Origin of the sequence: Streptomyces sp. NPDC088923 (assembly GCF_044749745.1) — a bacterium.
Lineage (GTDB): Bacteria > Actinomycetota > Actinomycetes > Streptomycetales > Streptomycetaceae > Streptomyces.
In genome coordinates, this window is the sequence record NZ_JBIVIO010000012.1 from 1 (window position 1) to 56,824 (window position 56,824).

Annotated in this window: 47 protein-coding genes and 1 riboswitch; of the genes, 10 read left to right on the forward strand and 37 right to left on the reverse strand. The window is 72.6% G+C overall.

What is annotated here, in order from left to right; translation table 11 throughout:
* Positions 1-172 precede the first annotated feature (172 nt).
* The 8 genes from ACIP4O_RS29285 to dut all read right to left on the reverse strand — a co-directional run bounded on the left by ACIP4O_RS29285 (position 173) and on the right by dut (position 7,825).
* Positions 173-913 carry a DUF3159 domain-containing protein gene (locus ACIP4O_RS29285; protein ID WP_401579077.1) on the reverse strand — a complete coding sequence of 247 codons (741 nt, stop codon included), beginning with the start codon at positions 911-913 and terminating at the stop codon, positions 173-175.
* 3 nt (positions 914-916) lie between these two features.
* Positions 917-1,336 carry an OB-fold nucleic acid binding domain-containing protein gene (locus ACIP4O_RS29290; RefSeq protein ID WP_199781340.1) on the reverse strand — a complete coding sequence of 140 codons (420 nt, stop codon included), beginning with the start codon at positions 1,334-1,336 and terminating at the stop codon, positions 917-919.
* Positions 1,337-1,419: 83 nt separating this feature from the next.
* Positions 1,420-2,100: a response regulator gene (locus ACIP4O_RS29295; RefSeq protein ID WP_029397251.1), complete on the reverse strand. Its 681-nt coding sequence runs from the start codon at positions 2,098-2,100 to the stop codon at positions 1,420-1,422.
* Complete coding sequence (locus tag ACIP4O_RS29300) at positions 2,097-4,748, reverse strand: ATP-binding protein (protein ID WP_401579079.1); 2,652 nt, start codon at positions 4,746-4,748, stop codon at positions 2,097-2,099. Before ACIP4O_RS29300 ends, ACIP4O_RS29295 begins: the two co-directional genes overlap by 4 nt.
* 194 nt (positions 4,749-4,942) lie before the next feature.
* Complete coding sequence (locus ACIP4O_RS29305) at positions 4,943-5,707, reverse strand: SDR family NAD(P)-dependent oxidoreductase (protein WP_401579081.1); 765 nt, start codon at positions 5,705-5,707, stop codon at positions 4,943-4,945.
* Positions 5,704-6,387 carry a TetR/AcrR family transcriptional regulator gene (locus ACIP4O_RS29310; RefSeq protein WP_401579219.1) on the reverse strand — a complete coding sequence of 228 codons (684 nt, stop codon included), beginning with the start codon at positions 6,385-6,387 and terminating at the stop codon, positions 5,704-5,706. Before ACIP4O_RS29310 ends, ACIP4O_RS29305 begins: the two co-directional genes overlap by 4 nt.
* Before the next feature lie 156 nt (positions 6,388-6,543).
* Positions 6,544-7,308, reverse strand: a complete 765-nt coding sequence (locus tag ACIP4O_RS29315; RefSeq protein ID WP_361330491.1) for a DUF3710 domain-containing protein — start codon at positions 7,306-7,308, stop codon at positions 6,544-6,546.
* A 1-nt stretch (position 7,309) separates the two neighbouring features.
* A complete protein-coding gene (dut, locus tag ACIP4O_RS29320) occupies positions 7,310-7,825 on the reverse strand; it encodes a dUTP diphosphatase (protein WP_361330494.1) in 516 nt (171 codons plus the stop codon).
* 146 nt (positions 7,826-7,971) lie between these two features.
* Between dut and ACIP4O_RS29325 the strand changes: the two genes are divergently transcribed.
* Positions 7,972-8,430, forward strand: coding sequence for a DUF3093 domain-containing protein (locus ACIP4O_RS29325; protein WP_401579084.1), 459 nt, complete (start codon positions 7,972-7,974; stop codon positions 8,428-8,430).
* 91 nt (positions 8,431-8,521) lie between these two features.
* Here ACIP4O_RS29325 and ACIP4O_RS29330 read toward each other — a convergent pair whose 3' ends face one another.
* The 4 genes from ACIP4O_RS29330 to ACIP4O_RS29345 all read right to left on the reverse strand — a co-directional run bounded on the left by ACIP4O_RS29330 (position 8,522) and on the right by ACIP4O_RS29345 (position 12,259).
* Complete coding sequence (locus ACIP4O_RS29330; protein WP_401579085.1) at positions 8,522-9,499, reverse strand: hypothetical protein; 978 nt, start codon at positions 9,497-9,499, stop codon at positions 8,522-8,524.
* A gap of 13 nt (positions 9,500-9,512) precedes the next feature.
* Positions 9,513-9,809, reverse strand: a complete 297-nt coding sequence (locus tag ACIP4O_RS29335) for a DUF4193 domain-containing protein (protein WP_007821276.1) — start codon at positions 9,807-9,809, stop codon at positions 9,513-9,515.
* Positions 9,810-10,260: 451 nt separating this feature from the next.
* Positions 10,261-11,598, reverse strand: coding sequence for a sensor histidine kinase (locus ACIP4O_RS29340; protein ID WP_401579087.1), 1,338 nt, complete (start codon positions 11,596-11,598; stop codon positions 10,261-10,263).
* A gap of 7 nt (positions 11,599-11,605) precedes the next feature.
* Positions 11,606-12,259 carry a response regulator transcription factor gene (locus ACIP4O_RS29345; RefSeq protein ID WP_008745216.1) on the reverse strand — a complete coding sequence of 218 codons (654 nt, stop codon included), beginning with the start codon at positions 12,257-12,259 and terminating at the stop codon, positions 11,606-11,608.
* Between the two features lie 467 nt (positions 12,260-12,726).
* On the opposite strand from ACIP4O_RS29345, the gene ACIP4O_RS29350 reads away from it, so the two are divergent.
* On the forward strand, positions 12,727-12,936 hold the full coding sequence (locus ACIP4O_RS29350) for a hypothetical protein (protein WP_010274628.1): 210 nt from the start codon (positions 12,727-12,729) through the stop codon (positions 12,934-12,936).
* 65 nt (positions 12,937-13,001) lie between these two features.
* Here ACIP4O_RS29350 and ACIP4O_RS29355 read toward each other — a convergent pair whose 3' ends face one another.
* On the reverse strand, positions 13,002-13,802 hold the full coding sequence (locus ACIP4O_RS29355; RefSeq protein ID WP_401579089.1) for an inositol monophosphatase family protein: 801 nt from the start codon (positions 13,800-13,802) through the stop codon (positions 13,002-13,004).
* Between the two features lie 84 nt (positions 13,803-13,886).
* Positions 13,887-15,014, reverse strand: coding sequence for a ferrochelatase (locus ACIP4O_RS29360; RefSeq protein WP_401579091.1), 1,128 nt, complete (start codon positions 15,012-15,014; stop codon positions 13,887-13,889).
* Positions 15,015-15,349: 335 nt separating this feature from the next.
* On the opposite strand from ACIP4O_RS29360, the gene ACIP4O_RS29365 reads away from it, so the two are divergent.
* Both ACIP4O_RS29365 and ACIP4O_RS29370 read left to right on the forward strand, forming a co-directional pair.
* Positions 15,350-16,687 carry an MFS transporter gene (locus ACIP4O_RS29365; protein ID WP_401579092.1) on the forward strand — a complete coding sequence of 446 codons (1,338 nt, stop codon included), beginning with the start codon at positions 15,350-15,352 and terminating at the stop codon, positions 16,685-16,687.
* Positions 16,629-17,966, forward strand: coding sequence for a D-arabinono-1,4-lactone oxidase (locus ACIP4O_RS29370; RefSeq protein ID WP_401579221.1), 1,338 nt, complete (start codon positions 16,629-16,631; stop codon positions 17,964-17,966). Before ACIP4O_RS29365 ends, ACIP4O_RS29370 begins: the two co-directional genes overlap by 59 nt.
* 86 nt (positions 17,967-18,052) lie before the next feature.
* Here the strand turns inward: ACIP4O_RS29370 and ACIP4O_RS29375 are convergent, their stop codons facing one another.
* The gene (locus tag ACIP4O_RS29375; protein ID WP_401579094.1) at positions 18,053-19,312 is read right to left on the reverse strand and encodes a hypothetical protein; all 1,260 of its coding nucleotides are present in this window, start codon (positions 19,310-19,312) and stop codon (positions 18,053-18,055) included.
* Positions 19,313-19,871: 559 nt separating this feature from the next.
* Here ACIP4O_RS29375 and sepH point away from each other — a divergent pair.
* Positions 19,872-20,954: a septation protein SepH gene (gene sepH, locus ACIP4O_RS29380; RefSeq protein ID WP_401579095.1), complete on the forward strand. Its 1,083-nt coding sequence runs from the start codon at positions 19,872-19,874 to the stop codon at positions 20,952-20,954.
* A gap of 69 nt (positions 20,955-21,023) precedes the next feature.
* Here sepH and ACIP4O_RS29385 read toward each other — a convergent pair whose 3' ends face one another.
* Positions 21,024-21,875 (reverse strand): sulfurtransferase, encoded by an 852-nt coding sequence (locus ACIP4O_RS29385; protein WP_401579097.1) that lies wholly within the window; start codon positions 21,873-21,875, stop codon positions 21,024-21,026.
* A 296-nt stretch (positions 21,876-22,171) separates the two neighbouring features.
* Here ACIP4O_RS29385 and ACIP4O_RS29390 point away from each other — a divergent pair, with 296 nt between their 5' ends.
* A complete protein-coding gene (locus ACIP4O_RS29390) occupies positions 22,172-22,969 on the forward strand; it encodes a VOC family protein (protein WP_401579099.1) in 798 nt (265 codons plus the stop codon).
* Between the two features lie 32 nt (positions 22,970-23,001).
* Here the strand turns inward: ACIP4O_RS29390 and ACIP4O_RS29395 are convergent, their stop codons facing one another.
* The 4 genes from ACIP4O_RS29395 to ACIP4O_RS29410 all read right to left on the reverse strand — a co-directional run bounded on the left by ACIP4O_RS29395 (position 23,002) and on the right by ACIP4O_RS29410 (position 29,263).
* Entirely contained in the window at positions 23,002-23,652 is a 651-nt protein-coding gene (locus tag ACIP4O_RS29395) for a thymidine kinase (RefSeq protein ID WP_401579101.1), read from the reverse strand.
* Between the two features lie 195 nt (positions 23,653-23,847).
* Positions 23,848-25,113, reverse strand: a complete 1,266-nt coding sequence (locus ACIP4O_RS29400; protein ID WP_401579103.1) for an alkaline phosphatase family protein — start codon at positions 25,111-25,113, stop codon at positions 23,848-23,850.
* The gene (locus tag ACIP4O_RS29405) at positions 25,113-25,721 is read right to left on the reverse strand and encodes a DUF5998 family protein (protein ID WP_401579105.1); all 609 of its coding nucleotides are present in this window, start codon (positions 25,719-25,721) and stop codon (positions 25,113-25,115) included. Before ACIP4O_RS29405 ends, ACIP4O_RS29400 begins: the two co-directional genes overlap by 1 nt.
* A 512-nt stretch (positions 25,722-26,233) precedes the next feature.
* Positions 26,234-29,263, reverse strand: a complete 3,030-nt coding sequence (locus ACIP4O_RS29410) for a GNAT family N-acetyltransferase (RefSeq protein ID WP_401579106.1) — start codon at positions 29,261-29,263, stop codon at positions 26,234-26,236.
* Between the two features lie 388 nt (positions 29,264-29,651).
* On the opposite strand from ACIP4O_RS29410, the gene ACIP4O_RS29415 reads away from it, so the two are divergent.
* Positions 29,652-29,933, forward strand: a complete 282-nt coding sequence (locus tag ACIP4O_RS29415) for an HPr family phosphocarrier protein (RefSeq protein ID WP_361330540.1) — start codon at positions 29,652-29,654, stop codon at positions 29,931-29,933.
* 336 nt (positions 29,934-30,269) lie between these two features.
* Here the strand turns inward: ACIP4O_RS29415 and ACIP4O_RS29420 are convergent, their stop codons facing one another.
* The 5 genes from ACIP4O_RS29420 to ACIP4O_RS29440 form a co-directional block, all read right to left on the reverse strand.
* Positions 30,270-30,953 (reverse strand): GntR family transcriptional regulator, encoded by a 684-nt coding sequence (locus ACIP4O_RS29420; protein WP_401579108.1) that lies wholly within the window; start codon positions 30,951-30,953, stop codon positions 30,270-30,272.
* A 327-nt stretch (positions 30,954-31,280) separates the two neighbouring features.
* Complete coding sequence (locus tag ACIP4O_RS29425) at positions 31,281-32,054, reverse strand: M23 family metallopeptidase (protein ID WP_401579110.1); 774 nt, start codon at positions 32,052-32,054, stop codon at positions 31,281-31,283.
* 12 nt (positions 32,055-32,066) lie between these two features.
* Positions 32,067-32,218, reverse strand: a riboswitch (cyclic di-AMP (ydaO/yuaA leader).
* A 399-nt stretch (positions 32,219-32,617) separates the two neighbouring features.
* Positions 32,618-33,352: a dienelactone hydrolase family protein gene (locus ACIP4O_RS29430; RefSeq protein WP_401579111.1), complete on the reverse strand. Its 735-nt coding sequence runs from the start codon at positions 33,350-33,352 to the stop codon at positions 32,618-32,620.
* 205 nt (positions 33,353-33,557) lie between these two features.
* Positions 33,558-34,943 carry a M16 family metallopeptidase gene (locus ACIP4O_RS29435; protein WP_401579223.1) on the reverse strand — a complete coding sequence of 462 codons (1,386 nt, stop codon included), beginning with the start codon at positions 34,941-34,943 and terminating at the stop codon, positions 33,558-33,560.
* A 20-nt stretch (positions 34,944-34,963) separates the two neighbouring features.
* Positions 34,964-36,337, reverse strand: coding sequence for a pitrilysin family protein (locus ACIP4O_RS29440; protein WP_361330555.1), 1,374 nt, complete (start codon positions 36,335-36,337; stop codon positions 34,964-34,966).
* Positions 36,338-36,735: 398 nt separating this feature from the next.
* Here ACIP4O_RS29440 and ACIP4O_RS29445 point away from each other — a divergent pair, with 398 nt between their 5' ends.
* On the forward strand, positions 36,736-39,204 hold the full coding sequence (locus ACIP4O_RS29445) for a DNA topoisomerase IV subunit A (RefSeq protein WP_361330559.1): 2,469 nt from the start codon (positions 36,736-36,738) through the stop codon (positions 39,202-39,204).
* Between the two features lie 124 nt (positions 39,205-39,328).
* Here the strand turns inward: ACIP4O_RS29445 and ACIP4O_RS29450 are convergent, their stop codons facing one another.
* Both ACIP4O_RS29450 and ACIP4O_RS29455 read right to left on the reverse strand, forming a co-directional pair.
* Entirely contained in the window at positions 39,329-40,465 is a 1,137-nt protein-coding gene (locus ACIP4O_RS29450) for a CobW family GTP-binding protein (protein WP_401579113.1), read from the reverse strand.
* 120 nt (positions 40,466-40,585) lie between these two features.
* Positions 40,586-41,593, reverse strand: a complete 1,008-nt coding sequence (locus ACIP4O_RS29455) for a LacI family DNA-binding transcriptional regulator (RefSeq protein WP_164290412.1) — start codon at positions 41,591-41,593, stop codon at positions 40,586-40,588.
* A gap of 251 nt (positions 41,594-41,844) precedes the next feature.
* On the opposite strand from ACIP4O_RS29455, the gene ACIP4O_RS29460 reads away from it, so the two are divergent.
* Positions 41,845-42,789 carry a sucrase ferredoxin gene (locus ACIP4O_RS29460; RefSeq protein ID WP_401579115.1) on the forward strand — a complete coding sequence of 315 codons (945 nt, stop codon included), beginning with the start codon at positions 41,845-41,847 and terminating at the stop codon, positions 42,787-42,789.
* Positions 42,790-42,877: 88 nt separating this feature from the next.
* Here the strand turns inward: ACIP4O_RS29460 and ACIP4O_RS29465 are convergent, their stop codons facing one another.
* The 6 genes from ACIP4O_RS29465 to ACIP4O_RS29490 form a co-directional block, all read right to left on the reverse strand.
* Complete coding sequence (locus ACIP4O_RS29465; protein WP_401579117.1) at positions 42,878-44,470, reverse strand: cation acetate symporter; 1,593 nt, start codon at positions 44,468-44,470, stop codon at positions 42,878-42,880.
* Entirely contained in the window at positions 44,467-44,982 is a 516-nt protein-coding gene (locus ACIP4O_RS29470; RefSeq protein WP_164290406.1) for a DUF485 domain-containing protein, read from the reverse strand. The genes ACIP4O_RS29465 and ACIP4O_RS29470 overlap by 4 nt, the downstream gene beginning before the upstream one ends.
* A gap of 55 nt (positions 44,983-45,037) precedes the next feature.
* A complete protein-coding gene (locus tag ACIP4O_RS29475; RefSeq protein ID WP_401579118.1) occupies positions 45,038-45,847 on the reverse strand; it encodes a response regulator in 810 nt (269 codons plus the stop codon).
* Positions 45,844-47,619: a histidine kinase gene (locus ACIP4O_RS29480; RefSeq protein ID WP_401579120.1), complete on the reverse strand. Its 1,776-nt coding sequence runs from the start codon at positions 47,617-47,619 to the stop codon at positions 45,844-45,846. Before ACIP4O_RS29480 ends, ACIP4O_RS29475 begins: the two co-directional genes overlap by 4 nt.
* Positions 47,616-48,152 (reverse strand): DUF1453 domain-containing protein, encoded by a 537-nt coding sequence (locus ACIP4O_RS29485; protein WP_401579122.1) that lies wholly within the window; start codon positions 48,150-48,152, stop codon positions 47,616-47,618. Before ACIP4O_RS29485 ends, ACIP4O_RS29480 begins: the two co-directional genes overlap by 4 nt.
* A 244-nt stretch (positions 48,153-48,396) precedes the next feature.
* Positions 48,397-50,520, reverse strand: coding sequence for a type IIA DNA topoisomerase subunit B (locus ACIP4O_RS29490; protein ID WP_401579123.1), 2,124 nt, complete (start codon positions 50,518-50,520; stop codon positions 48,397-48,399).
* 440 nt (positions 50,521-50,960) lie between these two features.
* On the opposite strand from ACIP4O_RS29490, the gene ACIP4O_RS29495 reads away from it, so the two are divergent.
* Positions 50,961-51,188: a hypothetical protein gene (locus ACIP4O_RS29495; protein WP_164290398.1), complete on the forward strand. Its 228-nt coding sequence runs from the start codon at positions 50,961-50,963 to the stop codon at positions 51,186-51,188.
* 247 nt (positions 51,189-51,435) lie between these two features.
* Here ACIP4O_RS29495 and ACIP4O_RS29500 read toward each other — a convergent pair whose 3' ends face one another.
* The 4 genes from ACIP4O_RS29500 to ACIP4O_RS29515 all read right to left on the reverse strand — a co-directional run bounded on the left by ACIP4O_RS29500 (position 51,436) and on the right by ACIP4O_RS29515 (position 56,526).
* Positions 51,436-52,269, reverse strand: coding sequence for a S1 family peptidase (locus ACIP4O_RS29500; RefSeq protein WP_401579125.1), 834 nt, complete (start codon positions 52,267-52,269; stop codon positions 51,436-51,438).
* Positions 52,270-52,473: 204 nt separating this feature from the next.
* Complete coding sequence (locus ACIP4O_RS29505; RefSeq protein ID WP_361330589.1) at positions 52,474-54,018, reverse strand: RNA polymerase sigma factor; 1,545 nt, start codon at positions 54,016-54,018, stop codon at positions 52,474-52,476.
* A 451-nt stretch (positions 54,019-54,469) separates the two neighbouring features.
* Positions 54,470-55,357 (reverse strand): FadR/GntR family transcriptional regulator, encoded by an 888-nt coding sequence (locus ACIP4O_RS29510; protein ID WP_343244687.1) that lies wholly within the window; start codon positions 55,355-55,357, stop codon positions 54,470-54,472.
* 395 nt (positions 55,358-55,752) lie between these two features.
* Positions 55,753-56,526, reverse strand: a complete 774-nt coding sequence (locus ACIP4O_RS29515; RefSeq protein WP_361330592.1) for an NUDIX hydrolase — start codon at positions 56,524-56,526, stop codon at positions 55,753-55,755.
* Positions 56,527-56,824: the final 298 nt, after the last annotated feature.

Sequence of the window (56,824 nt, forward strand, 5' to 3'; positions counted from 1 at the left end):
GGGGGGGGGGGGGGGGGGGGGGGGTCCCGGGGGGGGGGGGGGGGGCCGGCGGGGCGGGGGGGGGGGGGGGGGGGGGGGGGGGGGGTCGGGGGGGGGGGGGCGGGGGGGGGGGGGGGGGGGGGCCCCCCCCCCCCCGCCCCAGGATTCGGGGCTCCGCCCCGGACCCCGCTCCTCAATCGCCGGAGGGGCTTGATTTGGCGGCTCGCTCCTCCGCCTCCATCTCCGCGAACACGTCGATCGGCGGCGGGGCCTTCGCGAGGAAGACCCAGGTGAGCCAGACGGCGAGGAGGAAGGGGGGGATCTTGAGGGCGACCAGGACCCAGCCCAGGGAGGTCGTGTCCCCCCACCAGTAGAGCGGGAAGAGGATCGCGCACTTCAGGAGGAGGATCAGGCCCCAGGCCCAGCTGGAGCGCGCGTACGCCTTCTTGCGGCCGGGGTTGCGGGTGCGCCAGGAGAGGTTCTCCTTGAAGATCGGGCCCAGGATGAGGCCGATCAGCGGCAGACCGGCGAGCGTCGTGAGGATGTACGCGAGTGCCAGCCCGAAGGTGTAGATCATGCCCGGCAGGTAGAAGTCCTTCGCGTTGCCCGTGAACATCGCGAAGAGGACGCCGAAGCCGACGCCGAACACGCCCGAGAAGGCGTGCTTGATGGTGCCGCGCTGCACGAGCCGCGCGAGCCCGAGCACGATCGAGACGCCGAGCGCCGAGAAGGCGGAGATCTTCAGATCCTTGTCGATCGTGAAGATCGTGACGAAGAGCAGCCCGGGGACGACCGTTTCGATCATGCCGCGCAGGCCGCCGAAGGCTTCGAGCAGCGCGGCCTCGGTCACGGCGCGGTCGGCCGCCTCCTGGGCGGTGGCGCCCGGTGGTCCGTCCTGCTTCCGGTGGCTGGTCGGCTTGTCGAGGGACGTCACCGGTTACTCCCGTCCGAGGGGCTTGAGTTCGTACTTCGGGTTGAACAGCACCCTACGGCCATGATTCATGCAGACCCGCCCCGAGGCGATCAGCTTGCGCCCCGGCTCTATCCCCGTGATGGAGCGCCTGCCGAGCCATACGACGTCGAGCGGGGCCGTGCCGTCGAAGAGTTCGGCCTCCAGGGCCGGGACCCCGGCGCGCGGCCGCAGGGTGACCGTGCGCAAGGTACCAGTTACCGTGACGAGCTGCCGGTCGCCGGCCGCGTCGATACGGGTGCAGCCCGTGGTCGTCTGGGCGTCCTCCTGAAGCTCCTCGGACTCCAGCTCCTCCTGCGGCGTGGAGAGGCGGTCCAGCATGCGACGCAGCCGGCCCGCCGGTCGTTCCGCCTTCTCCGGCCTGCCCGGCCTGGGAGTTCCGCTCATGATGCGCAGCCTATCGGGGACGGGGGGAGGGGTGTCCCCCATGCTTGCTCTTCTTCCCCGCGGTCAGGTCACGAACCCGGGGGTCACTTCTCGAACCGGTACCCCATGCCCGGCTCGGTGAGGAAGTGCCGGGGGTGGGCGGGGTCCTTCTCCAGTTTCCTCCGCAACTGTGCCATGTACACGCGGAGGTAGTTCGTCTCGGTCCCGTAGGAGGGGCCCCAGACCTCCTGGAGCAGCTGTTTCTGCCCCACCAGGCGCCCCGCGTTGCGCACCAGGACCTCAAGGAGGTGCCACTCGGTGGGCGTGAGGCGGATGTCGCGGCCCTCGCGCCGCACCTTCTTCGCGGCGAGGTCGACGTGGAAGTTCTCCGTCTCGACGACGATCTCGCCCTCTCCCCCGGCGGGCTCCGCGCGGCGCACGGCGGCGCGCAGGCGGGCGAGCAGTTCGTCCATGCCGAAGGGCTTGGTGACGTAGTCGTCCGCGCCCGCGTCGAGCGCCTCGACCTTCTCGTCGGAGCTGTGCCGCGCGGAGAGTACGAGGATCGGCACGCGGGTCCAGCCGCGCAGCCCGCGGATCACCTCGACGCCGTCCATGTCGGGCAGCCCGAGGTCGAGCACGACGACGTCGGGGTGGCGGGCGGCCGCGAGCTGGAGGGCCGCGGCGCCGTCGGCGGCGGCGTCCACCTCGTAGTGGCGCGCCCTGAGGTTGATCACGAGCGCGCGGACGATCTGCGGCTCGTCGTCCACCACCAGCACGCGGGTCATGAACGAGCCGCCTTTCTGTCGGGCCTGTCGGGTGAGGAGGGCTGGGGTCGCGCGGCGCGCGGGGGGTCGTCCTCGGGCGGTACGGGACCGGGGTGGTCCTCCGGCGGGCCGGAGCCCCCCTCCCCCGGGCCGGTCTCCTTCGGGCGGCGCCGGGCCACCGGCAGGGTGAGGACCATCGTGAGGCCGCCGCCCGGCGTGTCCTCGGCGGAGAGGGTGCCGCCGAGCGCCTCGGTGAAGCCGCGGGCGACGGCGAGGCCGAGGCCCACGCCGGAGCCGCGCGGGGCGTCGCCGTGGCGCTGGAAGGGCTCGAAGATGCGCTCCTTGGCCTCGTCCGGGACGCCGGGGCCGCGGTCGACCACGCGGAGTTCGACGCGGTCGCCGAGGGTGCTCGCGGCGACGAGGACGGGGGTGCGGGACGGGCTGTACTTCACGGCGTTCTCGACCACGTTGCCCACCGCGCGCTCCAGGAGTCCCGCGTCGACGGCGACCATCGGCAGCGTCTCGGGCACGTCGAGGTCCACGAGCGCGTTGGGGGGCAGGCCGCCGAGGGCCATCGGGACGACCTCGTCGAGGTCGATCTCGCGGATGAGCGGGGCCACGGTGCCCGTCTGGAGGCGGGACATGTCGAGGAGGTTGCCGACGAGGTGGTCGAGCCGGTCGGCGCCGTTCTCGATGGCCTCCTGGAGGGCGTCGCGGTCCTCCTCGGACCAGGCGACGTCCTCGGCGCGCAGCGAGGTCACCGCCGCCTTGATGGCGGCGAGCGGCGTGCGCAGGTCGTGGCTCACGGCGGCGAGCAGCGCGGTGCGGATGCGGTTGCCCTCGGCGAGGGTACGGGCCTGGCGGGCCTGCCGCTGGAGGCGCTCGCGGTCCAGGACGACGGCCGACTGCGCGGCGAAGGCGGCGAGGACCCTGCGGTCGGCGGCGGGCAGGACGCGCCCGGAGAGGGCGAGCGCCATGTGGTCGCCCACGGGCATGTCGACGTCGGCGTCCTCGGGGCGCGCGGCGGGCTCCGGGCCCACGCTCCCCGCCGGGGTCCACGGCTCGCGGTCCCCCTCGCGCTCCAGGAGGGCCACGGAGTGCATCGCGAAGGTCTCGCGGACGCGGTCGAGGAGCGCGCCGAGCGTCGTCTCGCCCCGTAGCACGTCTCCCGCGAGGAAGGAGAGGATCTCCGACTCGGCGCGCAGGCGGGCCGCCTGGTGGGTGCGGCGGGCCGCGAGGTCGACGACGGAGGCGACCGCGACCGCGACGGAGAAGAAGATGACGATCGCGACGATGTTCGAAGGGTCGCTGATGGTGAACGTGTGCGTCGGTGGCGTGAACCAGAAGTTCAGCAGCAGGGAGCCGACGGCCGCCGAGGCGAGGGCGGGGACGAGGCCGCCGAGCAGGGCCGCGCCGACGGTGAGGAAGAGGAAGAGCAGGACGTCGTTGGCGAGCCCGGGGCCCTCGTCGAGCGAGCGCAGCACGAGGGCGAGGAGAACGGGCCCGCCGACGCCGACGAGCCAGCCGGTGAGGATGCGGGAGCGGCCGAGGCGGGCACCGCGCGCGACGGGCAGCCCGCGGCCCTTCGCGGCCGCCTCGTGCGTGACGATGTGGACGTCCAGGTCGGGGCCCGACTCGCGGGCGACCGTCATGCCGACGCCGGGCCCGAGCGCGTACTGCCAGCTGCGGCGGCGCGAGGAGCCGAGGACGATCTGCGTGGCGTTGACGCCCTTCGCGAAGTCGAGCAGCGCGGCCGGTATGTCGTCGCCTATGACGTGGTGGAAGGTGCCGCCGAGGTCCTCGACGAGCGTGCGCTGGACGGCCAGCTCCTTGGGGCTCGCGGCGGTGAGGCCGTCGCTGCGGGCGATGTAGACGGCGAGGATCTCGCTGCCCGAGCCCTTCGCCGCCATGCGCGCGGCGCGGCGGATGAGGGTGCGCCCCTCGGGGCCGCCCGTGATGCCGACGACGATGCGTTCGCGGGCCTGCCAGGTCGATTCGATGTTGTGCTCGCCCCGGTACTGCTGGAGGTACTCGTCGACGCGGTCGGCGGTCCACAGGAGGGCGAGCTCGCGCAGCGCGGTGAGGTTGCCGGGGCGGAAGTAGTTGGCGAGTGCGGCGTCGACCTTGTCGGGGGCGTAGACGTTGCCGTGCGCGAGGCGGCGGCGGAGCGCCTGGGGCGACATGTCGACCAGCTCGATCTGGTCCGCGCGGCGCACGACCTCGTCGGGCACGGTCTCGCGCTGGGTGACGCCGGTGATCGACTCGACGACGTCGCCGAGCGATTCGAGGTGCTGGATGTTGACGGTCGAGACGACGTCGATCCCGGCGGCGAGCAGCTCTTCGACGTCCTGCCAGCGCTTGGCGTTGCGCGCCCCCGGGACGTTGGTGTGGGCGAGTTCGTCGACGAGCACGACGGCGGGGGCGCGGCGCAGGACCGCGTCGACGTCCATCTCGGTGAACTCGGCGTCACGGTGCGTGTGGTGGGCGCGGGGCAGCTCTTCGAGGCCGGTGAGGAGCACTTCGGTGCGGGGCCGGGCGTGGTGCTCGACGTAGCCGACGACGACGTCGGTGCCGCGCTCCAGGCGGCGGTGGGCCTCCGCGAGCATGGCGTAGGTCTTGCCGACGCCGGGGGCGGAGCCGAGGTAGATACGGAGTTTGCCGCGGGCCATGAGTGCATTGTCCGTGGTGACGGTCGGTGGTGTCGCCCTGGCCGGGTTCGCGGGGGCGACCTTGACGCGACTCTGACGCCTGGAGCGGCCTGCCCTCCCGGGGCTCCGCCCCGGACCCCGCTCCTCGATCTCCCCCAGCCTCCGGCCGGGAGGCACCCCCGGAGGGGCTGGATCTCCCGGGCGGAGCGAGCCCGTCAGCGCGCCGTGTAGCCGCCGTCCACCAGGTGGTAGCTGCCCATGACGAAGGACGCGCGGTCCGAGAGGAGGAAGGCGATGACCTCCGCGACCTCCTCGCCCGTGCCGAGGCGGCCCGCCGGGTGGAGCGAGACGAGGCCCTCGTGGGCGGCCTCGTCCATGTTCTTCAGGAGCGGCGTCTCGATGAAGCCGGGGCCCACCGCGTTGACGCGGATGCCCTGCGTCGCGTACTCCATGGCGGCGGTCTTGGTGAGGCCGATGACGCCGTGCTTCGCGGAGGAGTAGGCGACGGCGTTCGGGAAGCCGACGGAGCCGAGGATGGACGCCGTGTTGACGATGGCGCCCTTGCCCGCGGCGGCCATCACCGGGATCTGGTACCGCATCCCGTAGAAGACGCCGCTGAGGTTGGTCGCGATGACGCGGTCCCAGTTCTCGACCGAGTACTCGCCGGTCGGGTTGCTCTCGCCGCTGATACCGGCGTTGTTGACGGCGAGGTCGAGGCCGCCGAAGGTCTTGACGGTGAAGTCGACGGCCGCTTCGACGGAGGCGGCGTCGGTGACGTCGACCTGGACGGCGGCGGCCTCGACGCCCTCCTTCCCGAGCGCGGCGACGGCGGCGTCGGCGCCGTCCTTGTTGTAGTCGGCGACGACGACCTTCGCTCCGCCGCGGCCGAGGAGCTGGGCGGTGGCGAGGCCGATGCCCGAGGCACCGCCCGTGACGAAGGCGGTCCTGCCGGCGAATTCGGTGCTGTCGATGGTGCTCATGTGTTGTCGCTTTCCGTGCTGTGCTGCGGTGGGACGGCTGCCCGGCCCACCTCGGTGACGAGGCTCGCGTAGACGCGGTCCACCAGGGCGGGGAGGTTCTCGCCCTCCCGGCCGCCGCCGCGTGCCCACAGGCGCAGGGCCGCGAGCAGGACCCCCGCGGCGGCCCCCACGACGGCGCCCGGGCGCGGGTCGGTCTCGGGATCGACGCCGAGCCGGTCCGCGAGGATGCGGACCGATTCGGCCTGCGCGGTGACGCGCACGCGCTCGAAGGCGGCGAACATGGTGGGTTCGCTGTCGACGAGCGGGTAGATCCCGCCGGCTCCCGGCCGCTGCCGCGAGCCGTGCTCGGGGTCGTCGAAGGCTTCGGCGACGGCCCTGCGGTAGGCGAGGAAGGGCGGTTCGTGCGCCGGGCGGGCGCGCAGGGCCGCGTTGATGCGCTCGGTGTCGGCGCGCGCGAAGTCGAGCGCGGCCTCCTCCTTGCCGGAGAAGTACCGGCTGAACGTGCGCCGGGTGACGTCCGCGCGCTCGGCGATCGCCTCCACGGTGACGGAGTCGAGCCCCTCTTCGAGGATCAGCTCCAGCGCCGCGCGGGCCAGCGCCTCCCTGGTCCGCAGCGCCTTGCGGCGCCTGCGGTCCTCGGGTGCGGGCGGCTGCGCCCGCCGCGTCTCCTCGGCCTCCATACCTGCCACCGTACTCCTCTTTTGTCTCATGGGGACACATGTCCCATGGGGACTTTTACCAGCTGGGGGGTATGCCGAAGGGGCCGCACTCCCGGAGTGGGAGTGCGGCCCCTTCGTCTTCAGCCGTACGCGGACGGGCGGGCGCCCGGCGCTCGCTCAGCGGATCTCGGTGATCTCCGGACCCCGGGCGAGCTGGCCCATGTCGCCGCCGAAGCGCGAGCCCGCGCCCTGGCGGTCCTGCTGCACGCCCTCGGGCACCATCTGGGCGTCCTCGGGGAGCTTGAGCACGATCGGGTCGCGGGGGGCCATCGGCCCCTCGCCGCGTACCACCACCGTGTCGCGCACGATCTGCTCCAGGACCCCGGCGGCCTGCGGCTGCACCGCGCCCTGGCCGGAGATGACCCCGCGCAGGAACCAGCGCGGGCCGTCGACGCCGACGAAGCGGACGACCTGCTGGCCGCTCTTGCCGTCCGGGAGCTGGATCGGGACCTGCGCGCGCAGTTCCCAGCCGAGCGGGCCCTCGATCTCGTCGATCAGGCCGCCCTGGCGGGTGATGCCGCTCGCGATCTCCTCGCGCACCTCGCCCCAGATGCCCTCGTTCTTGGGAGCCGCGAAGCCCTGGAGCTGTACCGCGCTGTCGCCGAGGACGACGGTGGCGGCGACGATCGCGTCGCCGGCGACCTCCACCCGCAGCTCCATGCCCTCGACCCCGGGCACGAAGAGGCCGCCGAGGTCGACGCGCCCCTCACCGGGCTCGTGCAGCTCGGAGATGTCCCAGGGCCCGTCGGGCCGGGGGGCGGGCGGAAGGCTGCGCACGGGACCCGATACGGAATCCCCATCGGCGGCCTGCGCGTCCGCGACCTGCTCGGTCTCGCTCTCCGCGTCTTCCGCGGCACCGCTGTTCTTGCGACGTCCGAACACGTCACTGTCCTTCCCGGTCGGATACGACCGAAGCGTAACCGTTCCCACCTGTGCCGTCGCCCACGGCCGCATGCCCGCCCGTGGACCCGAAGCCGCCCGCCGCCCGGACCGAACCGGGGAGTTCACCGACCTCCCGGAACGCGGCCCGTTCGACGCGCTGGATCACCAGCTGGGCAATCCGGTCGAAGCGCTCGAACCGTACGGGCTCGCGCGGATCGAGGTTCACCACGATCACCTTGATCTCCCCACGGTACCCGGCATCCACCGTCCCCGGGGCATTCACGAGGGCGATCCCGCACCGGGCCGCGAGCCCCGAGCGGGGGTGCACGAAGGCCGCGTGCCCTTCGGGGAGCGCGAGCGCGATCCCCGTCGGCAGGACCGCGCGCTCGCCCGGGGCGAGCACGGCCGCCTCGGTCGTGACGAGGTCGGCGCCCGCGTCGCCGGGGTGCCCGTAGGCGGGGAGCGGCACTTCGGGGTCGAGCCGCCGCAGCAGCACGGTCAGGGGCTCAGGGTTCACTCTTCACTCCGGTGACTTCTGTCCGGCGGCACGGATGACCTCGGTCCAGCGGCACGGACGGGTACAGCGTGTGCGCGTGCGGTGTCCGGCGCCCGACCCTACCCGCGCCGCGAGAGGGCACAGGCCGCCGTGCCAAGCTTGGATTCATGCAGCCTTACGAAGAACGTCTGACGGCGCCCCGTTCGTGGTGGGCGGTCTGTGTCCTGGTCGGAATCGTCTGCGCCCTCGTGGCACTGCCGTTCGGGACCCTGCCCCTGCTCGGCGCGCTCGTCGCGGGGGCCGCCGTCTCGGCGGTGATCACCAGCTCGTACGGCTCGGTGCGCATCCGCGTCGTGGGCGGCTCGCTCGTCGCCGAGGAGGCGAAGCTCCCGGTGACCGCGCTGGGCGAGGGCGAGATCCTGGACCGCGAGGCGGCGCGCGAGTGGCGGCTGCACAAGGCGGACCCGAGGGCGTTCATGCTGCTGCGCGCCTACATCCCGACGGCGGTACGGGTCCCGGTCACGGACCCGGCCGACCCCACCCCGTACCTCTACCTCTCCACGCGCGAGCCGCGGCGGCTCCTGGACGCGATCGAGGCGGCACGGGAGACGAGTCCGGCGGCCTGAGCCCTCCGGGGGCTTGACGAAAGCCCTCCAGGGGCTTGACGAAACTCTTCCGGGGGTTTGACGAGGATTTTGTGGGCGCACCCCGGTCCCCTCAGGAGTCCGCGTCCCCCCGGGGACGCGGAAGTTCCGGGTACTCCGGCAGTCCCGGGTACGGCTCCGCCGGCGCCTCCAGCGCAGGCAGGTCCTCCAGGCGCTCCCAGGCGATCGCCCGCCCCCGCAGGTCCTCCCGCACGTGCTCGGCGAGCTTTCTCGTGTCCCTGCGGTTCATGTACGCGCCCACGGCGGCGCCGATCATGAACGGCACGAGGTTCGGGAGATTGCGGATCGTCCGCTTCATGATCTGCTGCCGCAGCTCGCGTGCCGCCTGTCCGCTGAGGCCGCCCGCGGTGAGCGAGAGCGGCTTGCTCAGGTCGAGGCCGCGTTCCTGGGTCCAGGCGGTGAGGTAGGCGGCGCCGCGCTGCGCGCGCGTGCCGGGCGGGCGGTGCCCGTAGACCTCGTGGAGTTCGGCGACGAGCTTGAGCTCGATCGCGGCGACGGCGGTGATCTCGGCGGCGAGTTCGGCCGGCAGCGCGGGCGGCACGGGCATCATCGCCGCGGCACCCACCGAGGCGCCGACGGCGGAGGCCGAACGGGCCGCTCCGTTGACGAGTTTGTCGGCCAGTTCCTCCGGGCCGAGGCCCGGGAACTGGCGGCGAAGAGTGGCGAGATCACGCACCGGCACGCGGGGCGCGGTCTCGATGATGCGGTCGGCGAGGAAGCCGACCGTCGCGCGGGCCCCCTCACGCCCGCGCCGGAGTCCCTGCCCCACGCCGGAGCGCAGGGTGGTGAGTCTGCCGCCGCGCGCGGGCTTCTCGCCGCGTGCGGCCGCCTTGTCCCGCCCGGGGGCGGTGCCCGGCTCCTCTGCCCCGGTGGGGGGCTGCTGGGCCGGGAGAAGGGCCGCAGCGGCGTCCTGCGCGTCCCGCTCTTCGAGCGAGGCCGCCCGGCCTCGCTCGTTCGCGCGTGCACGCCGCTCCGAGCCGTCCGACGACGCGGTGCGCCGCCGCTTCCAGGGAGGGGTCGAGCCGGTCACGGCCGCCCCGCCCTCAGTCGCAGTCGCGGCAGATCGGCTGCCCGTTCTTCTCCCGCGCGAGCTGGCTGCGGTGGTGCACCAGGAAGCAGCTCATGCAGGTGAATTCGTCCTGCTGCTTGGGCAGGACGCGGACCGCCAGCTCCTCGTTGGAGAGGTCGGCCCCTGGCAGCTCCATCCCGGCCGCCTCCTCGAACTCGTCGACGTCGACGGTCGAGGTGGTCTTGTCATTGCGCCGGGCCTTGAGCTCTTCGAGGCTGTCCTCGTTGAGGTCGTCATCGGTCTTGCGTGGAGTGTCGTAGTCCGTAGCCATGTCGCTCTCCCCCTCTGGGTTCTGTGCGGTGTCTCAGCGCTCGTAACGCGTGAGAGGCCGGACTTGTGCCCGACCCGAGGCGGAGATTTTGCCTCACATCAAGGTCTGTTACTCAATCGACACTTCTCGCGCCCCCTTGACCAGGGGCGTAGGGAAGTGCTGGTGCGCACCGTAACCGGTACGACAGTCGCACCGGAGACGGGCCTCCCCGTGTACTTCCCGTGATCGACCCCCGCGAAAACCCCGATTTTCTGGGCTTTTCGGGGCTCTCAGGGGTCACCCATTGTGAATGTCTGAAAACCCGCTCTTGTGATCGATCACACAGGTCGAACGTGACCATAGGTCCCGAAAATTCCTCGCAAAGCGAACAAGGTGACCGGGTCACGGTGCGTCGCCTCCCGTGTCGGGCGAACCGGCGAACACGTATCGCATTCCCTCCGGCACGTTCCGCTCACAAGGGCAGTGTGACTCGCATCACAAGCCCGCCCCCCTCTCGCGGCTCCGCGTGGATGCGCGCGCCGTGCGCCCGGACGATGGAGCGGACGATCGACAGGCCGAGGCCCGCGCCCTTGTCGCTGCCCGTGCGTTCGGTGCGCAGTCGGCGGAAGGGCTCGAAGATGTTCTCGATCTCGTACGCGGGCACGACGGGCCCCGTATTGCTCACGACGAGCACCGCCTGCCCGTGCTGGGCCTCGGTGGTCACCTCGACCCAGCCGCGCTCCCGGGCGGCCGCCCCGCCGTCCTCGGCGAGCCCGGCCGCCGGGGGCGGCGGCACGTTGTAGCGGATCGCGTTCTGCACGAGGTTGAGGGCGACGCGCTCCAGGAGCACCCCGTTGCCGTCGACCTCGGCCGGGGCACGGGTGCCCCGGATCTCCACGTCCCGCGCCGCCGCCTCGCCGCGCGCCTGGTCGATGGCGCGGTCCGCGACCTCGGCGAGGTCGACGGGGCCGCGCTCGACGAGCTGGTTGTCGCTGCGGGCGAGGAGGAGCAGGCCCTCGACGAGCAGTTCGCTGCGCTCGTTGGTCGCGAGCAGCGTCTTGCCGAGCTGCTGGAGTTCGGGGGGCGCCTCCGGATCGGAGAGCTGGACTTCGAGGAGGGTCCGGTTGATCGCGAGCGGGGTGCGCAGCTCGTGCGAGGCGTTGGCGACGAAGCGCTGTTGCGCGGTGAAGGCCCGCTCCAGGCGCTCCAGCATCTCGTCGAAGGTGTCGGCGAGTTCCTTCAGCTCGTCGTCGGGACCGTCGAGCTTGATCCGCCGGGTGAGGTCGGAACCGGCCACCTGGCGCGCCGTCCTGGTGATCCGCCCGAGCGGGGACAGGACCCGGCCCGCCATCGCGTAGCCGAAGGCGAAGGCGATGACGCTGAGCCCGAGGAGGGCGAGCAGCGAGCGCGAGAGCAGGTGGTCGAGGGCGCGTTGGCGCTGCTGGCTCACGCAGGCGTTGAGCGCCTCCTGGAACTCGGCCTGCGTGTGGACGCTGCCGGACATGTTCGCGAGCTGCGGGCAGTCGCCGCTGGAGACGGTGACGTTCCCCCTGATGTCGAAGGGCAGTTTCTGGCCGACGCCGACCGCCTGCACGGCGAGCAGGTAGATGATCGAGAGCAACAGGATGCCCGCGATGAGGAACATCCCGCCGTAGAGCAGGGTGAGCCTTATCCGGATGGTCGGGCGCAGCCAGGGGAACGGGGGCTCGGCCGCGCTGTACGGAGGGCGGACGGGCTTGGGCGGAACGGGCGGGCGGCCGGGGGGCCGGGGCGCGCGGGGGGCGCCCTGCCGGGAGGGGGACGGGGCCATGGGGAACTCAGATCCGGTAGCCGGAGCCGGGGACGGTGACGATGACGGCGGGCTCACCGAGCTTGCGGCGCAGGGTCATCACGGTGACCCGGACGACGTTGGTGAAGGGGTCGGTGTTCTCGTCCCACGCCTTCTCCAGGAGCTGCTCGGCGGAGACGACCGCGCCCTCGCTGCGCATGAGCACCTCGAGGACGGCGAACTCCTTGGGCGCGAGCTGGATCTCCCTGCCGTCCCGGAAGATCTCCCTGCGGTTGGGATCGAGCTTGATCCCGGCCCGCTCCAGGACCGGCGGCAGCGGCACACTCGTACGCCTGCCGAGGGCGCGGACGCGGGCGATCAGCTCGCTGAAGGCGAAGGGCTTGGGCAGGTAGTCGTCCGCGCCCAGCTCCAGACCCTCCACCCGGTCGCTGACGTCCCCCGACGCGGTGAGCATGAGGACCCGCGTGGGCAGGCCCAGCTCGACGACGCGACGGCAGACGTCGTCGCCGTGGACGAGAGGAAGGTCACGGTCGAGTACGAGGACGTCGTAGTCGTTGACCTCGACGCGCTCCAGGGCCGCGGCTCCGTCGTACACGACGTCGACCGCCATGGCCTCCCGGCGCAGTCCGGTGGCCACCGCATCGGCGAGCAACTGCTCGTCCTCGACGACGAGTACGCGCACGTGGCTGGTCCTTTCCGTGGGCGCCCCCGGCACGGGGGCGCGGCGCGCGGACCCGCCCCCGTACGGGGGCGGGTGGCGGGCGCGCGCGACGACAGTTGTGGAGCCTCCATCCTGCCCCTTTCGGCCATAAACCGGCGGTAAGCCCTTAGCCACGCCTTATCACTGGCCGTGCACGGCCGGGGATGGCCGGTCGCGCGCCGCGTGATCACGGAACGTACGGGGTGGAAACCTGGCACTTCCGCCAGGGGAAATCCGTGTATCCGTCCACGGATTCGTGCGACTACCCGACGAGGAGGTTTCCGGCAGCCGCGGGCTGGGGATGACCGGAGGACACCCCGCGATCACGTCCGGTACGCGGCACGCCCTCAGGGCGTGCCGCTCCGCTTTGAGCCGAGCGGCGCCGGCTGACCGCCCCTGTCTGGCACACCCCGTGCCGCCGACCCACGACCATGACGAGGGGGCGCACCATGGACGCTTTCACCGCCGCGCTGCTCCAGCGCATAAGGAACACCAAGTCCGACCTCGACCGGGCGCGTCGCAGCGGCGACGACTTCCTGGTGGACGTGGAGGAATCGGACCTGGACGACCTGCGCCGGCTCGCCGCCGAGCACGGAGTCGACTTCGACGCCGTGCAGGCCGCCGACCACGCGCCGTCCCGCCCGGTCCAGCACGCCTGAGGCCCGTCGCGAAGGGGCCGGTACGCAGCACGCGTACCGGCCCCTTCGGCTGCCTCGCCCCGCGCTCAGTCGTGCCAGGCCCCCAGCTCCTCCAGGCGCGCCTGGAGGCTCTCGAAGAGGCCGGGAGGGGCCGCGACGGTCAGCTCGGGGCTCAGCGGTTCGCCGGGGCGACCGCCGGTGAGGGCGCCCGCCTCCCGGGCGATGAGGTCGCCGGCCGCGTAGTCCCAGGGGTTGAGGCCGCGCTCGTAGTACGCGTCGAGCCGGCCCGCCGCCACGTCGCACAGGTCGATCGCGGCCGAGCCGCCACGCCGGATGTCGCGCACGGAGGTGATGAGACCGGCGATGACCTCGGCCTGGTGCGCCCGGCGCTCGGCGAGGTAGCCGAAGCCGGTCCCGACGAGCGCCCGCCCCTCCTCGGCCGGGGGCCGCACGCGCAGCGCCCGCTCCCCGAGCCAGGCTCCGCCGCCCCGTACCGCGTGGTAGACCTCACCGCGCACGGGCGCGTTCACGACGCCGACGATCGTCTCGCCGTCCTTCCGCGCCGCGATCGACACACACCAGCTCGGCAGTCCGTACAGGTAGTTCACCGTCCCGTCCACGGGATCGATGACCCACCGCACGCCGCTGGTCCCCTCGCGGCTCGCCCCCTCCTCGCCGAGCACGCCGTCCTCGGGCCGGTGCTCGCCGAGGAAGCCGGTGATGAGCTTCTCGGAGGCGAGGTCCATCTCGGTCACGACGTCGACGGGACTCGTCTTGGTCGCGGCGACCCCGAGATCGGCGGGCCGCGAGTCCCGGAGGAACGCGCCGGCCCGGCGGGCGGCTTCGAGGGCGAGGGGCAATAGCTCTTGGGCGAGCTGGTCGGTCATGGTTCTCCTAGGTCAGGCTGATTCCTCAGCCTCTCCGGCGTTTGAGGAGCGGGGCTCGGGGCGGAGCCCCGAATCGCCGGGCCGCTAGGCCCCGGCGGCGGCGGGACGCGGGACCCGCGCGGGACAGCACCCGACCGGGCACACGTCATGGCTGGCCCCCAACGCGCCGAGCGCACACCGCGCGGGCTCCTCCCCCCGCTCCGCGGCCGCCCGCTCCAGCACCAGTTCCCGCACGGCCGCCGCGAAGCGCGGATCGCTCCCCACCGTCGCGGACCTCCGCACCGGCAGCCCCAGCTCCGCCGCCTTCGCCGTCGCCTCCGTGTCGAGGTCGTAGAGGACCTCCATGTGGTCCGACACGAACCCGATGGGCACCATGACGACCGCCGGGACCCCCGCCGCGTGCTCCGCCTCCAGGTGGTCGCAGATGTCGGGCTCCAGCCAGGGGATGTGCGGGGCGCCGCTGCGGGACTGGTAGACGAGCCGCCATTCGTGGTCGACGCCGGTCCGCTCGCGCACGGCGGCGTGGACGAGCGCGGCGACGTCCAGGTGCTCCTTGACGTACGCGCCGCCGTCGCCGTGCGCCTCGGGGGCGCCCGAGGTGTCGGCGGCCGAGACGGGGATGGAGTGCGTCGTGAAGGCGAGGTGCGCTCCCTCCCGTACGTCCTCGGGGAGGTCCGCGAGGCAGCGGAGGACGCCGTCGACCACCGGCTCGACGAAGCCGGGGTGGTTGAAGTAGTGCCGCAGCTTGTCGACGACCGGCACCTGAAGGCCCTCGGCCTCCAGTGCGGCGAGTGAGTCGGCGAGGTTCTCGCGGTACTGGCGGCAGCCGGAGTAGGAGGCGTAGGCGCTCGTGCACAGGACGGCGACGCGACGCCGGCCGTCCTCGGCCATCTCGCGGAGCGTGTCGGTGAGGTAGGGGGCCCAGTTGCGGTTGCCCCAGTAGACGGGCAGGTCGAGGCCGTGTCCGGCGAAGTCGGTGCGCAGGGCTTCGAGCAGTTCGCGGTTCTGGCCGTTGATGGGGCTGACCCCGCCGAAGAGGAAGTAGTGCTGCCCGACTTCCTTGAGCCGTTCGCGGGGGATGCCCCGTCCCCGGGTCACGTTCTCCAGGAAGGGGACGACGTCCTCGGGTCCTTCGGGGCCGCCGAAGGAGAGCAGCAGGAGTGCGTCGTAGGGGGTGGCCCCTGAGGTGGTGGGATCGAGAGCTTCGGCCATGGCTCCGATCCTGCCACCAGCGGTACGGCGCGCGACGCCCGCCCCGCGCGTGTCCGGCCCACCGCGCGGGCCCTCCCCGTTCCCGTCGACCGGCGGTTCCGTTCCCGCACACTCCACGCCGCCCTTCCCCGTCCCCGCCCCACATACCCGTCCCCGCGTCGCCCCGCCCCGTCCCACGCCGCCCTTCCACCGCGCGACGCCCGTGCGAAAAACCGCCCGACTGCGTAAGCTCACCGGACCGGGTTCACTGCTTACTCCCAGTCCTCCCGCCCCCTCCTCCCCCGCACACGACGGCCTCGTCCGCCCTGTGCCCGTACGCCTGCCCGGAGCCCGCCTTGCCCAGCCCCTACCGCGCGATCTTCCGCGCGCCCGGCACCCTCTCCTTCTCGGCCGCGGGGCTCATCGGGCGGATGCCGCTGGCGATGATGGGGATCGGCGTCGTCACGATGATCTCCCAGCTCACGGGCCGGTACGGGCTGGCCGGCGGGCTCTCGGCGACGATCGCGCTCGCCGCCGCGGTGCTCGGCCCCCAGCTCTCGCGGCTCGTGGACCGGCACGGGCAGCGGCGGGTGCTGCGTCCCGCGACGCTCATCGGGCTCGCCGCGACGGCCGGGCTCCTGCTCGCGACGGTGTACGAGGCGCCGGACTGGACGCTCTTCGTCTTCGCGGCGGGGATCGGCTGTGTGCCGAGCGTCGGCTCGATGGTGCGCTCGCGGTGGGCGGCGCTCTACCGCGACGAGCCGCGCATGCTGCACACCGCGTACTCCTTCGAGTCGGTCGTCGACGAGGTGTGTTTCGTCCTCGGCCCTATCATCTCGATCGGCCTGTGCACGGCGTGGTTCCCCGAGGCGGGACCGCTGCTCGCGGGCTGTTTCCTCGCCGTCGGCGTCTTCTGGCTCTCCGGGCAGAAGGCCACCGAACCGGCGGTGCACCCGGCTGGGCAGCACGAGCGCGGCAGCGCGATGCGCTCGGTGGGGCTGCGGGTCCTCGTGCTGACCTTCGTGTCGACCGGCGTCATGTTCGGCGCGATCGACGTCGTCACGGTCGCCTTCGCCGAGGAGCGGGGGCACAAGGCGGCGGCGAGCCTCGTCCTCGCCGTCTACGCGCTCGGCTCCTGCCTCGCGGGCGCGGTCTTCGGGCTCTTCCACTTCACCCGGCCGCCCGCCCGGCGCTGGCTCATCGGGGTCTGCCTCGTGGGCGTGAGTATGATCCCCCTCCAACTGGTCGGGAACCTTCCGTTGCTGGCCGTGGCGCTGTTCTTCGCGGGCCTCACGATCGCTCCCACGATGACGACGACGATGGCCCTCGTCGAGCGGCACGTGCCCCGCGCGAAGCTCACCGAGGGCATGACCTGGGTGAGCACGGGTCTCGCCGTCGGTGTCGCGCTCGGCTCCTCCGTGGCGGGCTGGGTCATCGACGCCTCGGGGCCGAAGGCGGGGTACGCGGTCCCGGGGGTTGCCGGGGCGGTCGCGGTCGTGGTGGCGTTCCTGGGGTACCGCCGGCTCGACAAGCCGGTTCCGCAGCGGGGAGGGGCGCAGGATGAGCAGCGAGCAGGCACTGCCGGGAGCGAAGGGGCCGAAGGAGCCGAAGGGGCCGGGGCAGGCCGGGACACCCGTGGTTCCGGGGCCCCGGAGCGCGCCGGGGACGGCGCGGCCGAGCGGGACCTGGCGTAACTGGGGCGGCAACATCACGGCGAGCCCGGCCCGCGAGGAGAGCCCCGCCTCGGTCGACGAGCTGGCCGGGGTACTGCGCCGCGCGGCCGGGCAGGGCCTCACGGTCAAACCGGCGGGCACGGGACACTCCTTCACCGCGATCTCCGCGACGGACGGCGTCCTGGTCCGCCCCCGGTTCCTCACCGGCATCCGGCACATCGACCGCGAGGCCATGACCATCACGGTCGAGGCGGGCACCTCGCTCAAGCGCCTCAACGCCGCGCTCGCCCGCGAGGGGCTCTCCCTCACCAACATGGGCGACATCATGGAGCAGACCGTGGCGGGCGCGGTCAGCACGGGCACGCACGGCACGGGCCGCGACTCCGGCTCGATCGCCGCGCAGATGGCGGGCTTCGAACTCCTCACGGCCGACGGCACCCTCCTGAACTGCACGCCCGAGGAGAACGCGGACGTCTTCGCCGCCGGGCGCGTCGGCCTCGGCGCACTCGGCGTCCTCACCTCTCTCACCTTCCGCGTCGAACCGGTCTTCCTGCTCACCGCGCGCGAGGAACCGATGCCGCTCGACCGGGTTCTGGCCGAGTACGAACAACTCGTGGCCGAGAACGAACACTTCGAGTTCTACTGGTTCCCGCACACCGACAGCACCAACACCAAGCGCAACAACCGCAGTCAGGGACCGGCGCGGCCGGTGAAGAAGCTCAGCGGCTGGTTCGAGGACGAGTTCCTCTCCAACGGCCTGTTCCAGGTGGTCAATTCGCTGGGCCGCGCGGTGCCGGCGACGATCCCGGCGGTGGCCCGCGTCTCCAGCCGGGCGCTTTCGGCGCGGACGTACACGGACATTCCGTACAAGGTGTACACGAGTCCGCGCCGGGTGCGGTTCGTGGAGATGGAGTACGCGGTGCCGCGCGCCGAGGTTCCCGCGGTGCTGCGCGAGCTGAAGGCGATGATCGAGCGCTCCCGCCTGCGGGTGAGCTTCCCGGTCGAGGTCCGCAGCGCCCCCGCCGACGACCTCGCCCTCTCCACCGCGAGCGGCCGCGACTCCGGCTACATCGCGGTCCACATGTACCGGGGTACGCCGTACCGCGAGTACTTCACGGCGGCGGAGAAGATCTTCACCGCCCACGCGGGCCGCCCCCACTGGGGCAAGGTCCACACCCGCGACGCGGCCTACCTCTCGGACGCCTACCCCCGCTTCGGGGAGTTCACGGCCGTCCGCGACCGCCTCGACCCCGACCGCCTCTTCACGAACCCGTACCTGCGACGGGTGCTGGGGGACTGAGGCGGAGGGGATACGGGGCAGGGTCCGCGTCCGGGCGTACGGGCGCGGACCGGGCCGCGCCCGTACGACGCCCCCGAGGGGACCCCTCAGGGCGACTGCGTCGCCCCGCCCTCCTCCGGCTGCTGCTGGCCCGTGTCGCCCTGGTCGCCCGTACCGGGGTCCGTGCCCTCGCCCGACTCCTGGCCCGTGCCGGGGGTCGACTGCGTGGGGTCGGGGGTCGTGCTCGGGGAGGGCTTCCGCTGCTCGCGCTGCTTCGTGTCCTCGCCCGGCGCGCTCGGGTCCTTGCTCGTGTCCTTCTCCCGGGACTGGCTCGGCGAGGGGCTGTCGCCCGGCGTGGGGGGCGTGGAGCCCTCCTTGCTCTCCTCCGGCGAGCCGGTCGAACCCGTGGACGCGGGCCCCGTCGGCTGCTCGGACGGAGCCTGGTGGTGGCTGCCGCCGTTGCCGCCGAGCTTGCTGATCGTGGAGCCGGAGCCCCCGCTCAGCGAGTGGCCGGCGAGCAGTTCGTACCCCGTGATGCCCGCCATCGAGACGGCGAAGACCCCCACGGCCGTGAGCAGCGGCTTGCGCCAGCCGCGCAGCTTCCGGGGGCTCTGGTGCGTGACGGGGGCGCTGTACGGGTCGGCGGGACGTAGCAGGCGCGTCGCCTCGTCCTCGCGGGCCGCCCCGAGCGCGCGGGTCGCCTCGTCGCGGGGAGCGGCCCCGAGCACGCGCGTCGCGTCGTCCGCGGGAACGGCCCCGAGCAGCCGCGTCGCCTCGTCCGCCGGAACGGCGGGAAGCAGGCGCGACTCGTCGTCGGGGACGGGCTCCTCCAGCCCCGTACGGAGCACCCGCGTCGCGTCCTCGTGCGGCACCGCCGCGGGGAGCACCGTGGTCGGGTCCGCGTCGGCGGCCGGGAGGACGCTCGTCGGGTCGCCGTCCGCGCGCGGCAGGACGGTCGTGGCCTCGGCACGGGGTTCCGGAACCTCCGCGAGGTGCCGCTCGGGGTGCGCGAGGAACGTCGGCGGTACGGGCTCGCCGGCGCCGTCGTGCGGAACGCCGTGCCGGGGGATGACCTGTCCGGCCGCGTCGCGGAGCTGCTCGCCCGTTCTGCGGAAGAGGTGCTGGAAGACGCTGCCGCCCGTCGTCGCCACGATGCTCATGACCCCGGCGCCGATGACCGTTCCGTAGACCCCGAGTTGGGACGCGGCGATCGCGGCGGCGACCGAGGCGACGGCCGACCCCGCCACCTGGGGCACGCTCAGATCGAGGCGCTTGGCGGGCTTTCGCTCCTCGGCGACGGCCTCACCCGCGGACGGTCGTCCGCCACGTATGTGAGGTGTGTCGCCGTTCACGGCTTCCTTCTGCATCTACCTGCCTTACATCGCCTTTCGTCCACCTTGCCGCAGGAAGTGACTGTCGAGCGAATCGATTGGTTCCGGTTCCGTGGATTTTGTGAAGCGCGCCACCCGGCGGCCGGACGCATCCCGCCCGGTGCCCCCGCGAGCGCCCGTGAAACACCCGGCGCACCTTCCCCCGGTCCCGCGTGCCCCCGGCGCGGGGGAAGTTCGACGGAGCGTCGCCCCACCACGGGTGGTCCGAATGGAGTACTGTTGACAGCCCTGGGTCCGGTCTCCCGTCAGGGTGCCCGGGACTCTTCGCACCGGAGCGGCCGGCCATCCGGCCGGAGCGGGTCCGTCCGCGAGGGGACGACCCGTGTGGTGGTGGGAGGGTCCCGTCGCCTTCGGGAGTCCGGGTGGTCACTCAGCGTTGCAAATGAGTACCGTGCCATAACGGAGTGTCAGGGCCCTTGCCCGACACGCCGGGCAACTCGGCAAGGTTGTGGCAGGCTGCACCCGGGCAGGCCACACTCGACTAGCGGAAGCAGCGACGCACGTGACGTCGGCAGGCACCACCCGGGAGGTCCCCATGCCCGAACTGCGTGTCGTGGCCGTCAGCAACGACGGCACACGTCTTGTGCTGAAAGCTGCCGACAACACGGAGTACACACTCGCCATCGACGAGCGGCTGCGTGCCGCCGTGCGCGGCGACAGGCCGCGCCTCGGCCAGATCGAGATCGAGGTCGAGAGCCACCTGCGGCCGCGGGACATCCAGGCCCGTATAAGAGCAGGGGCGAGCGCGGAGGAAGTCGCGCAGCTCGCGGGCATCCCCGTGGACCGCGTACGGCGCTTCGAGGGCCCCGTCCTCGCCGAGCGTGCGTTCATGGCCGAGCGGGCCCGCAAGACCCCCGTCCGCCGTCCCGGCGAGTCCGCGGGCCCCCAGCTCGGCGATGCCGTGCAGGAGCGGCTGATGATGCGCGGGGCCGACAAGGAGACCGCGCAGTGGGACTCCTGGCGGCGCGACGACGGCACCTGGGAGGTCCTGCTCGTCTACCGGCTCATGGGCGAGACGCGCTCGGCGAGCTGGACGTACGACCCGCCGCGCCGGCTCGTACAGGCCGTGGACGACGAGGCGCGGGCGCTCATCGGCGAGTCCGACGAGCTGTCCCCGTCCGAGCCCATGCCCTTCGTGCCTCGCATCGCCCGGCTGCCGCGCGAGCGCACGATCGACCGCTTCGACCGCGACCGTCCCGCGCTCCCCGACCGCCCCCCGGCGCTCCCGCAGGCGCCGGTCACCGAGGACGAGGACGAGGACGAGCCGCCCGCGGCCTCGGCCGACTCGGGGCGCGACTCGCTGACGAGTCTGCTGGAGGCGGTGCCGAGCTTCCGCGGCGACATGGTGGTGCCCGAGCGGTCGCCGGTGGAGCGTGCGGGGCAGGACGAGCCGGAGCGCGAACCCGAGGTCGAGGAGCCCCCGGCCCCCGCGGCCTCGGCGGGTTCGGCGTACGCGGACGTACTCATGCCGCGCGCGGTCTCCAGCCACCGCGACCGGCTCATCGGCTCCACCGACCGTCAGGCCGAGGCGGACGGCGTCCGCCCGGGCCGCCGGGCGGCGGTCCCGAGCTGGGACGAGATCGTCTTCGGCACCCGGCGCAAGAAGCAGCAGGACTGAACCCGGCGCGGAGCCGCCCTCGACGGCGCCCGCCCCGCGTCGGGTTCGCCCCGCGCCGAGTCCCCCGCGTCAGCCCCGCTCGGGTCCCGTCGCGACAGGCCGTCCGCCGTCCGCCGTCCACTCGGACCACGAGCCCGGGTACAGCGCGGCCCGCACCCCGGCCAGTTCGAGGGCGAGCACCTCCTGCGCCGCCGAGACGCCCGATCCGCAGTACACGCCCACCGCTTGGGCCCCGTCCGCACCCAAGTCCGCGAACCGCGCCCGCAGTTCCGCGAGGGACCGGAACCGCCCGTCGGGAAGCACGTTCTCGGCCGTCGGCGCCGACACCGCGCCCGGGATGTGGCCCCCCACGGGGTCGATCGGCTCCACCTCGCCCCGGTACCGCTCCCCCGCCCGCGCGTCGAACAGCAGACCCGTACGCGCCAGTTCGGCCGCGCTCTCGGCGTCGAGCGTCGGCAGCGCGCCCGGCCGGGGCGTGAAGTCACCCGTCGCGATGACCGGCGCGCCGGTCTCCAAGCCCCCGGTCCAGGAGGGGAATCCGCCGTCGAGCACCCGTACCGCCTCATGCCCCGCCCAGCGCAGCAGCCACCAGGTCCGGGCCGCCGCCCAGCCCTGGCCGTCGTCGTACACGACGACGTGGCTGTCCTCGCTCACCCCGGCGGCGCGCATCGCGGCGCCGAACTCCCCGGGCTCGGGCAGCGGGTGGCGCCCGCGCGGTCCGGGCGGGGCGGCGAGCTGGGTGTCGAGGTCGACGAAGACGGCGCCCGGCACGTGCCCTTCGAGGTAGGCGGGCCGCTGACTGGGCTGCCCCAGCCGGTAGCGCACGTCGAGGACGACGGGCGGGCGGGGCCCGGCGAGGGCGGTGGCGAGGGTGTCGGCGTCGATGAGCGGGGAGACGGAGGCCGGTCGCGAAGTGGTCATGGGTTCATCCTGGCCCACCGCGCCCCCGCACACTCCCCCGGCTGCCCCCGTCGGCCCCACCACCGCGACCACGCCGCGCCCGCCGCCCCACGCCGTACCCCGCGCACTCCCCCTCCCGCGCGCCCCGTGCCCGTCCGCACGCCCCGTACGTCCCCCGGTGCGCGCGCTCGGGCGGCGAAGGCGGGGCCCGCCGGTCCCGGACGGGTCGTCCGCGCCACGAGAGGTGCACAATCGGGTACGCACCGTGGCAGCCGGTGCGTCGGGTGCGGGTGGAGCGGGCGGGAGAGCGAGGGGCGATGGCCGGGGCACGGGCGGCGAAGGAGCGGGACGGCATGGCGGAAGCGGTGCGCGGGGAACCGTGCTGGGTGAGCCTGATGGTGCGCGAGCCCGGCGCGGCACGGGAATTCTACGGGGCGCTCTTCGGCTGGGAGTACGCGGACGGTCCGCGTCGGCTCGGCCCGTACGCCCGCGCCCTGCTCGACGGCCGGCCGGTCGCCGGGCTCGGGCAACTGCCCGCGGACACGGGCCTCCCGGTCGCCTGGACCACGTACTTCGCCGCACCTGCCATCGACGAACTGGCCGCGGCGGTGCGCGCCCGAGGGGGTACCGTCGGCGTCGGCCCGCTCGACTCGCCGGGTGCCGGGCGGCTCGCCCTCGCCTCGGACCCGGGCGGCGCGGGCTTCGGGCTCTGGCAGCCCGCCGAGCACGCGGGCTTCGCCGTGACGGGCGTCCCCGGCGCCCACTCCTGGTCCGAACTCCTCACGCGCGACCCCGCTTCGGTCGCCCCCTTCTACCGCGCCGTCCTCGGCTTCGACGCGCGGCAGGACGGCCCCGGCCGTCTGACGTTCACGCTCGACGGGCGCCCCGTGGCCGCCGCGCTCGCCGTGGGCCGCGCGCGGGCGCGGGAGCGCGGCACCGGGTGGCTCGCGTGCTTCGAGGTCGCCGACGTGTCCGCCTCGTGCGCGCGGGTCCTCGCGCTCGGCGGCCAGGTCGTGGAGGAGCCCGCCGAGGGCCCGCGGGGGCGCACGGCGACGGTCGCCGACCAGGAGGGCGCGGTCTTCGCCCTCGTCCGTACGGACGTCGCCCACGACTGAGCCGGGTCAGCCTGCCGCAGCGGCGGGACGCGTCAGCCCTGCCGCAGTGGCAGGACGTCCGGCGAGCGCACGCCCGCCTTCGCCGTCGCGCTCGTCACGCGGCGCAGATGGTGGCGGCGGCACAGGACCTCGTAACCGACCTCGCCCGCCCGGCGGTTGACGTCTCCGACGACGACCTGCGCACCCTCGACCACCATCTCGCCGTCCACCGTACGGGCGTTGTGCGTCGCCCGCGCACCGCACCAGCACAGCGCCTCGACCTGGAGCGCCTCGACCCGGTCGGCGAGTTCGATCAAGCGCTGCGAGCCAGGGAAGAGCTTCGTGCGGAAGTCGGTCGTGATGCCGAACGCGAAGACGTCGAGCCGGAGTTCGTCCACGATCCGCGCCAACTGGTCTATCTGGCGCGGCGCCAGGAACTGCGCCTCGTCGACGATCACGTAGTCCGCTTTACCGCCCTTGGAGAGCCGGTCGACGAGGTAGCCGTACAGGTCCATGCCCTCGGTCGCCTCGACCGCGTCCGTGACGAGTCCGAGCCGCGAGGACAGCTTCCCCTCGCCCGCCCGGTCGTCCCGCGTGAAGATCACGCCCTGGAGTCCGCGCGCCGACCGGTTGTGGCCGATCTGGAGCGCCAGTGTGCTCTTTCCGCAGTCCATCGTCCCGGAGAAGAAAACCAATTCGGACATCAGCGGACAGGGCCTTTCTGGAACGCCGGGCGGCGGGGCGAGGCGGTGGTACGGGGAGGGGCGGGACGGGCGGGGGCGGTACGCGCCGGGGCGACCCCAGACCCTACGCCACGGGTGCGGGACGGGCGGGAGCGGGGACCCGCGACGGCCCCGGGGACGGCCGGGACGAGGGCGGGGCGCGGCCGGGGCCCGCCCTCAGGTGCGGATCTCGATGAGCGGCACGTACTGCTCCGCCGCCGTGAGCGAGCCGTGCATCCCGACGAGCGCCGTCTCGCGCGGCTCGGTCTCGCTCGCGACGATCGCGGAGAGGCCCTGCGGCGCCGCCACGACGTCGCCGATCCGCGCGTACACCCGCTCCTCGCACAGCTCGGGCGGCCCGAACCACCCGGCGGCCAGGGCCTCTTCGCGGCTCGCGACCCAGAAGCGGTCCCCGAGGACCTCGCGCCACACGGCGAGGACGTCGGCGGCCGCTCCCGGGTGTGCGTACACGTGCCGGGCGCGACCCTCCCCGCCCAACAGGGCGACGCCCGCGCCGAGTTCCCAGTCCTCGTCGTAGTCGACGCGGCTCTCGGGGTCCTCCGGGACATCGACCATGCCGTGGTCCGCCGTGACGTACAGCGCGGTGCGCGGCGGGAGTTGACCGGCGAGGCGCTGCACGAGCCGGTCGACCTGCATGAGCTGGCCGCGCCAGGTGTCCGACCCCGTGCCGTACTTGTGTCCCGCGCCGTCGAGTTCGCTGTAGTACGTGTAGACGAGCGACCGGTCGCCCGCGGCGAGCTCCTCGGCGGCGCGGTCCATGCGCTCCTCGCCGGTGAAGCGGCCGTGGAAGGTGCCGCCGGAGAGCGCGACCTGGGTGAGCGGCGTCTCGCGGAAGTGCGGGGCCGAGACCTGGGCGGTGTGCACGCCGGCCGCGTCGGCGGCGCGGAAGACGGTGGGGTGCGGCTGCCAGGCGGTGGGGTCGGTCCAGGGCTGCCAACGGAGCTGGTTCATGAGCGCGCCCGTCGCCGGGTTGCGCACCGCGTAGCCGAGCAGTCCGTGCTGCCCCGGCACGGTGCCGGTGCCGACCGAGGCGAGCGAGGCCGCGGTCGTCGAGGGGAAGCCGGAGGTGAGGGGGCGGCCCGTGCCGCCTCGCGAGGTGCCGAGCAGGCTGTGCAGGAAGGGGGCTTCGTCGGGGTGGGCGCGAAGCTGCTCCCAGCCGAGGCCGTCGACGAGGAAGACACAGGCGCGGTCGGCCGGGGTCAGCTCGCCGATGACGGGCGCGAAGCCGGGGACGCCGAGTCCGGCGGCGAGGGTGGGGAGGAGGTCGGCGAGGCTGCCGCTCCCGTACTCGGGTACGAGGGCCGAGGAGAGCGGGAGCGGTGCGTAGGGGTCCGGGGCGTCACGGGACCCGTGCGGTCCGCCGCTGTGCCGGGCCTCGTAGGCGTCCCAGTCCGTGTGGTGCGTGGGGGGTGTCCCGCTCATCAGCGGCGGGTCCCGGAGGGGCCCTCGCCGAGCGCCGCCGTGGCCGCCGAGAGCGCCTGCGCGAAGGCGAGCGCCTCGCGGACGGTCTCGGGGCCGTCGCCCGCCTCGCTCACCCGCAGGCTCAGGTCGTCGGCGGTGGAGCTGCCGGTGTAGCCGTGGTCGGCCTCGCAGTTCGGGTCGCCGCAGGCGGCCGGCTCCAGGTCGATACGGGAGACGGCGCCCCAGCCGATCGTGAGGACGACCTCGCGGGGCAGGGTCCCGGGCGTGTACGACTCGGGGTGAGCGACGACGCGGCTCGTCACGACGGAGGAGACGCGCTCGATCCGTACGGACTCCGTGGACGTCGTGGCGTACGGGGTGGGCGAGGTGTCGTCGGCGGCCTGCTCATCGGTGTGGCTCACGATGAAGCGGTGCTCGGTGAGCACGAGCACGGTGACGTGCCTGCGGACCTCGTTCGCGTCGAATGTCGTCTCCTGGTGCACCAGGTACGACACCACGGGGTCCCCGCCGACCGCGGCCTCCACGGCCTCGGCCACGAGGGCCGGGTAGTAGCCGCTGCGCTCGATCGCCGCGCGCAGCCCCTGGGTCGTCGTACCGGTCTTCGCCATGCGCCCATCCTACGGGGGCGGGCGGCCTGCCCGGTCACTCCGTGGGGGTTCGTCCTGGGGCGGGAGCGGCGGTACGGGCGGGACGGGGCCGTTGGCGTGCGCGTACACGGCCCCGAGCGGGAAGCGTGCGTGGCACCGGGGGCACTCGGCGGGGCCGAGGGCCTGGCGGACACCGTCGGCGAACGCGGGCCGCCCGGCGCGCGGGGCGACGCGGTGGAGCCGGGCGCCCGTGCCGCTGGGGGCGCCGGGAGCGGCCGGGCGCGGCGCGAGGCGGTGCTCACGGTCGACGCCCCCGTCCGCGCATACCGGCCGAAGCGTCCGACCGCGCGGGTCGGGCCCGCGCCGAAGGGGGCGATCACCGGAGCCGGCTCCTCGAACGGGTCGTCGCGGCCGTGGTGGGGGGGGCGCCCCACGCCGGGGTCGCCGTCGTCGCGCTCGACCCGGCCGCGGAGTGCCGGCACGTGCCCGCGCCGCGGATGGCCCGCGACGACTCGGTCCCCGTGGGCCGTCTTTCAGTACATCGGCATCCTGCGCGGTCCCTCGTCGCCCACCGCCGGGGGGTGGGCGAGGCGGAGCGATGCCCCGAGGACGCGGACCGTGCGGGGCGCGACGACGACCGGTTCGAGGGAGACCGCGACGATCTCCGGGTGGTCGTCCACGAGGCGGGACACGCGCTGGATCAGCTCCTGGAGGGCGTCCGTGTCGACGGGCGCGGCGCCGCGCCAGCCGAAGAGGAGCGGGGCGCTGCGCAGCGAGCGGACCTGGTCGGCCGCGTCCCTGTCGGTGACGGGGACGAGGCGGTGCGCCGTGTCGCCGAGGAGTTCGGAGGGGGCCCCGGCGAGCCCGAAGGAGAGCACCGCGCCCGCCGCCGGGTCGATGACGGCCCGTACCACCGTGTCCACGCCGCGCGGGGCCATCGACTGCACGACGGGCCGCAGTTCGGCGGGCGAGCCGAGCAGTGCGGTGAGGTCCGCGTACGCACGGCGCAGGTCGCTCTCGTCCGCGAGGTCGAGGCGGACGCCGCCGAGGTCGGGGCGGTGGCGCAGGTGCGGAGCGGTGATCTTGAGCGCGACGGGGTACCCCAGTTCCTCCGCCGCGCGCGCCGCCGCGTCGGCGTCGGGCGCTGGAAGCGCGCGCAGGACGGGGATGCCGTAGCGGCGCAGCAGGTCCTCGGTGTCCTCGGGACCGGGCGTCGTGCCGCGCGCGCCGGGCGGGAGGGCGCCGAGCAGCCCCGCGATGCGGTCGGCGGCGCCGTGCCCGTCGATGTCCTCGAACTCGGGGACCCGCCCGGGGTGCTCGGTGTCCGTACGCCACTGCGCGTGCCGCACGGCGCGGGCGAGCGCGCGGACGGCGCGCTCGGGGGCGGGGTAGGCGGGGATGCGGGGCGTGGCGGGGCGCTCCCCGGCGACGGACTCCCCGGGTTCCGGTGCGGGCGTGCCGCCCTCGTCCCGTACCGTCGCGCCCGGCTCCCGTACCGCCGCCACGGGCTCCCGTACCGCCGCGCGCGGCTCGCCCTCGTCGCGTACGACCTCCGTGTCGCGCGCGTCCGCGCGGACCGCGCCGCCGGGCGTGTGCGGGCCCGCGCTCGCCGGGAGGGTCGCGGTCGCCGCGGAGAGGGCGTGGGCGAGGCCGCCGAGTTCGACGTGGACGACGAGGACCGGTTTGCGCGTCTCCGAGGCGGCGACCGCCTCGCGCAGCGCCGCGCCGAGCACCTCGCCCTCGGGCCAGTCGAGCGCGCCCTCGCCTACCCACGGGATCGCGGTGACGACGACGGCGTCGCTGTCCCGGTCCGCGAGCGCCTGTTCCAGGGCACGCCGGAAGTCCTCGGGGCTCGCGGACGTCGTGAGGTCGAGCGGGGTGCGCGGGCGCAGGCCCTCGGTCAGGCAGGCGTCGTACGTCAGCAGGCCGAGCGACTCGGAGTTGCCGAGGATCGCGACGCGCGGGCCCTCGGGCAACGGCTGGCCCGCGAGCAGGACGCCCGTGTCGACGAGGTCGGTGACGGTCTCGACCCTGATCACCCCGGCCTGCGCGAGGAGCGCGGAGACGGTCGCGTGCGGGAGGCGGGTCTCGGCGACGGCGTGCGAGGGCGGTGTCGCGGCGCTGTGCCGGGCGCCCTGGACGACGACGAGCGGCTTGGTCGCGGCGGCGCGGCGCGCGAGACGGGTGAACTTGCGGGGGTTGCCGATCGACTCCAGGTACATCAGCGCCACGTCGGTGTCGGGGTCGTCGTACCAGTACTGGAGGACGTCGTTGCCCGAGACGTCCGCGCGGTTGCCCGCCGAGACGAAGGTGGAGAGCCCGGTGCCGCGCTGGTGGAGTTCCGACAGGAGCGCGATACCGATCGCGCCCGACTGCGTGAAGAGCCCGACCCGGCCGCGCGGGGCGAGTTCGGGCGCCAGCGAGGCGTTGAGGCGGACGGCGGGATCGGTGTTGACGAGGCCGAAGGCGTTGGGGCCGACGAGCCGCATCCCGTAGCTGCGCGCCTGCCGCACCAGGCGCCGTTGCCGCGCCCTGCCCGCCGTCACGCTCTCGCCGTACCCGGCGCTGATGACGACGAGCCCGCGCACCCCGTGCTCGCCGCACTCGGCGACGGCCTCGGGCACCCGCTCGGCCGGGACGACGACCACGGCGAGATCGATGTCCTCGCCGATCTCCTTGACGGTACGGAAGGCGGGGACGCCGTCGAGCGTGCCCTGGTCCTCGGGGAAGCTGCTGTTGACGGCGGAGAGGCGGCCCGTGTACCCGGCGGCGAGGAGGTTGCGCAGGATGCTGCGCCCCACGCCGCCGCCCGCCCGCTTGGCCCCGACGACCGCGACCGAGCCGGGGGCGAGGAGGCGCTGCACGGAGCGGGACTCGGCGCGGTGCTCGCGCGCGTACTGCACCGCGAGCGAGCGCTCGGTGGGTTCCAGAGGGAAGGTCAGGTGGACGACGCCGTCCTCGAAGCTGCGCTTCTGCTGGTAGCCCGCGTCCGTGAAAACCTTGATCATCTTGGTGTTGTGGGGCAGCACCTCGGCGCCGAAGCGGCGGATGCCGCGCTCGCGCGCGACGGCCGCGATGTGTTCGAGGAGCGCTGAGGCCACGCCGCGGCCCTGGTAGGCGTCCTGGACGAGGAAGGCGACCTCGGCCTCGTCGGCGGGCGCGGAGGCGGGGCGGCCCGTCGCGTCGACGCGGTCGAAGCGGACGGTCGCGATGAACTCGCCGCCGATGGTCGCGGCGAGCCCGACGCGGTCCACGAAGTCGTGGTGCGTGAAGCGGTGCACGTCCTTCGCGGAGAGCTTCGGGTAGGGGGCGAAGAAGCGGTAGTACTTCGACTCGTCGGAGACCTGCTCGTAGAAGCTGACGAGCCGTTCGGCGTCGTCCGCCGTGATGGGCCTGATCCGCGCGGTGCCGCCGTCGCGCAGCACGACATCGGCCTCCCAGTGGGCGGGGTAACCGGCCTCGTGGGGCTGCGCCGAGGGGTGCTGGTCCTGGGGGCGGCCGCCTGGACGGGGCGCTGCCGAGCGGGGCTCCTCGGGGCGAGGCGGGTGGGCCGGGGTCTCCATGGGGTCAGGGTACGACCGTGTGTACGAGGCGCGGGGGCGCCGTGCGGGGGCGGTGCGGCGGCGTACGGGGCGGGGCGCGGTGTGGTCGGCCGGTACGCGGCGGAGCGGCGGTGTCCCCCTGGTGCCCGCGGACACCCCTCGTACGGCCCCCGCCCCCTTGCGGCGCGCGGCGCGCCGTGCCACCACGAGGGGAGAACGCGTCCCGGAACGGGAAGGCCCGTACCGCGACCCCGCACCGATCCGCACCACCGAAGGACCGCACCAACCGCACCAACCGCACCAACCGCACCAACGGAAGCTGCACCGACCCGCACCACCGGAAGTCGCACCACCGCGTATCCGCACCGGGCCCGCAAGCGCGCGGGCCCCGGACCCGAAGGGCTGCACCATGGCTGAGCGTCGCGTCACCGTCGGCTGGCCGGAGGGCCTCCACGCCCGTCCCGCCTCCCTCTTCGTGCGGGCATCGACCGCCACCGGACTCCCCGTGACCGTCGCCAAGAGCGAGGGCGAAGCGGTCAACGCCCGCTCCATGCTCGCGGTGCTCGGTCTCGGCGTGCAGGGGGGCGAGGAGATCACGCTGAGCGCGGAGGGAGAGGGGGCCGAAGAGGCGCTGGACCGGCTCGTCAAACTCGTGGCGGAGGGGCTCCAGGAACTCCCCGAAACCGTTTAGGGAATACGCGGGTGACCCGGGGGTGCGGAATTCTTCTCCGCAGTCCCGGGCCACTGTGCATTTCCCCGGCGGGCATACCGGTCGAGCCGAAGGGCGCACCGATAAAACCCACGGAAAAGGCGCGACCATGGCGGCGGGAATACCCGATCCGCCGGGACGGCCCATGTGGGGACGTCGCGGTCTCGCGACGTCGCGTATCCCTTTGTATACGGCCCCCGTGTTAATGCGGAAGGCCCGGATTGTTTACGGGATGTTGCGAAGTCCTCACCGGGCGCGGATCCGCGCGGCTCACCGGGCGCGGGTCCGCGCGGCTCACCGGCGGGGGCTCACCCGGCCTCACCAGGCGGGGGCCTCCTCGGGGTCGCGCCCCGGCGGGCGGCGCGGCGGGTAGGGGCCTGGGCCGCGCAGGCGGTGGGCGCGCCGCGCGCGGTCGGCGTGCTGCGCCGTGAGCGCGCGGGCCCGCTCCGCGTCACCGCGCGCCAGGGCGTCGACGATCGCGCCGTGCTCGGCCCAGGACTCCTGCGGGCGGGCGGGCGACTCGACCACGTACATCCACGCGATCTTCTGCCGCAGCAGGGTCAGCAGGGAGGTCAGGGTCTCGCTCGCGCTGGCCTGCACGAGGGTCTCGTGGAACCAGCCGCCCAGCGAGCGCAGGTCCTCCTCCTGCCCCCGGCGTGCCCGCTCCTGCCCCAGCCTGACGAGGCCGCGCAGCACCTTGAGGTGCGCCTCGGTCCTGCGCTGCGCGGCGCGCGCCGCGCACAGCGGCTCCAGGAGCAGCCTCGTCTCCAGGACGTCCACGGCCTCCCGCGCCCCCGGCTCGGCGACCTGCGCCCCCGCGTGCCGGCGCGTCACCACGAAGCCCTCCGCCTCCAGCGTGCGCAGCGCCTCCCGCACCGGCACCCGCGAGACCCCGTATCTCCGCGCGAGCAATTCCTCCGTGAGCCGGCTCCCCCGCTCGTACACGCCCGAGACGATATCGTCCCTGATCGCCGTGCATACCGAGTGCGCGGGAATACTCATGACCCGACCTCCGCATTATTCACCGCGAAACGCTGCCGTTGGACGTCCGCGAGGTGGCTCCACCAGACATTAGAGCAGTGACCCTATGAGAACAGTGAAGAATTCCTCACGGCAGGGCGCATTCCCCGAATATCTTCGGGCCCCGGTGCGCTGTTTACGGGCGGTTCGGGGCGGAAAGGGCGAGGTGCGCCGTACCGGGAGCGGGGCGTGCGGTGCGGTGCCGGGAGTGGAGCTGCCGGGCGCGACGTCGAGGCCCGTACGCGGAATGCCGAAAGCCCCCGGGGGCGGCCGGGGGCTTTCGAAGGCGTCGCGAGGCGCGGGACGGGCTCAGATGTCGATGCCGTGGCCGCGCAGGTAGGCGAGCGGGTCCATGTCGGAGCCGTACTCGGGGCTCGTCCGGGCCTCGAAGTGCAGGTGAGGGCCCGTGACATTGCCCGTGGCGCCCGAGACGGCGATCTGCTGACCGGCCGTCACGGTCTGCCCGACCGCGACGGTGGCGGCGGTGAGGTGCCCGTACTGCGTGTACGTCCCGTCGTGCATGCGGAGCACGACCTCGTTGCCGTACGCGCCGCCCCAGTCGACCTTCACGACCGTCCCCGCGCCGACCGCGTGGACGCTCGTGCCGCTCGCCGCGTGGAAGTCGATGCCGGTGTGGCTGCCGGACGACCACAGCGAACTGCTGGCGTGGTAGCCGGTGGAGACGTACGAGCCGGGGATCGGCAGGACGAAGGTGTTGAGGCGCTCGCGCTCGGCGGCCCGCGCGGCCCGCTCCTTCGCCTCCTTCTTCCGCTCGGCCTCGCGCTTCGCCTTCGCGGCCTCCTTACTCGCCGCGGCCGCGGCCTTCGCCTCGGCGGCGTCCTGCTCGGCGGCGGAGTGCACGAGGGAGGCCTGCGTGGCGATCTCCTGGGCGACGCTGTCGAAGCCGATGACGCGGGTGAGGCCGGTGTCGGGGCCCTCGTGGTTCGCGGCGTGCGCGGGGGCGGCGAGGGTGCCGACGACGGAACCGGTCGTGAGCGCGGCAAGCCCGGCCACCTTCGCACCGGTGCGGGACGCTCGGACGGCAGGGCGGCGGTGCCTGCCCGTGGGGCGCGTGAACGCCATGAAGCGGCTGTTCCTTTCCTTCCCTCTCGCCTACCGGGTTAGCTGACGGGTTCGGAGCAGGAAGGTCTCCTACGGACACCGGCGGACGGCGTCCGATTCACCCCATGGGACACATGGGTCCCCGGCTCCCGGGTACAAGCCCCGGAACTCGGCGAAGGCTGTCCGCTGCCGCGGGCGCGGCGCATACCTGACGAACAGCCGGAGTGACGCTAAGCGGGGCAAGACTTCCGTAACAAACGCAACCGCGCCTTTGTTGCTCATGCCACACCCCAGACAGGCCGTCATGCACCCAATACGGACACGGACCCGACCGGTATCCGGACAGCCTTGGGCCCGTGCCCGCGCACGTCGACGCCCGCGCCGGCTCGCTGGGCCGCCGTGCCCGTTCGCATGGGCTGCCGCGTGCCCGCTCACGGGAACCACCGTGCCCGCTCGCGTGGGCCACCGCCTCCGCTCGCGCGGGCCGCCGTGTCGGACCAAGCCGCACCGCCACTCCCCGCCGAGGCAGCCCCGCCCGCCACGGGCACTCGTCGCCGCCCCGCCCACCCGCCGCTGCCGGGGACTCAGCCGCCCGTCAGCGTCCCGGCGAGAAGGGGAAGCAGGCGGTCCCAGTGACGGGCGAACCCGGTGGCGCTGAAGGCGTCGGTGTCGGCCATGGTGAAGCCGTGCCGGGTGCCGGGGTAGACCTCCGAGGTGTAGTCGACACCGGCCGCGTCGAGTTTTTCGTGGAGCGAGTCGAGGGCCTCCGGGGTCATGTCGCCCTCGGCGTGGCCGAGATGGACACGTGCGGTGAGCGCGGAGTGGACACCGGGTCCGGCCGCCCCCACCGGCGCGTGGAACGCGGCGACGGCCGCCACCTCGCCGGGGTGCTCGGCGGCGGCGCGCACCGCGAGGAGACCACCGACGCAGTAGCCGGTGACGGCGAACGGCCCCGCCGCGACCTCGGGTTGTGCCGCGAGAAAGGCGAGGTAGGCGTCCGCGTCCTTGCGGGCGCGTTCGGCGGTGTGCGCCTCGATGAGGGGCAGCACGCGGGCGAAGACCGCCGCCCGTTCCTCTCCCCCGAGGTAGGCGGGGAGTTCGACCACCGGCGCGGGGCCGTGCCGGTAGAAGAGGTGGGGGACGAGGACGTAGTACCCGTGCCCGGCCAGTTGACCGGCCAGGTCCCGTACCACGGGCCTGAGGCCGAAGCCGTCCGCGTACAACAGGACCCCGGGGTGCCGCCCTCCTCCCTCGGGGAAGGCGGCGAAGCCCTCTGCGTGACCGTCCTCGGTGGCGATGCTCAGTGTCTTGGTGGGCATGACTCTCCTGTCGTGGTCGATGTGCCGAAGCTGCGATCAACACGACGGAGGGCGGGGCGCGGGGCGGTACCGGGCCCGCGACGGCGCGCGGCGGTGGCCGGTCCGGGCCGATACGCGGACGCGCCGACTCCCCGGCGGGACGACCGGCCCGCGCAGGGCCGCCCCGGGCCCGCCAGGCCCGCGGCCCGGCGGACCCCCACGGGCCTCAGCCCTGGACCACCGTCACCTCCCCGATCCCCAACTCCCTCACGGAATCAGCGATCTGCGCCGCGTCCCCCACCAGAACCGTCACCAGGCGGTCCGCCGGGTAGGCGTTCACGACGGCGGCCGTGGCCTCCACCGTGCCCGTCTCGGCGAGGCGGCGGTAGAAGGCGGCCTGGAAGTCGTCGGGGAGCTGCTGCTCGACCTGATCGGCGAGCGTCCCCGCGACGGCGGCGGCCGTCTCGTACTTGAGCGGGGCGACACCCACGAGGTTCTGCTCGGCCGTCTCGCGCTCCGCGTCGGTGAGCCCGCCCGCCGCGAGGTCGCGCAGCACCTTCCACAGGTCCGCGAGCGCGGGCCCGGTGGACTCGGTGTCGACCGAGCCGCTGATCGCGAGGAGCGCGGCCCCCGGGGCGAGCCCCGTGCCCTCGGCCGGCCTCCCCGAGCGCAGCACCTGCCCGAAGGCGCGTACCCCGTACGTGTAGCCCTTCTCCTCGCGCAGCACGCGGTCCAGGCGCGAGGTCAGCGTCCCGCCCAGGCAGTAGGTGCCGAGCACCTGCGCCGCCCACACCTGGTCGTGCCGGTCCGGCCCCGTACGGCCGATGAGAAGCTGCGTCTGCACCGAGCCGGGGCGGTCGACGATGTAGACGCGCCCCGTGTCGTTGGAGGTGATCGGGGTCATGGGCGGCGAGGCGGGGGCGGAGCCCTGCCACGTGCCCAGGCTCTCGTCGAGCAGCGCGTCGAGGTCGGCGCCCGCGAAGTCGCCGACGACGACCACGGTGGCCGTGGCCGGGTGCACGTACCGCTCGTACAGCTCCCGCACGGCCTTCGCGTCGATCGCCTCGACGGTCTCCGCCGTGCCCTGCCGGGGGCGGGAGATGCGGCTGTCCGCCGGGAAGAGCTGCTTGAACAGCTCCTTGGCCGCGCGGCGTGCCGGGTTGGCGGCCTCGTGCGGGATCTCGTCGAGCCTGTTGCGTACCAGTCGCTCGATCTCGGACGCGGCGAAGGCGGGGGCGCGCAGGGCCTCGGCGAGCAGGTCGAGGCCCTTGGCCAGACGCGAGACCGGCACTTCGAGGGAGAGCCGGAGCCCCGCGTGGTCCGCGTGCGCGTCGAAGGTCGCGCCGCAGCGCTCCAGCTCGGCGGCGAACTCCTCGGCGGAGTGCTTGTCGGTGCCCTCGGTGAAGGCGCGCGCGAGGATCGTGGCGAGGCCGTCGAGGCCCTTCGGCTCGGCGTCGAGCGGAACGTCGAGCAGCACCTCCACGGCGACGAGCTGCTGGCCCGGGCGCTCGCAGCGCAGCAAGGTCAGGCCATTGGACAGGGTGGAGCGCTCCGGGGCGGGGAAGGCCCAGGGCTTGGCGGGACCCGGCTGGGGGCGCGGGTGGAACTCCATGGTGCTCTGCACGGCTTCGCTCACTGCTGTGCCGCCTCCTCGTCCTGGTCGGTGGCCGCTTCCTCGGCGGCGGGGGTCTGCTCAGGCGCGGTGGGCTCGTAGACGAGGACCGCGCGGTTGTCCGGGCGCAGCCGGGCGGCGGCGATCTCGCGCACCTCGTCGGCGGTGACCGCGAGGAGGCGGTCCACGGCGGTGAAGGCGAGTTGCGGGTCGCCGAAGAGCACGGCGTACCGGCAGAGCTGGTCGGCGCGGCCCGCGACGGTGTCGAGCTGGTCGAGCCACTCGCGCTCCAGCTGGGCCTGGGCGCGCTCCATTTCCTCGGCCGTCGGCCCCTGTTCGGCGAAGCGGGCCAGCTCCTCGTCCACGGCCGCCTCGATCACGGGGATCTCGACGTCCGCGCTCGTCTTGACGTCGAGCCAGCCGAGCGAGGGCGCGCCCGCGAGCCGCAGCAGCCCGAAACCGGCGGCGACGGCCGAACGGTCGCGGCGGACGAGGCGGTTGAAGAGCCGCGAGGACTCGCCGCCGCCGAGGATGGTGAGCGCGACATCGGCGGCGTCCCCGGCGCGGGTCCCGTCCTCGGGGAGCCGGTAGGCGGCCATGAGCGCGCGCGAGGGGACGTCCTCGCGGACCGTCTCGCGCAACTGTCCGCCCATCACCTCGGGCAGCGCGCCGTCCCGCGGCGGCTGCTTGCCGTCGTGGCCGGGGATCGAGCCGAAGTACTTCTCGACCCAGGCGAGGGTCTGCTCGGGATCGATGTCGCCGACCACGGAGAGGACCGCGTTGTTCGGCGCGTAGTAGGTGCGGAAGAAGGCGCGGGCGTCCTCCAGGGTCGCCGCGTCGAGGTCCGCCATGGAGCCGATGGGGGTGTGGTGGTACGGGTGGCCCTCGGGGTAGGCGAGGGCGGTGAGCTTCTCGAAGGCGGTGCCGTAGGGCACGTTGTCGTACCGCTGGCGGCGCTCGTTCTTGACCACCGCGCGCTGGTTGTCCAGGGACTCCAGGTCGAGCGCGGTGAGCAGGGAGCCCATGCGGTCGGCCTCCAGCCACAGCGCCAGCTCCAGCTGGTTCGACGGCATGGTCTCGAAGTAGTTGGTGCGCTCGAAGCTCGTCGTGCCGTTGAGGGAGCCGCCGGCGCCCTGGACCAGCTCGAAGTGCCCGTTCCCCTTGACCTGCGCCGAGCCCTGGAACATCAGGTGCTCGAAGAGGTGGGCGAGGCCGGTGCGCCCCGCGACCTCGTGGCGCGAGCCGACGTCGTACCAGAGGCAGACGGCCGCCACCGGGGTCAGGTGGTCCTCGGAGAGGACCACGCGCAGTCCGTTGGCGAGCCGGTGCTCCGTCGCGGTCAGACCGCCGGAGCCGGCCCGCTCGGTGGCCGTGTCACCCATGGGCATGTACATCCCTTCGTGTCGCCGAACCGCTCGCGGCCGCCGCGAGGCGCCGGGCGTGCTCGTCGTACAGCTGTTGAGTCGGATCGCTGTTGTCTCGTCGCGCTGTCACTCTATGCAACCGCACCGACGAGCGGGGAAGTTCCCGCCTCCGGACTTCTTCCCCACGGATCGGCGCAGGGGGCGCACGGGGTGGTCCACGCCCGCGCCGCGCGCCGGTCCGGTACGTACCCGCGCGCCGCCCCGGCGCCGGAAGTACCCCCCTTACTCCGGTTCCGTGGCCCCGCGCAGGCGCGTCCGCGGACGGGTCGAGGTCGGGACTGTCGGCGCGGCGGTCCACAATGGTCCGCGTCAGTACAGCCGCAGTACAGCCGATGCCGTGACGAGAACGCGAAGGAGCCGCAGCAGCGATGGCCCGCCGCAGCACGAAAACCCCGTCTCGGGGCACCTCCCGGGCCGACGAGGCAGACTTCGAGGAGAGAATCCTCGACATCGACGTCGTCGACGAGATGCAGAGCTCCTACCTGGAGTACGCGTACTCCGTGATCTACTCCCGGGCGCTCCCCGACGCCCGGGACGGCCTCAAGCCGGTGCAGCGCCGCATCGTCTACCAGATGAACGAGATGGGTCTGCGGCCCGAGCGCGGCTACGTCAAGTGCGCGCGTGTCGTCGGCGAGGTGATGGGCAAGCTCCACCCGCACGGGGACGCCTCCATCTACGACGCGCTCGTCCGCATGGCGCAGTCCTTCTCCATGCGGGTCCCGCTCGTCGACGGGCACGGCAACTTCGGCTCGCTGGGCAACGACGACCCGCCCGCCGCGATGCGGTACACCGAGTCCCGCATGGCCGACGCGGCGATGCTGATGACGGACTCGATCGACGAGAACACCGTCGACTTCGCGCCCAACTACGACGGCCAGGAGCAGGAGCCCCTCACCCTCCCCGCCGCCTACCCGAACCTGCTGGTCAACGGTGCCTCCGGGATCGCGGTCGGTATGGCCACGAACATGGCGCCGCACAACCTCGGCGAGGTCGTCGCCGCCGCCCGCCACCTGATCCGGCATCCGAACGCGGATCTCGACACGCTCATGAAGTACGTGCCGGGCCCCGATCTGCCCACCGGTGGCCGCATCGTGGGGCTCACGGGGATTCGCGACGCGTACGCGAACGGACGCGGCAGCTTCAAGACCCGCGCCACCGTCACGGTGGAGAACGTGACGGCGCGCCGCAAGGGCCTCGTCGTGACGGAACTGCCGTTCACGGTGGGCCCCGAGAAGGTCATCGCGAAGATCAAGGACCTCGTCGGCTCGAAGAAGCTCCAGGGCATCGCGGACGTCAAGGACCTCACCGACCGCGAGCACGGACTGCGGCTCGTCATCGAGATCAAGAACGGCTTCGTGCCCGAGGCCGTGCTCGAACAGCTCTACAAGCTGACGCCGATGGAGGAGTCCTTCGGCATCAACAACGTCGCCCTCGTGGACGGTCAGCCGCTCACGCTCGGCCTCAAGGAGATGCTGGAGGTCTACCTGGACCACCGCTTCTCCGTGGTGCGGCGACGCAGCGAGTTCCGGCGCACGAAGCGCATGGACCGGCTGCACCTCGTGGAGGGCCTGCTCGTCGCGCTCGTCGACATCGACGAGGTCATTCGCCTCATCCGCTCCAGCGAGAACTCGGCGGAGGCCAAGCGGCGCCTCATCGAGCACTTCTCGCTGAGCGAGACGCAGACGCAGTACATCCTGGACACCCCGCTGCGCCGGCTCACCAAGTTCGACCGGCTTGAACTGGAGTCCGAGCGCGACCGGCTCAACGCCGAGATCGAGGAGCTGACGGCGATCCTCGAATCGGACTCCGAACTGCGCAAGCTCGTCTCCGGCGAGCTCGCGGCCGTGGCGAAGAAGTACGGCACCCCGCGTCGCACCGTGCTCCTGGAGTCGGCGGACGCCCCGGTCGCGGCGATCCCGCTCCAGGTCGCCGACGATCCCTGCCGCGTGCTCCTCTCCACGACCGGGGTCATCGCGCGTACGCCGGGCACCGAGCCGCTCCAGGAGGGCTCGGCCAAGCGCGCGAAGCACGACGTGATCCGCTCCGCGGTGCCCGCGACGGCGCGTGGCGAGGTCGGCGCGGTCACCTCGGCCGGGCGGCTCCTGCGCATCACCGTCGTGGACCTGCCCCAGCTCGCCGAGGACGCGGGCCCCTCGCTCGCGGGCGGGGCACCGGTGGCGGAGTTCGTACGCCTCGAGGACGACGAGACGCTCGTGTGCCTGTGCACGCTCGACGAGTCCTCGCCGGGACTCGCGATCGGTACGGCGCAGGGCGTCGTGAAGCGGGTCGTGCCCGACTACCCGGCCAACCGCGAGGAGCTGGAGGTCATCACGCTGCGCGAGGGCGACCGGATCGTGGGCGCCGCCGAGTTGCGCACGGGCGAGGAGGACCTCGTCTTCATCACGGACGACGCGCAACTGCTGCGCTTCCAGGCCTCGGCGGTACGTCCCCAGGGCCGCCCGGCCGGTGGGGTCGCCGGGGTCAAGCTCGCCGAGGGCGCCAAGGTGCTCTCCTTCGACGTCGTCGACCCGGCGGTCGACGCGGCCGTCTTCACGGTGGCCGGCTCGCGCGGCACCCTCGACGACTCGGTGCAGACGACCGCGAAGCTCACGCCGTTCGACCAGTTCCCACGCAAGGGCCGGGCGACCGGCGGGGTGCGCTGCCAGCGCTTCCTCAAGGGCGAGGACTGCCTCAGCTTCGCCTGGGCGGGCCCCGTCCCGGCCCGCGCGGCCCAGCGCAACGGCGCCCCGGCCACGCTCCCCGAGCCCGACCCGCGCCGCGACGGCTCCGGCGTCTCGCTCGCGAAGCCGGTGGCGGCGGTGGCGGGACCGGCCTGACGGCAGGCCGCCGTCCGCGTACCCGCCCACGACAGCTCGTGTGCGCGGGCCCGTGGACGGCGGCCTCGCGCGCCGGCCAGGGCTCGGATTCCGGCCCGGGCCGGGGCTCCGGCTGGGGCTCGGGCTAGGGATGAGGCTCGGGCTGGAGCTCCGGCTCGGGCTTCTCCGTGAGATCCGCCTCGGGCTCCCGTACGTACCTCAATACGCCCCACATGCGGCGCTGGCCGTCCGCGTCCGCTCCCCCGGCGAGGCTCAACGCGTCCGGTGCGGCGGCGAGTTCCTCCTCACGGCAGGCATCGAGTTGGGCGGCGACGCGGGAGGCGTCGATTCCGGCGCCGATGAGGACGAGTTCGGTACGGCGCGGCGCGGCCTCGGGCCAGGGCTCCGGGGTGAAGCGCAGGAAGCGGCCCACGGCATGCACGCCGTAGCGGTGCAGCGGGTCGGCCGCGCCGAAGTCCACGTATCCCTTGATCCGGTAGAGGCCCTCGGGCCGTCGCTCCAGGAAGGACATGAGGCGTACGGGATCGAGCGGGACGTCGTAGCTCCGCGCCACGCTCTCGTACCCCTCGTGCAGGTGCGGGGCGGGCTCCTCCTCGGCGCGCAGGTCGTCGAAGGAGAGCTGCCCGCGCCGCTCGGTCACGGGGCGGCGGTCGAAGAGCAGTTCCGGATCGAGACGGCCGTGCGTGACGGGTGCGACGGCGGCACCGCGGGCCAGGCCCCGTACCTCCGCGAGCAGTTCGGCGCGGGCGGCGGCGGTGATCCGGTCCGTCTTGTTGAGGACGACGAGGTCGGCGACGGCGAGCCGCGTGCCGAGTCCCGGATGCCGGGCACGGGACGCGGCGAACTCGGCCGCGTCGACGACCTCCACGAGCCCGCCGTAGACGAGCCGCGGATTGTCGCCCGCGAGCACCATACGGACCAGCTCGGCCGGTTCCGCGAGCCCGCTCGCCTCGATGACGACCAGATCGACGCGCAGTCCGGGAACGGTGAGCCGGGCGAGCTGTTCGTCCAGCTCGCTCACGTCGACCGCGCAGCACAGGCAGCCGTTCCCGAGCGAGACCGTCGACCCGGCCTGTCCGGCGACGGCCATCGCGTCGATCTCGATACTGCCGAAGTCGTTGACGAGCACCGCGATCCGGCTGCCCCGACTGCTGTGGAGCAGGTGGTTGAGCACCGTGGTCTTCCCGGCCCCGAGGAACCCGGAGAGCACCACGACGGGAATCTGCGGCGGTACGGCACGCTCTTGTTCTTCCGCTGTCACCGCCCCAGCCTACGAACCCTCGCCCCGACGCCCCGCACGCACACCCCGCGCGAGGGCGAGGGCGGCGTGCGGAGCGCGGGATCAGCACGCGGGGTCAGCGTGCAGGGTCAGCGCACGGGGTCAGCGCGGCGCCTGCCCCGTCGAGCCCCGCACCACCAGCTCCGGCTCGAACAACAGCTCCTCGGCCGCCGCCGTCGCCCCCGCGATCTGTACCGCGAGCAGGTCGACCGCGGCCCGCCCCATCGCCTCGATCGGCTGGCGCACGGTGGTGAGCGGGGGCTCCGTGCAGTTCATGAAGGCGGAGTCGTCGAAGCCGACCACGGAGACCTCGCCCGGCACCGACAGGCCGCGCCGCTTCGCCGCACGGATCACGCCGAGCGCGTACGGGTCGCTCGCGCACACGAAGCCCGTGACGCCCTGGTCGAGGAGCCGGGCCGCGGCCGCCTGTCCGCCCTCCAGCGAGAACATCGCCCGGACGACGTGCGCCTCGGGCAGTTCGCGCCCCTCCGCGGCGGCGAGCTGCCGGGCGGCGGCGAGCTTGCGCTGCGAGGGGACGTGGTCGGCCGGGCCGAGGACGAGACCGATCCGCTCGTGGCCGAGCGAGGACAGGTGCCGCCACGCCTGCTCGACAGCGACGGCGTCGTCGCAGGAGACACCGGGAAAGCCGAGCTGTTCGATCGCCGCGTTGATGAGCACGACGGGGATACGGCGCTCCGCGAGTCGGCGGTAGTGGTCGTGGGGCGCCTCGGCCTGCGCGTACAGCCCCCCGGCGAAGACCACCCCGGAGACCTGCTGTTGCAGCAGGAGATCGACGTAATCAGCCTCCGAGACACCGCCCTTGGTCTGCGTGCACAGGACGGGCGTGAGGCCCTGCTGCGCGAGCGCCCCGCCGATGACCTCGGCGAAGGCCGGGAAGATCGGGTTCTGCAACTCGGGCAGGACGAGACCGACGAGGCGGGCCCGCTCACCGCGCAACTGCGTGGGGCGCTCGTAGCCGAGCACGTCGAGCGCCGAGAGCACCGCTTGGCGCGTGTTTTCGGACACCCCCGGCTTGCCGTTGAGGACTCGGCTGACCGTGGCCTCGCTGACTCCGACCTTCTGGGCCACTTGGGCTAGTCGACGTGTCATGGCCGAAAGATTAGCGCAAGGACCGCAAGCGGTTTGCGGGGATTCTGAAAGATCCGCTGCTGGCTTCCGCCGGATTCTGCTTTTCCGCCGCGCAAGGCCCACACGGAAGCGGCGCATGACACGCAGGCAAGCCGGGCACGGCACGCAACGGAAGCCGACGGCGCGCACGGTGTCATGGACGGAACCCGATAATGCGCAAGGGTGCCATCGCCGTAGGGCGACCTCGTTCCGGTGCGGTTAGGCTCACCTTTGTGAGTATCTGCGCCACCGCCTCGCGCGCCCTCGGCGAGCCCCTCGCCGGAACGGCGGCCACCGCCCGCACCTGGCTCCTTATCGAACAACCGGGCCCGTGGGGCGCCAAGGCGCTGACGTCCAGCCGCCTCGATCCCGTCCTCGGACGGCGCCTGGAGGAGGCCGCGCGCGGCACCGGCGTGCGTCTCGGCCTCATCCGCCGCCCCGGCCGCACCCCGCCCACCCCCACGCGCCGGGTCTTCGCCGCGCACGTCGTGCCCGGCCAGGGCTGGGTGCACGAGGCGAGGATCGATTCCGACGAGGACGCGGAACGGCTCCTGGGCCTGGACCTGAAGGAACTCGGCCTGGGCAACGCGGCTTCCTTCCTCGACGCGGCCGACGGCCTCGCCGGCGCCCCCTACACGGGCGCCCCACTCGTCTGCGTCTGCGCCAACGGCAAGCGCGACCGCTGCTGCGCGCTCCTCGGCCGGCCCCTCGCCGCCGAACTGCACACGGCGGGCGCCGAGGGCGTCTGGGAGGTGACGCACCTCGGCGGCCACCGCTTCGCCCCCACGCTGCTCGTCCTTCCGTACGGCTACGCCTACGGGCGCGCGGACGCCGCCCTGGCCCTGGCGGCCCAGCGCGCCGCCGCCTCCGGCCGCGTCCACCTCGACGGTTGCCGGGGCCGCTCGGTATGGGAACGCCCCGAGCAGGCCGCCGAGTTGACGGTACGTGCGGAAACGGGCGAGGAGCAGGCCGAAGCGCTGACCCTGCGCACCCTGCCGCCGGGCGAGGCCCCCGCCGTGCACCGCGTCCGCGTGGACCACGGCGACGGCCGCCGCTGGACGGCCGAGGTGGCGCGTACGGTCGCCGAGGACGCGCGCCCCGAGAGCTGCGACGCGGCCCCCGCCCTCCCGGCCCGCTTCGAGGTCGTACGACTGACGGCGGAACGCCCCTCCCACTGAAAGTACGGGTACGGGCGCCCTCCCCCTCGCGGAGAGGACGCCCGTACCCGTGTCCGAAACCCGTCGCCCCCCGTCGAGGGGTGGGCGCTCAGACCGCTCCCGCCCCGGTGAGGGAACGCACCTCGGTCTCCGCGTGCTTGGCCTCGTCCGGCGTCTCTTTGGACGTGACCGTCCCGATCCAGCCGAAGAGGAAGCCGAGCGGGATCGACACGAGCCCCGGGTTCTCCAGTGGGAAGAGGTGGAAGTCGACGCCCGACACGATGGAGTTGGGGCCGCCGGAGACGACGGGCGAGAAGAGCACGAGCAGCAGCGCGGGCACGAGTCCGCCGTAGACGGACCAGACCCCGCCCCGTGTCGTGAACCGGCGCCAGAAGAGCGAGTAGAGCAGCACCGGCAGGTTCGCCGAGGCCGCGACCGCGAAGGCGAGGCCCACGAGGAACGCGACGTTGAGGTTGCTCACGAGCAGACTCAGCGCGATCGCGAGCACACCGATACCGACCGCCGCGAGCCGCGCCACGGCGACCTCGCTGCGCTGCTTGCGCCCGGGGCGGTGCAACGTCGCGTAAAGGTCGTGGGCGACGGAGGCGGAGGAGGCGAGGGTGATACCGGCGACGACGGCGAGGATCGTCGCGAAGGCGACCGCGGCGACCACGGCGAAGAGAATCGTGCCCCCCGCGGAGTTCTCGCCGCCACCGAGGTCGAGCGCGAGCAGCGGGATCGCCGTGTTCCCGGCCGCGTTGGAGCGCCGCACCGCATCCGAGCCGACGAGCGCGGCGGCACCGAAGCCCAGGATGATCGTCATGAGGTAGAACGCGCCGATGAGCCCGATCGACCAGACCACCGAACGCCGCGCCGCGCGAGCCGTGGGGACGGTGTAGAAGCGCGACAGGATGTGCGGCAGCCCCGCTGTGCCGAGCACGAGCGCGAGACCGAGACTGATGAAGTCGAAGCGGGAGATCCAGCTTCCTCCGTACTGCAAGCCCGGGTTGAGGAAGTCCATGCCGTGGCCGCTGCGTTCGGCGGCGCTCTTGAGAAGCTGGTTCACATCGCCGTGGAAGCGGAGCAGGACGAGGACGGTCAGGGTGACGGCACCGGCCAGCAGGAGCACCGCCTTGACGATCTGAATCCATGTCGTGGCCCGCATCCCGCCGAACGAGACGTAGATGATCATGAGCGCGCCCACCCCGATGACGGTCCAGACCCGTGCCGCGCCACTGGTACCGCCGAGGAGCAGCGCCACCAGGGAGCCCGCGCCGACCATCTGCGCGACGAGGTAGAGCACCGAGACGGTCACCGAGGCGGCCCCGGACGCGACCCGCAGCTTCGGCGCGCTCATCCGCGCGGCCACCACGTCCGCCAGCGTGAATCTGCCGCAGTTGCGCACCAGTTCGGCGACGAGCAGCAGAACAACGAGCCAGGCGACGAGGAAGCCGACCGAGTAGAGCACCCCGTCGTAGCCGACGAGCGCGATGAGGCCCGCGATGCCGAGGAACGAGGCGGCGGACATGTAGTCCCCCGCGATGGCGAATCCGTTCTCCATCGGGGTGAAGAGCCGGCCGCCGGCGTAGAACTCCTCAGCGGAACCGTGCCTGTTGCGGCTGACCCAGGTCGTGATGCCCAGGGTGACCACTACGAAGGCGCTGAACAACAACAGCGCCAGGGTCTCGTGGTTGCTGCTCAACGCCGCACTCCTCGCGTCATCTCCTGGGTGTCCCAGCGCAGTTCGAGCGCCGCCCGGTCCCGCCGCAACCGTGCGTGACGGGCGTAGGCCCAGGTCAGCAGGAAGGTCGTGGCGAACTGCGCGAGCCCCGCCACCATCGCCACGTTGATCACCCCGGCGACCGGCCGCGCCATCAGGTCCGGCGCCATCGTCGCGGCGATCACATAGGCGACGTACCAGAGGAAGAACGCCGCGGCTGCCGGGAAGGCGAAGCTGCGATAACGACGACGCACTTCCTGGAAAGCGGGGCTGTGCTGCACCTCCAGGTAGACGTCCGCCGCCCGACGGGCCGGCTCCGGCTCGGAGGCGGGTGCGGGAATGACGGGCGTCGAGGCTCCGACACCGTCCACCCCGTCCCAGCCGGAGGCGAGCGAATCCCGCCAGGGGTCGTCGAGCCGGACCTGTCCGGCTTCACGACCATCGTGCTTTTCCACCGAACTCTCCTTGTCCGCGGCGAGCTGAGCCGCGAGCACAAGGATGAGCAGTGCGGGAAGACCCGAGACGCCTGAGACCGGAAATTTCACCCTTTCAGGTGAGAGCGGAACCCGGTGGCGTAACTATCCCATGCAGATAGGCATATCGGACGGCCTGTGCGCGATCGCGAAGGCCCGCTTTGGCGAACAGATTGTTGATGTGAGTCTTCACCGTGGCGGCTGACACGTGGAGCGCGCGTGCGATGTCCGCGTTGCTCAGGCCCTGCGCGATGAGTACCAGCACCTCGGCCTCTCGCGCCGTCAGCCCGTCCGGTGGCACAGCCCCTCCAAACCGCGCCGGCCGCCCGTCCACCCGCCCCGGCAACCGGGCCTCCGCACCCTCCGGCCAAGCGCCTCCCCCACTCCCCCCTGCCGGAGGGCCCTGCGTTCCCTCCCCCGGCCGGCCGGAAGTCCCGGGCGGCGCCTGCCGGTCGGCCGCGTCCTCACCCGCGATCCGGTCGAGAAGGCGGCGCTGAATCCCGGGAGCGAGCCCCGCCTCGCCGGACAGCACGTCCTCGATGGCACGCACGATCTCCTCACCCCCGGCGTCCTTCGTGAGATAACCCCTGGCCCCCGCGCGCAGAGCCGGGAAGAGGTCTTGATCGTCCGCGTACGTGGTCAGTACGACGACCTGCGTCCCCGGGTGCTCCGCCCGGATTCTGCGGGTCGCCTCCACCCCGTCGCAGCGTGGCATCCGCAGATCCATCAGGACCACGTCCGGGCCCAGCTCCGCGACGAGCCGCACGGCCTCGTCACCGTCCCGTGCCGAGCCCACCACCTCGATCCCCGGCAGCAGACCGAGCAGCATCACGATGCCCTCCCGGACCACCGACTGGTCGTCGGCCACCACCACCCGCGCGCTCACGCCGGAACCCTCAGTCGCACCACGAACCCTTCCTCACCGTCCTCCGGAGGCCCTGCCGACAGCGTCCCGCCCAGCAACTCGGCACGCTCCCGCATGCCTCTCACACCGTAGCCGCTGCCACTCCCCGCCAGATCCGCTCCGCCGACGTCCTCCACGCCCACTGCGTCTCCCCCCGACACCACGCCTTCGACTCCTCCCCGCCCCCGACCCCGACCCACCGCCCCTTCCGGCTCCGCCCAGCCCACTCCGGCCGCCTCGTCCGCAGAAAGCGCCGCCCTCGCCCCGCGCTCAGCACCTCCGAGGCGCCTGGCCCCCGCAGAGCCCTCAGCCCGCGCAGACCGCACACGCCCCGAAGCCCCCTCAGCCCGCTCGCCCCGTTCAGCCCGAGCAACCCACTCCGGCCCGTCGGCCCGCACAGCCTGCTCGGCCGGTTCAGCCCGCTCGGCCTGCTCGGCCGCCTCGGCCCGCTCGGTCCGTTCGTCCGTCTCAGCCCGAGCGGCCCTTTCCGCCCCCTCAGCGCGCACAGCCTGCGCGGCCGGTTCAGCCACCTCAGCCCACTCGGCCCGCTCATCCGTCTCAGCCCGAGCGCCCTGCTCAGCCCGCTCGGCCACCTCAACCCGATCAGCCGGTTCAGCCCGCTCAACCCCCGTGGCGCGTCGGCTCCCCTCACTACGCCCCGCCCCGTCGAACCCACCGCCTTCGAAGGAGCGCTCGCCCCACGCCGCGCGCTCCCCCCACGACTGCCGTCCGGGCCCGTTGCGGACCTCCAGCTCGATGGTCTCGGAGCCGTAGACGAGGCGCAGCCGTGGTCGCGCACCCGGCGCGTGCTTGCGCACATTGGTGAGCGCCTCCTGGGCGACCCTTCGAAGGGTCTGCCCCGCCTCCGCGGCGACCGGTCGCGCCTCACCCTCGACCCGCAGCACCGTGCCTTCCCGCGCGGCCAGCTCGGCGAGCGCCTCGGCCACGGGCGCCATGTCGCCGCGCAGCGCCGACAGCGCCTGCCGGGTCTCCTCCAGCCCCTCGCGTGCCATCCCGCGGGCCGCGACGACCCGCTCCAAGACCTGCCTGCGGTCGGCGCCCTGTTCGATCTGGATTCTGGCCGCCTCCAGGTGGACGAGCTGCGCCGAGAGGCTGTGGGCCAGCACGTCGTGTATGTCCCTGGCGATCCTGGCCCGCTCCGCGAGCGCCGCGGACTCCGCACGCGCGGCCTGGCTCGCCCGTTCCTCGATCAGCAGGCGGTGCGCGGCGCCCCTCGCCTCCGCGTCGAGCCGCGTCACGAACCCTGCCAGGGCGAGCCCCCCGCAGGTGACCAGCGTCGCGATCCAGTCGTCGCGGTCCGTCAGGAAATACCCCCCGAGCCCGAGGAACGCCGCGGGAGCGCCCCAACCGAGGGGCAACCGTTCCAACGCGACGACCGCGGCGAGACACCAGGCCACGGACGCGGCCACCTGCCAGCCGAGACCGTATGCCCCCGCCCCCGAGAGAAGCAGTGTCGCGATGCAGGGAACAGCGGCTCGGAGCCGTTGTTCCGCCGTCACGCGAAAGAAGCGCCGCAAAGCGGCGATGGCGAGTACGACCAGGACGAGCCCACCGATCATCCGGGCCGGCCCCGCGTCCGGATTCAGCCGGTAGCTGATCCACACGAGGAAGCCCAGCAGCGTGACCCGAATACCCCGGGTCGCGGCCGTACGGGCCTCGCTCTCCACCCGGCGGCGGCTCTCCCGCGAGAGTGCCTCGCGTGAGGGCCAGGCCGACCAGACGTCCTTCCTCATACACGGTCCTTCAGGCGGGGTGCGCGGTCGTTCCGGCGAGCCGGCTGCGGCGCCCCGGAACCGTCACCGTACGTCGGCCCGAGAAGTGCGGCCCGGTGGTTGAGCAAGAGCCCTCGGGCGAGGAAGGTGGCGGCCAGCCCCAGGAGAAGGACGGGCGTGTGCTGCGTTATCCCGAGCGAGGCACCGACCCCGTAGAGCGCGACCCGTACCAGGATGCCGCCGCACCACACGGCACCGGCCGCCTTCGAGCCGGCGGACCACAGGCTCCCGTCCTCCTCCCGCCACACCCGCGAGGTCCATGCCCAGACGGCACCCGTGAGCAGACCCGTGAGCACGTTGAGCACCACGAGAGTGCCCGCCGCGTAGGGGTGTGCGTGATCGACGAGCCCGGGCTCGCGCAGCGCGACGACGGCGAGGACGACGGGCATGAGCCACCAGCGCCGGCCGCCGTCGACGCGCTGCGCCCGGAACAGCCGGAACGCGATGAGAAGGACCGCCGCCGCGACGAGCAGGATCTCCAGGGCCCCGGACATGTGCGCCTCCGTAGGTCGGGGTGTCTCGAACACCACCGAAACTACGGAAGAGGCCTGCTCAGGGGATCGGAGCCAGGGTGGAAAACGGGTGGATTCTGTTTCTCCACCCCAGGGTGGAGATCCGGGAAGATCCTGGGTCCCGGGGTGGAGAAACAGGGTCGGACACCGACACCGACACCGACACCGACACCGACGCTGTCACCGACGCTCAAGCCGGGGCGCGCGGCGAGCGGTCGACGGCCGCCTAGGCGTCGATGCGCGAGCGGTCGAGCGTCGCCGCCGAATTGGTGATGAACTCCTTGCGCGGTGCGACCTCGTTGCCCATGAGCAGATCGAAGACCTGCTCGGCGCTGTCCAGGTCGTTCATGCTGATGCGCCGCAGCGTGCGGTGCCTCGGGTCCATCGTGGTCTCCGCCAGCTGGTCGGCGTCCATCTCGCCGAGACCCTTGTAGCGCTGGATGGAGTCCTTGTACCGGACGTTCCTGCGCTCGAAGTCGAGCAGCGTCTCGCGCAGCTCACGGTCCGAGTACGTGTAGACGTACTTGTCCTGGCCCTTCTTCGGCTGGCTCAGCTCGATCCGGTGGAGCGGCGGAACGGCGGCGAAGACCCGGCCCGCCTCGACCATCGGGCGCATGTAGCGCTGGAAGAGCGTGAGCAGGAGGCACCGGATGTGCGCTCCGTCCACATCGGCGTCCACGAGCAGGATGATCTTGCCGTAGCGCGCCGCGTCGAGGTCGAAGGTACGCCCCGAGCCGGCTCCTATGACCTGGATGATCGCCCCGCACTCGGCGTTCTTGAGCATGTCCGAGACCGAGGACTTCTGCACGTTGAGGATCTTGCCCCGAATCGGCAGCAGCGCCTGGAACTCCGAGTTGCGGGCGAGTTTGGCGGTGCCGAGCGCGGAGTCCCCCTCCACGATGAACAGCTCGCTGCGGTCCACGTCGTCACTGCGGCAGTCGGCGAGCTTGGCGGGCAGCGAGGAGGACTCCAGAGCGGTCTTCCTGCGCTGCGCCTCCTTGTGCTGACGTGCGGCGATACGGGTACGGGCGGCGGCGACGATCTTGTCGAGCACCGCGCGGGCCTGCGCCTTCGCGTCGCGCTTGGTCGAGGTCAGGAACGCCTTCAACTCCTTGGCCACGACGTTCGCGACGATCCGGTTCGCGGCCGAGGTGCCCAGCACCTCCTTGGTCTGCCCCTCGAACTGCGGCTCGGCCAGACGCACCGTGACGACGGCCGTGAGGCCCTCCAGGGCGTCGTCCTTGACGACGTCGTCCTCGGCGACCCGCAGCAGCTTGGCGCTGCGCAGGACGTCGTTGACGGTGCGCGTGACGGCACGCTCGAAGCCGGTGACGTGGGTGCCGCCCTTGGGCGTGGCGATGATGTTCACGAAGGAGCGCACAGAGGTCTCGTACCCGGTACCCCAGCGCAGGGCGACATCCACGCCGAGGTCGCGGACGACCTCCGTGGGCGTCATCTGCCCGTACTCGTCGAGGACCGGCACGGTCTCCTTGAAGGTGCCCTGGCCGCTCAGCCGCAGCACATCGCACACGGCCTTGTCGCGGGCGAGGTACTCGCAGAACTCGCTGATCCCACCGTCGTAGCGGAAGGACTCCTCGCCCTTGCTCCCGCCCTCGCCGAGACCGTACTCGTCGCGGACCACGAGAGTGAGTCCCGGCACGAGGAAGGCGGTCTGGCGGGCCCGCTGGTGCAAGGTCTCCAGCGAGAGTTTGGCGTCCTTGAGGAAGATCTGCCGGTCGGCCCAGTAGCGCACCCTGGTGCCTGTGCGGGTCTTCGGAATGCGCTTGACCTTGCGCAGCCCCGTCGTGGGCTCGAAGGCGCCCTCCGGTCCCGCGCCCTTGAACTGGCCGGGGACCCCTCGCCTGAAGCTCGTGGTGTGCACCGAGCCGCCCCGGTCCACCTCGACGTCGAGACGCGCGGAGAGCGCGTTGACGACGGAGGCACCGACACCGTGCAGACCGCCGGAGGCGGCGTACGAGCCGCCACCGAACTTGCCTCCGGCGTGCAGCTTGGTCATGACGACCTCGACCCCGGAGAGGCCGGTCTTGGGCTCGACGTCGACGGGGATGCCGCGCCCGTTGTCGCGTACCTCCACGGAGCCGTCCTCGTGGAGGGTCACGTCGATGTGGTCGCAGTAGCCGCCGAGGGCTTCGTCGACGGAGTTGTCGATGATTTCCCACAGGCAGTGCATGAGGCCACGGCTGTCGGTCGACCCGATGTACATGCCGGGCCGCTTCCGCACCGCTTCCAGGCCCTCCAGGACGAGCAGGTGCCGCGCGGTGTAGTTGGAGTCGTCGCGATCTGCTCCTGCCAGCAGAGCTGTCGACGACACGGATGTATCGGCGGTCACGCGGTTCGCTCCTCGCTGAATTTTCTTCTGGGGCCTATTGGCTCAACGTCCCGTCGGGGACGCCGCTCAGAGGGTACCGAGGCCAGGTAGAGCCGCTGTGACGCCACCCTCGCTTCAAACCCACCCTAGTGCAGAATCACACACCCGTTCGAACAATGAAGGTGGTGACTCCCATGTCACGTTCCCTTCCAGGCATGAACCATCTAGGCTCCGGGCACGTCCTCATGCACAGACCGGCAATCCAGCCGGGAGGATGTGACCCTGCACACCACGCGAAACCGTAAAGCACGCACGCTGTAATACGGCACATTCGCCGCCAACCGGCAACGGACAGCCGCCCTCGAAGTTTTTTCGCGAGAAAGGCCGCGAGCGGGAACGTTTTCGGCCTGGTTGGATGTTGACCCTGGTACGACAGCTCGTCGAGCTAGAGAAGAGGCGACGTGACTACTGTTCTGACACCCGCGAGCCCGCTGACGGCCGCTGACCGCTGCGACCGGTGCGGCGCCCAGGCCTACCTGCGCGTTGTCCTGACCAGCGGCGGTGAACTGCTCTTCTGCGCTCACCACGGGCGCAAGTTCGAGCCGGAACTCAAGAAGATCGCCGCTGAGATACAGGACGAGACCGATCGCCTGAACGCTCCCAGCACGGCGAGCGACGAGGAGCACTGAGGCTCCAGGTCGCATCCACCTACGACGAGCCGGCACCGGTGTGAGCCGGTGGAGCGGGCGGGCCTCCCGAGGAGACCCGCCCGCTTTCGTATGGCCCTGGAAGGCCCCGCGTCGCCCTACGTCCGTGTGGAGCCGCCAGCAGGCCGGCCGTACGCCCCACAGCCGCCCTCGGAGGGCTCAGCGGCCCCACAACCGTCCGGGGACCGGCCCGCAGGCCCGGGGACCCGGTCATTCGCCCGCGAGCCGCTCAGCGCTCGCGCAGCCCCTCGCTGTCCGCCACCGCGGAGATACGCGTGTAGACGCCCGGACTGCCCGCCTCGGCGCAGCCGCTGCCCCAGGACACGAGGCCGATGAGCTTGCCCCCGGCGACGAGCGGCCCGCCGCTGTCGCCCTGGCAGGCGTCCTTTCCCCCCTCGGGCTCGCCCGCGCACAGCATCGTGTCGGCGTCGTAGCCACCACCGCCGCTGCCCGGGTAGGCGCTGGCGCAGTCACTGTCCGGCAGTACCTCGATGTCGGCGGCGTGCAGGGTGCTGGCGTACGAGCCGCGCCCCGTCGTGTCCCCCCAGCCGTAGACCTGGGCGCGCGCGCCCGCCCGGTAGCCGGGGTCCCCCGAGAGGGCGAGTGGCAGGACGTGACTCTTCGGCTGGGGGTCCTCCAGCGTCAGCGTGGCCACGTCGCCGGAATTGCTGTCCGGGTCGTAGTCCGGGTTGATCCACGTCTTCGTCACGCGCGCCTCCGTGCCCGCCCGTCCCGAGAGGTCGTCGCGGCCGACGAGCACCCGCAGGTCCTTGAGGCGGTTCAGGGGGACGCCGAGGACCTTCCCGCTGAGGCAGTGCGCCGCTGTGGCGACCGTACGAGGCCCGACGAGCACCCCTCCGCAGTACTGGCCCGAGCGTTCCGTCCCGAAGCGACTGCGGCTGGAAAGGGCCACCACCCAGGGGTGGTCGGCCACCGCCACCTGCTTGCCACCGACGATCACTCCGTCGGCGGCGGCCGGTCCTGGGACGAGGACGGGGGTGAGCGCAGCGGCGGTGGCGAGCACTCCCGCGCTCAGCCGGGTGCGAAGTCCGCGAAGCGGCATACCGTACTCCTTCACTCTGGGTACCGAACTCGCACTCAGCGTGATTCAGCCATCCGAAGAGCGCACGCCCAGCCCTGGCCCTTCGGGCAACCGGCCCAATCCGCCCGCCGGACGTGCGATCCGCGCATGCCGAAGGCCCCGTCGGCCGAAACCGGCGGGGCCTTCGCGGACCTGCTCCTGGGGCCTGGTACCCGGCCCCGCGGATCAGTCCAGGTAGTCGCGCAGCACCTGGGAGCGCGAGGGGTGCCGCAGCTTGGACATCGTCTTCGACTCGATCTGGCGGATGCGCTCGCGCGTCACGCCGTAGACCTTGCCGATCTCGTCGAGGGTCTTCGGCTGACCGTCGGTGAGGCCGAAACGCATCGAGACCACGCCCGCCTCGCGCTCGGAGAGCGTGTCCAGGACGGAGTGCAGCTGCTCCTGGAGAAGCGTGAAGCTGACCGCGTCCGCGGGGACTACTGCCTCGGAGTCCTCGATGAGGTCACCGAACTCGCTGTCGCCGTCCTCACCGAGCGGGGTGTGCAGCGAGATGGGCTCGCGACCGTACTTCTGGACCTCGATGACCTTCTCGGGGGTCATGTCGAGTTCCTTGGCCAGCTCCTCCGGCGTGGGCTCGCGGCCCAGGTCCTGGAGCATCTGCCGCTGCACCCGGGCGAGCTTGTTGATGACCTCGACCATGTGCACCGGGATACGGATGGTGCGGGCCTGGTCCGCCATCGCGCGCGTGATCGCCTGGCGAATCCACCAGGTCGCGTACGTGGAGAACTTGTAGCCCTTGGTGTAGTCGAACTTCTCGACCGCGCGGATCAGACCGAGGTTGCCTTCCTGGATCAGGTCCAAGAAGAGCATGCCGCGACCGGTGTAGCGCTTCGCGAGGGACACCACGAGGCGGAGGTTCGCCTCCAGGAGGTGGTTCTTCGCGCGGCGACCGTCCTCGGCGATGATCTCCAGCTCGCGCTGGAGCTTCGGCGCGAGCTTGTCGCTGTTGGCGAGCTTGTCCTCGGCGAAGAGACCGGCCTCGATGCGCTTGGCCAGCTCGACCTCCTGCTCCGCGTTGAGGAGGGGCACCTTGCCGATCTGCTTGAGGTAGTCCTTGACCGGGTCGGCGGTGGCACCGGCCGCGGCGACCTGCTGCGCCGGGGCGTCGTCCTCGTCGTCGTCGGACAGGACGAAGCCCTGGCTCTCGCCACCGGCGGCCGGCTCGGCGGCCTCCTCGCCCTTGCCCGGCGTCTCCTCGGTGTTCTCCTCGTCGAGGAGCTCGTCCGACTTCTTGCCGGTCTTCTTCGCGGTGGCCTTCTTGGCCGTCGTCTTCTTGGCGGCGGTCTTGCGCGCCGTCGTCTTCTTGGCTGCGGGCTTCTTCTCGGCGGTCTCGTCCTCGACGGTCACCGCGGCGGAGGCGGAGGGAGCGGTCACGGTCGCTGCCGCGGTCTTCTTGACCGCCGCCTTCGTGGCCACCGTCTTCGTAGCGGTGCGCTTCGCCGGACTCTTCGCTGCGACGCTCTTGCGGGTGCGCTTGGGCTCCGCGGCACTGACCATCAGCGTCACACCCTCTTCCTCAAGGATTTGGTTGAGGCTGCGCAGTACGTTCTTCCACTGAGTGGCCGGAATCTGGTCAGCTTCGAAGGCCCGACGCACATCGTCACCGGCGATCTGCCCATTAGCCTTTCCCCGCTCGATGAGCGCCATGACAGACACAGACTCGGCGATCTCCGGCGGGAGCGTACGGGATGTGCTGGCCGACACGAACAACCTCTCGGAACGTTGGAAAACGGCTTCCGGCTCTCGCCCGAAGGGCGGGGGCCGACGACCGCCGGTGGGGATGACCGACGACGCGGGCGGGCGCCGCGGGGACCACAGCACCGGAACCAGTGGCCGTATTCCCCTGAGCGACTCTCACCTCTTAGGTCATCGCGCTGTACCCGGGAGCGTTACGCGCAATCTGCGTGGCCCGAGTCACACACCGAAAGGACACAAGGAGGCACATAGACGAGCATATGCGGTCGCCAAATGTTCTGGAGTGGTCGATGACGGACGGGGGCGAGACACGGAGAGGCAAGAGGTCCCGGAGGTACGCAAGAGTCCGGTTACGAGAGGAACTCGGCGCCACGGGCATGCCCGGCCGACCCGGTCCGGTCCCCCGCACAACGCCCGGGGCCCCTCCTCCGATACGGAGAGGGGCCCCGGGCCAAAGCGCGCGCGACTAGTGCTGCTCGCGGGGCCCCGGCACGACGCGCTCGCCCTCGGGGTGCACGGTGAGCAGCTGGCGCATCGCCGCCTCGGCGCCGACCCCGTCCCCCGAGGCGAGGGCGTCGACGATGCGGGCATGGTGGGCGACGGACGCCTCGTTGGGGCGCTCGCAGCCCATCGCTGGGCCACCCGAGACGTGCAGGGCGGCACTCACGATCCCGGAGAGGTGCTCCAGCATGCGGTTGCCGCCGATCTGGATCAGCAAGGAATGGAACTCGGCGTCGGCCCGAGAGAACGTGATGCCGTCCCCCTGCCCGAGCGCGTGCCCCATGATCTCGACCATGTCGACAAGTCGCTGCTGAACGTCCTCGCGGCCATGTCCGGCGGCGAGCCGCGCCGCGAGCGGCTCGATGCTCCACCGCAGCTCGTTGAGTTCGCGGCGCTGATCATCGCGCTGGGGTCCGTAAGCGCGCCATTCGATGATGTCGGGATCGAGCAGATTCCAGTCACTGACGGGCCGCACCCGGGTCCCCACATTGGGGCGGGCGCTCACCAGGCCCTTGGCCTCCAGAACGCGCAGGGATTCCCGCACGACGGTACGGGACACCTCGAAACGCTGGCCGATCTCCTCGGGGACGAGGGGGCGGTCCGCGCCCAGGTCACCGGAGACGATCATCTGGCCGAGCTGCTGGACGAGTTGGCCGTGCAGGCCGCGGCCTCGACTGGCACCGCCGCGTCGTGGCACCCGGCCAAGTTCCGGCTCCGCGGCACCCCAGGAAGGAACTCCGATCCTGTCCTGGGCGGCCTCGGCATAGGGGTAGCGGTCGATGTCGCCCGGGCCGGCGAGGCCGGAGTCGGCGGAACGGGCGGCGGTCATCATGGTGTGCGCAACGGTACTCACAAAGACTTTGTCGGCGTTCTCCTCAACAGCCTTGAGGTCTTTGGTGAAAAGCACACGAAAGGGTGATCGCTTACCGTTGACCAATTGACGCTTTATCGGAAATTATCGAGCAACGGTCGGGGAGTTGCGCGCGTTTCCCCTCACCTTCCCCTCTCACAAGGCATCTTGCGTTACAGTCCGCGCCGAACGTCCGCCAGGGCGCCTCAGCAGCTCCCAACACGCCTGCCCCCAGCCTCGTTTTCCGGTCGCCGCAAGATCACGCAACGGAACCACCCCCGAGAGAAAGACCTGTTCGAGAAGTGCGGGCTACTACCCTCCGTGAGAAGCGCACTCTTGTACGTGCCTTGGAAGGGCGCCCCGTGCGCCCTGAGCTGCCGGGCGCACAAGGCCACTCGTCAGATCTCAGGACGCAGCATGGGCGGATTCAGCAAGGTGGCGCCCCCTGCCCGGAAAAGCTGCGCCGGCCTGCCACCCTGCCGAGTCGTGGTGCCACCGGTGGGCACGAGAAAACCCGGCGTACCTGTCACCTTGCGATGGAAATTGCGAGGGTCGAGCACGACTCCCCAGACCGCCTCGTAGACGCGCCGGAGTTCGCCGACCGTGAATTCCGCCGGGCAGAAAGCAGTGGCAAGCGAGGAATACTCGATCTTCGAGCGGGCGCGCTCGATCCCATCGGAGAGAATGCGCGCGTGATCGAAGGCGAGAGGCAGCAGTTGCTCATCGTCGCGCCCCACTCCCTCTTCCCCCAGCAGCCGCTCGACCGGCGCCCACCTGGCACCGCTGGCGTCACCGCCCGCGGTGGGCGAGGGAAGATCGGGGGCGAGCGCGAGATGGGCCACGCTGACCACTCGCATCCTGGGATCGCGTCCCGGATCGCCGTAGGTGGCGAGCTGTTCCAGGTGCGCGCCGTGCCGTTCCTCGTCGGAGTCGCGCGCGTGCTCACCGTCGTGGGCGCACAGGCCGGTCTCTTCCTCCAACTCACGCCCCGCCGCGGCCGCAAGATCCTCCCCAGGACGGACAAACCCCCCGGGCAAGGCCCACTGCCCCTGGTACGGGGCCTCCCCGCGGCGGACGAGGAGAGCCCGCAGCCCGTTGTGCCGCACCGTGAGCACCACCAGATCCACGGTGACGGCGAAGGGCGGGAAGTCGGCGGGGTCGTAAGGAGCCATGCGACCGATCATAGTCGTCTACCTGACGATAAACACGTCGTTCACCAAAGCTCGTGGACGCCCCGTCCCCCGACGAGGCCGCCGCTTCCAGCAACACCCAGCGCGCCCGACCAGGCCGCCAACCGCAGTCCCGCCTTCACGATCCCCGGGTACCGGACATCTCCCCCCGCCCCGCGCACTCACCCACACCACCAGGGCGCATCCCGTACGAGACCCGCGGGATATCGCCTGCGACCACCCGTACCTCGACGCGCTTTGTCCGGCTCAAGTGGCTCCGCGCTGCCGATGAACCGCCGCT

What these genes read in the sequence shown, in the direction of transcription:
- ACIP4O_RS29310 (WP_401579219.1), bottom strand. Translation starts at nt 6,387, where the DNA reads ATGGAGGCCGAGGAGACGCGGCGGGCGCAGCCGCCCGCACCCGAGGAC.
- ACIP4O_RS29350 (WP_010274628.1), top strand. Translation starts at nt 12,727, where the DNA reads ATGGACGCTTTCACCGCCGCGCTGCTCCAGCGCATAAGGAACACCAAG.
- ACIP4O_RS29480 (WP_401579120.1), bottom strand. Translation starts at nt 47,619, where the DNA reads ATGAGGAAGGACGTCTGGTCGGCCTGGCCCTCACGCGAGGCACTCTCG.
- ACIP4O_RS29435 (WP_401579223.1), bottom strand. Translation starts at nt 34,943, where the DNA reads ATGGAGTTCCACCCGCGCCCCCAGCCGGGTCCCGCCAAGCCCTGGGCC.
- ACIP4O_RS29445 (WP_361330559.1), top strand. Translation starts at nt 36,736, where the DNA reads ATGGCCCGCCGCAGCACGAAAACCCCGTCTCGGGGCACCTCCCGGGCC.
- ACIP4O_RS29355 (WP_401579089.1), bottom strand. Translation starts at nt 13,802, where the DNA reads ATGACCGACCAGCTCGCCCAAGAGCTATTGCCCCTCGCCCTCGAAGCC.
- ACIP4O_RS29485 (WP_401579122.1), bottom strand. Translation starts at nt 48,152, where the DNA reads ATGTCCGGGGCCCTGGAGATCCTGCTCGTCGCGGCGGCGGTCCTTCTC.
- ACIP4O_RS29295 (WP_029397251.1), bottom strand. Translation starts at nt 2,100, where the DNA reads ATGACCCGCGTGCTGGTGGTGGACGACGAGCCGCAGATCGTCCGCGCG.
- ACIP4O_RS29420 (WP_401579108.1), bottom strand. Translation starts at nt 30,953, where the DNA reads ATGAGTATTCCCGCGCACTCGGTATGCACGGCGATCAGGGACGATATC.
- ACIP4O_RS29305 (WP_401579081.1), bottom strand. Translation starts at nt 5,707, where the DNA reads ATGAGCACCATCGACAGCACCGAATTCGCCGGCAGGACCGCCTTCGTC.
- ACIP4O_RS29335 (WP_007821276.1), bottom strand. Translation starts at nt 9,809, where the DNA reads ATGGCTACGGACTACGACACTCCACGCAAGACCGATGACGACCTCAAC.
- ACIP4O_RS29415 (WP_361330540.1), top strand. Translation starts at nt 29,652, where the DNA reads ATGGCTGAGCGTCGCGTCACCGTCGGCTGGCCGGAGGGCCTCCACGCC.
- ACIP4O_RS29390 (WP_401579099.1), top strand. Translation starts at nt 22,172, where the DNA reads ATGGCCGGGGCACGGGCGGCGAAGGAGCGGGACGGCATGGCGGAAGCG.
- ACIP4O_RS29430 (WP_401579111.1), bottom strand. Translation starts at nt 33,352, where the DNA reads ATGCCCACCAAGACACTGAGCATCGCCACCGAGGACGGTCACGCAGAG.
- ACIP4O_RS29400 (WP_401579103.1), bottom strand. Translation starts at nt 25,113, where the DNA reads ATGAGCGGGACACCCCCCACGCACCACACGGACTGGGACGCCTACGAG.
- ACIP4O_RS29290 (WP_199781340.1), bottom strand. Translation starts at nt 1,336, where the DNA reads ATGAGCGGAACTCCCAGGCCGGGCAGGCCGGAGAAGGCGGAACGACCG.
- ACIP4O_RS29325 (WP_401579084.1), top strand. Translation starts at nt 7,972, where the DNA reads ATGCAGCCTTACGAAGAACGTCTGACGGCGCCCCGTTCGTGGTGGGCG.
- ACIP4O_RS29455 (WP_164290412.1), bottom strand. Translation starts at nt 41,593, where the DNA reads ATGACACGTCGACTAGCCCAAGTGGCCCAGAAGGTCGGAGTCAGCGAG.
- ACIP4O_RS29395 (WP_401579101.1), bottom strand. Translation starts at nt 23,652, where the DNA reads ATGTCCGAATTGGTTTTCTTCTCCGGGACGATGGACTGCGGAAAGAGC.
- ACIP4O_RS29425 (WP_401579110.1), bottom strand. Translation starts at nt 32,054, where the DNA reads ATGGCGTTCACGCGCCCCACGGGCAGGCACCGCCGCCCTGCCGTCCGA.
- ACIP4O_RS29500 (WP_401579125.1), bottom strand. Translation starts at nt 52,269, where the DNA reads ATGCCGCTTCGCGGACTTCGCACCCGGCTGAGCGCGGGAGTGCTCGCC.
- ACIP4O_RS29385 (WP_401579097.1), bottom strand. Translation starts at nt 21,875, where the DNA reads ATGACCACTTCGCGACCGGCCTCCGTCTCCCCGCTCATCGACGCCGAC.
- ACIP4O_RS29340 (WP_401579087.1), bottom strand. Translation starts at nt 11,598, where the DNA reads ATGGCCCCGTCCCCCTCCCGGCAGGGCGCCCCCCGCGCGCCCCGGCCC.
- ACIP4O_RS29515 (WP_361330592.1), bottom strand. Translation starts at nt 56,526, where the DNA reads ATGGCTCCTTACGACCCCGCCGACTTCCCGCCCTTCGCCGTCACCGTG.
- ACIP4O_RS29360 (WP_401579091.1), bottom strand. Translation starts at nt 15,014, where the DNA reads ATGGCCGAAGCTCTCGATCCCACCACCTCAGGGGCCACCCCCTACGAC.
- ACIP4O_RS29375 (WP_401579094.1), bottom strand. Translation starts at nt 19,312, where the DNA reads ATGCAGAAGGAAGCCGTGAACGGCGACACACCTCACATACGTGGCGGA.
- ACIP4O_RS29405 (WP_401579105.1), bottom strand. Translation starts at nt 25,721, where the DNA reads ATGGCGAAGACCGGTACGACGACCCAGGGGCTGCGCGCGGCGATCGAG.
- ACIP4O_RS29300 (WP_401579079.1), bottom strand. Translation starts at nt 4,748, where the DNA reads ATGGCCCGCGGCAAACTCCGTATCTACCTCGGCTCCGCCCCCGGCGTC.
- ACIP4O_RS29410 (WP_401579106.1), bottom strand. Translation starts at nt 29,263, where the DNA reads ATGGAGACCCCGGCCCACCCGCCTCGCCCCGAGGAGCCCCGCTCGGCA.
- ACIP4O_RS29440 (WP_361330555.1), bottom strand. Translation starts at nt 36,337, where the DNA reads ATGTACATGCCCATGGGTGACACGGCCACCGAGCGGGCCGGCTCCGGC.
- sepH (WP_401579095.1), top strand. Translation starts at nt 19,872, where the DNA reads ATGCCCGAACTGCGTGTCGTGGCCGTCAGCAACGACGGCACACGTCTT.